The sequence below is a fragment of the Variovorax rhizosphaerae genome, assembly GCF_037889975.1.
GTDB classification, from domain to species: domain Bacteria; phylum Pseudomonadota; class Gammaproteobacteria; order Burkholderiales; family Burkholderiaceae_C; genus Variovorax; species Variovorax rhizosphaerae.
Genome location: NZ_JBBKZT010000007.1, coordinates 396815 through 443174, shown reverse-complemented (window position 1 = coordinate 443174; position 46360 = coordinate 396815). Strand labels below are relative to the sequence as shown.

The window sequence follows — 46360 nt, the reverse complement described above, 5'->3', positions numbered from 1 at the left end:
CCATGGGCGGCGATGCTGCGCTACATCAGCCACCGCATCGCACCCACCATCGGCCCCTTCAGGCCTCCGAATAGGCTCCCGGGGACTGGGTAACCGCCGGATTTAGGATGAGAGTTTTCTCGGCGTTACTTGAGGCGTTGGCGGCTCATGGCTTTGCACAGGGTTGAGTCGCGTCCTCTGGAGTCGATGTGGCTTTGCCATCTCGACTCAATCCCCCGCAGGGGGCGGGCGGGGCGCAGTCCGGCCCTGGGGGCTCTTCACGCAACAACAACACGATCAACACCAGCATCGCGCAGGTCAGGAACATCACGGCCTTGGCCTGTCCGTTCCAGATCTCCGACTGCCACATGCAGAACCATTCGCCACCGACCACGACGAAGCCGACGAAGTACATCAGGAAGACCAAGGTCAAGCCGCAGGCTGCAAGCGACTTGGCCGCGATGAACTCGCCCCGGTCGCGGCGTGCACGGAACAGCTTCCATGCGCCTGTGAGGCAGAGCGCGCTCATCACCCATTCGGTCGCGATGATCATCCAGTAGCCCAGCGCCTGGACCGTCGGGTTGGTGATCGCGCGGTACTTCAATGCGTTGTCGGGGAACACGGTGTCCATCGACAGCACGTGCTGCACGAAGTGCCAGTTCGAGTCGTAGTCGAGGATGTTGTCGGCAGCGATGAGCAGCGCCCACAGCCCGACGGCGAACACCATCGATGTCTTCAGCAGCCGGATGGTCATGTCAGAACGTCGCCTGGAACGGCACGCCACCCGCGACCTGGCATTCGCCGCTGCCCCCACCGGACATGCCCGCTTCCGGCCGGTTCATCTGCAAACGACAGCGCATCGATCGGCCCGTCGCGCTCTTCAGGTTGGCGATGACCTTGCCGCTGTAGGCGGTCGCGAACTGCACCGTGTCGTAGCCGCCCATGCCGGTCCACCCACCATACGGCCAGTCGGACCATCCCATCGGCCATGCGTCCCACATCGGCGCCAACGCCTCCGTCACCGTCTGCTGCGTGACTTGCATGAAGCGGCCCTGGTAGGTCGCGTCGGACGTCGTCGCCGTCATGCTGCCGTCGATGGAGCCGTCGCGGCTTTGCCAGGAGAACAGCACGGGCTGCACCGGCTTGCCCTTCTGCACGATATCGCCGCCGCCCATGCCGCTGCTGGCGCAGCCACTGAGCAAGGAGAAGGAAACTGCCATGGCGGTAGCCGCCAGCAGCGGTGCGATCTTGAAAGTCATGATGTGTTGTTCAGGTGAAATGGATGAAGTTGCACGGATCGTATTTCTTGAAACCGCACGCGTGTTGTCCGCCCGTCCCGCTTCTTGCCTGCGCAGGTCAGGACATCGACCCGGCGCCCCACGCGCAGGCCGCGAGCGCCAGCGCACCGACGAGGTCCGTGAGCATCGCGAAGTTCTCGCGTGCATTGCGGTGCGGCTGCATGGCATGGTTGATGCCGGCAAGGCCGAGGAACACGGCGCCGGCAACCGCAACGGGCGCAGCCCACGCGGGCCACCACAGGCTCAGGATGCCGATGGTGCCGAAGGCGGTATTGGCAAAGCCGAGTTCGCGCACGAGGAGCAGTGCGTCGTCGCCCTCGATGCCCAGGATGTTGCGCGCTGTGAACGCCGGGTTCAGCATCTGTCGCAGACCCGCGCTGCCGAGGCGCGCGCCGACCATCCAGAACGCGAACCAACGCAATGCAAGGGCCCAGTCCAGCGTCGCATGATGCGCGAGCACCGCGAACGCGATGCTCGCCACCGGCGCGACAAACATGAGAGCGGCAACGATGATGTAGTAAGTCATGGCCTTCGTTCGATCGATGAAGCTTGCGAGGGCTCGGTCAGCTCACGCAGCGGCAAGAAGAAGCGCGCCGCCGCAAGCCCCAGCGCGCCGCCCAGCAGCGTCTCCCAAAGCCGCGCAGACAACAGCAGCACCGAATGCTCGCCGCTGGCTGCGAGCGTGACCACCAGCGTGAAGGTGTAGGCGCCGCAGGCCACGTCGTAGCGCTCGGGCAGCGCCACGGCATAGACGATCATGGCCAGGGCCGCGGCGGCCCACACCGCGATGGCGACATGTTCGGCCAATGGCAGGCATGCAAGGCCCAGCGGCAGCCCGATGGCGGTGCCGATCACGCGCTGGCGGATGCGCGCCACCGTGCCTGCCGAGGTGTTGGCGATGACGAAAGTGCAGGCGGCCAGGGCCCACACAGATTCGGTGAGGCCGAGCGTGCCGTCGAGCACCACGATGGCCAAGGCCGCAAGCGCGGCCTGCAGTCCCATCACTGTCTCGGTCTGGAGCCAGCGCCGCGGCTCGACAGCCGGCGCAGGCACCGCGGGCACCGGTTGCTCGGCCGGCCCGCTGAGCATGCGCGGGACGATGGAGGCCACGGCGGCGATGAGCCCTGCGACGGCGATCGTCGGGAAGTCCGCTCCAGTCAGTTGAAGCCCGTAAGCCAGCAGTTGCCCGATGAAGAACTGCGCACCGATGCCGCAGCCCAGGACACCCCAGCGCTTGCCATGGCCGACGACAAAGGCGCCGAGCACCAGCGTCGCTTCGGGCAGCACCGAACCGCCATGCGAGAGCCACGGCGTGAGCGCGGCGGTGAAGGCTGCGCCGACGACGGCACTGGCCGCCAGCAAGCCGAGGTCGCGTGCCGATTCAAGACGCGTCGCACGGCCTTCGCAAACGCTGGCCCACAACGCGAAGCCGCCCGCCAAGAGGGCGAGCCTCGCATGTTCGGGGGATGCGCCGGCCGCGGAAAGTGCCGCGCCCATCAATGCGGCAATGCCGTAGGCCGTGACCAGCCGCAATCCCTTGACCCGGCGATGCGAGCCGGGGTCGATACGGTCCAGCCAACCGATGGCGGACGCCAACTGCACGCGGCTCACCGCGATGCCTCTCTCTGGCACGCGGGTCACCGCGGCGCCTCTTCGTCCCGCATGCGTGTCACCGCGCTGCCTCGCTCTTACCAACGGCGGCCCTGGTGGAACTCGTCGGCGATCGCGATCTCGTTCTGTGCCTGCTGCAGCAGCTCAACCGCGCGACCGGCGTGGCCGCCGAAGGTCGGGCCGTTCACGTTCTGCGCGGAGCGGATGTGGTTGATGGCTGCCTGCATCGCGTTCTCGGCTTGCTGGAAGTTGGGATGCGACAGCGCGAACGACGCGGCGCAGGCGCTCAGGGATGCGATGCACAGGACGCCAAGGACGAAGCCCTTGATCTGATGTTTCATGTTGCTCATTTCGGGACCTCGTTGGTGGGTGATGAAGGAATGAATGCGTACGACAACGTACGTCGTTGAATTTAGGAGTGGCGGGCGATGCGAAGTGGTGCATGCATCCCAATTCGTGCCCCAGCGTCCCGGCGCGTCTCGCTGCATTCCCGCACGGCCTTCGCGACCTGATGCGGCCTTGCGTTCGGGCGCAGGACAAGGCGGAGCGCCGCAGACAGTGCTGTAGCACGGCAAGGCGCTTCAACGCAGTCATGCGCTCGAAGGCAAGGCCGCATGAAACGCTGGAGCATGAATTGGGACGTTGCGGACACACGCCGGCTGCTTCGATTCCTACCATTTCTTCACCGCGCCAATGCAGCTTCGCGCCGCGCGGCACACCTGTCCAAACCAACCCGCGGGCACTGCCCGCCCCAAGAGGAAAACTCGACATGAACGCCCTTCCCGCTCCCCTCCTCCAGCCCGCGAAACGCGACAACGGGAAGCCCCTGGCGGTCCTCGCCGTCGGCACGGCCGCGCTGTTCTGCGCCTTGGCCGTGCGCGCCGCCGACGGCCCGGCCATCCACATCAACGATGCTGGCGTCGCGTACGCCAGCGGCGGCATCGGCGTGGGCGAGGCCCGGCTGATGAAGCAAGCTGCCAACCAATGGCCGGCGAGCTTCGAATTCGCCATCCGCGATGGCAAGGGCGCCGCTTTTGCAGCCGACGTCATCGTCAACGTGCGCGACAAGTCAGGCGCCACGGTGATGGCCGACGTGGTCTCGCACGGCCCGTTCCTGGTCGCGCGCCTGCAGCCGGGCCGCTATGACGTGCAGGCCACGCTCGCCGGCCGCACGCTGAGCCAGCGCATCAACGTGCGCGCCAATTCGCCGACGCACAGCCTCTTCGTGTGGCCGGCCGGCACCGACATGAGCGTGGGTTCCTGAAGTGAGCCTCGAGGTGATCGTCAGCACGGCACGGCCGAAGCGGGAGGAGTCGATCATCCGCATTCCCGCACTCGGCCTCACCGTTCGCGTGCGCTTTCCGTTCGAGCCCGAGAAGGCCCAGTGCACCGTGATCGAGACCACGAACGCCGCGGGCTTCGGCCCGCCGCTGCACCGGCGCACCGAATCCGAGACCTTCCAGATCGTGACCGGCCGCTACCTGTTCGAGGTCGATGGCCGGCGCTTCATCGCGCGGCGCGGCGACCTGGTGCGCGTGCCCGCCGGCGCGGCACGGGCCTTCGTCAACGTGACGGGCACCGGCGCGCGCCAGCAAGTCATCATCGAACCCGGCATCGATGCCGCACAGTTCTTTCGCGAACTGGCCGCGCTGCTCGACAACAGTGGCGTCGACCGCGCTGTACTGCGCCGCTTCGGCCAACGCTGGGGCGTGGCGCTGCTGGGACCGTCGCTCAAGCTGACGCGCTCCGAATTCGATGACGGCGGTGCGGCATGACCGGATCGGTCTTCGTCGAGTTGCGCTTCTGGATCGCGGTGATCGTGTCGTTCGTCGTGCCGTTGTGCCTGTACCTGTCATTGCGAAAACGCCGTGCGATCTCGCCGACCTCGGTGTTCTGGCTCGGCGTCACCTTGATCGTGATCGCTGCGGCCGACGTGTGCATGCTGCATGGCCTGCAGGTGGCGGCCAGCACGTCGACCTCGCGCTTCGACAACTTCTTCGACTCGGAACTGGCGGTGGGCTTCTATCTGATCCCGGCCCTGTTTGGCGGCATCGGCATCGACCTGGTGTCGAGCGTGTTCCGCCGCCACCTCGAGGCGGCGGAACACCGCCACAAGTCGGAAAGAAAGACGCGCTGAAGCGACCGGCGGCTCAGTGGCAGAGCGAACTCAGCCATCGATCGAAGCGGTCTTCCGCGCCGCCGGCCGTGGGCAGCCGGACCATTTCGGTGGCACGCGGCACTTCGCGCGGGCTATAGCCGAACTGCGCACGGAAGGCCTTGCTGAAATGCGCGGCGCTCTTGAAGCCGTGGTCCTCGGCCAGCCGCGCGATCGGCTGCCGGTCGCTGGACTGCGCCAGGATCTGGTGTACGCGCGCCAACCGCCGTTCCTTGATGTACTGCGACACGCCGCCGAGCGGTTCGAACAGCCGGTACAGCGTCGAGCGCGACACGCGCAGCAGCTTGCACAGAGGCGCTGCCGCCAGGTCCGTTTCAGCCAGGTTGTCCTCGATGTGGCGGCGCGCACGGCGCAACAGTGCGCCATCGATCGCGACACCCGTCGTCAGCGGATCGATGGCCGTCGGCGCCAGGCTCGCGGCCACCAGGCCGACCGTGGCCGCGGACAGCGCCGGCAGTTCTTCCGGCGCAGCGTCGGGCAAGCCCTGCAGCAGCGCCGCGAGGTGATCCGACAGCAGGTGGGCGCAGGCGTTGTCGGGCGAAATTCCATGCAGCCGCATCGGCTGCGGCAAGGCCGCGTCCAGCGTGTCGCGCGGGATGTAGAGCACCGAGCTGGTGCAGGCGGATTCACTTTCTTCCGGCAGCGCCATGTCGGTGATGACGAAGCGCCCTGGTGCCAGCGACACCTGCTGCCCTGCCGCGTCGAGGTGGAATTCGCCATCTCGCACCAGCAGCAGCCGGTAGTGGTCGAGTTGGTCGGACTGGATGTTGCGCTCGCGGCGCATGCGCGTCTGCATCGGACCGAAGGTGGCGGCACCGACGATCAGCTCGGACATCCGCCACATCGTCACGTCGGCATGAAAGTGCGCCTCGTCCGCGTCGTCGGCAAGCCGCATGTCCCAGCTCTGCGAGAGCGAGCCGCGCCAGTAGTCCAACGCCTCCCGCGCAGACGTGGCGCGGGAATCGAAGCGCATGTGGGGGAGTCGGGAGTGGCACGCGAGAGTCATGCTGAACACCGTGTGAAAGCGATGGGGAAATTCTAGGAATCGGCATGCGAGACGTCTCGACACGGCGTGTCAGTTCTTGCCTGGGCGTCTCATGCGGCCTTGCACAGCGTCTCAATCCCTCAGCAAACGCAGCCATTTGTCAAAGGCGGCCTGCCCCGCGCCGGGCGTGCCGGCGGGTTCGCTCGCCAGCAAGCGCCCGCGCTGGCGCACTTCATTGGGGCTGTAGCCGTACTGCTCGCGAAAGGCGCGGCTGAAATGCGTGGTGCTCCTGAAACCGTGGTCCTCGGCGATGCGGCCGAGGTATTGCCGCTGCGTCGACGACGACAGCACCGCGTGGATGCGCGCCAGCCGCCGTTCCTTGACGTAGTGCGCCACTCCGCCCAGTGGCTCGAACAGGCGGTAGATCGTCGAGCGCGACACCTTGAAGAAGGTACACAGTGCCTGCGCGGAAAGTTCCGGCTCGTTCAGGTGCAGGTCGACGTAGCGGCAGGCCTGGCGCAACAAGATGCCCTCGACGGTGGGGCGTGCGTGATCGAGCGTCTGCGCCGAAGGCACCAGGCTCGCGGCCAGCAGATTGACCGTGGCGCGCGTGAGCGCCGCCGTTTCCTTCGGCTGCAATTGCCCGGCGACGCGGGCCAGTGCGCGCAGGTGATCCGCCATCATGCGGGCCATGGCGCCGCCTGGCTGTGCGCCGTGCAGGTCGAAGCTCCGTGGCAATGCCTCGTCCAGCATCGCTCGCGGGATGAACATGACGACATTGGCGCCGCGCGTGGTCTCGTAGCGCTCCTCGCGCGCCATGTCCGACAGCACCAGTTCGCCGGCCTCGACCCTGAAGCGCCGGCCATCCGCCTCGAGGCGCAGTTCGCCCTCGGTCTGCAGGATCACGCGGTAGTGGTCGACCTGGTCATTGCGCGCGTTGCGCAGGGTGCGGGTCTGCGAGCGCGGCCCGAAAGCGCTGTCGCTCAGCAGGACAGTACCGAACTGCCAGATCGAGACGTCGTAGTCACATTCTTCAGGGCGCGTGCCCTCGGGAACCGACACATTGAACGTGCCGGCAAGACTCTGCCGCCATCGCTCGAAGCGCTCTTGCACCGGGAGCTGGCTGGACACCAGGTGCAGGCGCGCCAATCCGCCTTCCGCCATTCGCAGTCCTCCGTGTGCGGGGGGCAGTATCCGGCCCGAGCGTGTACAGAACAAGGGGCTTATGCCGTTTGCATGAACCCAAGGCACGCGGGCGTCGACTGGGCCGCGCCGGCGCTGCCGGTCAAGAGCGCCCAGGGCCGGGCTGCGCCCCGCCCGCCCCCGCGGGGATTGAGTCGAGATGGCAAAGCCACATCGACTGAAGAGCCCCCAGGGCCGGGCCATGCCCAGCCCGCCCCCCGCGGGGGATTGAGTCGAGATGGCGAAGCCACATCGACTCAAGCACTCATCAAGCGGGTGCGCAGCCTCGCCGTATCCCTCGCAGCGCGGCGACGATAGCGGCCCGGTCGCGCCCGTCATCGTGCAGGCAACGCGTTGCGAGCGTTATCTGCGCGTTCCAGGGTTGCGCCGGAACGATCGCCAACCCACTCGGCCAGCGGCGCTGCCAACTTTCGACATACGGCAGCCAGTCATCCACCAGCACGTCGCCCGGCACGGCAGCCTTGTCGTCAGTGACCGTCACGGGCACCCCCGGCAGATGTTCCCGGCACCAGGCCACCTTGTCAGCCCAGACCTGCGGCGCATCTTGCGGGCCCTTCGTAAGGACCATCACCTTGAAGCCGGCGTCACGCAGAAGGCCGAGCAAGCTGAGACCGGCCGGGCGCGGCGCAAGTGCGCGCCAGAAACCGGGCGCGGACAGCACGGCGCGACGACGTGATTCGAACTCGTCCATCGACGACAAGCTGGAAGCGCCGCCCACTGCGCCGTTGGAGGGACGCGGCTGCGCAAGCGTTGCGAGCAAGGCTGGCGTGCAGTCCGCCAGCGTGTCACCCAAGTCGATCAGCGCCAAAGGCGCGGTCTCTTGGGGATCAGCGCACGACATAGATGTGGCGGCGAAACTGTCGTGCGAAGTAGTACGCCAGGCCCAGGCGCTCTTCATCCGTGCGGTACCAGAAGAGTTCATGGCCCTCGAACATGAAGCGCTTCTTCAGCGGCGTACCGGGCGCGGGTTCGCGACACATCAGCTTCAGCCGCGTGCCGCTGCCCATGGCAATACCCGTTTCTATGAGGGTGTTGCGGTTGTCGTCGGATACGTCAGCGATGACCACCGCAGCGCGTTGAATCCTGTCGATGATCGCCTGCTGCACATTGTCCCCGGTGAGTCGCTCGCCCCGGATGCAGCGCATGTTGCTCGCGCGCTCGATCACTGTCGCAAGGTCGTCGGAATCCGCGGGGTCGCCACGCAGCGATGTCGCCAGGAAAATGTAGGCACGGCTGTCATTGCGCGGCGCCCGATCCAACGCCTCTGCAAATTCACCCAGCATTCCTTTCAACGCTGCGGAACCAGCCGCCCCAGCGGCCAACGGGAAATCCGCGCGCCGGAACGCCCCCAGCCTCAAGTCGTCGGGCGTCGCGACGCCAGGCTCGGCGAGCAGCAGTAGGGGCAGTTCCAAATTGAGCGCCAACCGCGCCTCCTGCAGGATGTACGGCGAGGTACCGCACTCCTGCGCGGCGTCGTGCGGCATCAGTGCGACGACGCCAAGCGTGGTGCGCTGGATCGCCTCGATGCGACGTTCGCCCATGTGCGCGAGATTGGGTGCGTCTCCAACCAGCCGCCAGGCCGTGCTGTCATGGATGACCTTGAAAGTCTCGCGCGCCAGTTCCGAAGGCCGGCTCCACGGTGCAGAGAGGTACACGTCCCAGGTGTTGTCGAAGCGCAGGGGTACATCGGACGCCAGCGAGCGCAGCAAACGGGCGAACGCCCGGGCGCCGCCATTGCGAAGATCGACGATCTCCGCCGTATTGAGCCAGCCCGGTGACTCGACGTCGTCGAGGCGCACGCAAACAAGCTCGAAGCCGACCTGCCCGCGCTGCTCGTTGCACGCGACCTCGTACTCGTTGCGACACCAAGTCGATCGTGTCCAGGCCTCGGACAGGCAAATCAACGCGCCGCGTGCGTTGCCGATGGCCCCGGCCAGCAGTTCAGTAGAGCGCCGCGCCGCATTGCCCTCGGCCGCGTCGAACCAGACGCGAAGGCCGCAGACACGCTTGAGCAGGTCGACGAGCGGTACCACACGCGCGACATCGTCGTGACCGTAACTCACGAAGAAATCATCAGCCCGCTTCTGTAGCTTGATGGCGCCCATGGTCCAGGATGCTGCCCTAAAAGGTGCGCTGCAGGAAGTCCTTGCGAAAGAATGCAACCGCTTCGCGACCCGCCCACCAGCGGACACCGCGACGTCTGCCGCATCACGCGAGAGTGCAGCCGGAGTCGAGACGTACTCGTGCACTCAGTCGCGTGAGGGTCGCCGGAACTGGCCCGGTCACCGCTGGCGCCCCAAAAAGTCCTGAGGGGCTCGCGGCTCGTTGCGATCAGCACCACGAGGATGCCGCACGGCCCCGAACTGCGATTGCGCCACGCGTGGCGCGGTCCGATGCGCGAAATGGATGCGGATACCGTTCGCGAGCATCCACGACCAGAGAATTCCTGCTTGCTCGCCCTGCGTGACGGAGTGGGTCGACACGAGAGCGGCCGAAGCTGTGCCAGCCAGGTATCGTGCCGCCTTGACATACCCGCCGGCAACGAAATCCAGGCTGACCGAATCTTTCACACCGTGCAAGGCAACTGCAGCCCCCAGCAGGCGTTCGGCGAGGCCGCACCCCCCGCATTGGGGATGCGCGCCAGGGCTTGCTCTGCGACCGTGCGTCTGACGCTCGTGAACAGCGTCACCAATGCATGATCGAGGAGAAACACATGTGCGCTGCAGAAAACAAGGACATCGTCCTTGCCATGTACCGGGCCCTGAATTCCGGCGATCGCGCTGGCTACTACGCCAGATGGCATGACGACGTGGAAGTCACATACTTTGGCAGCCACCATCTCGCACGGACGTATCACGGGAAGAAGGACTTCCTTGACAACTTCGTCCCTGCACTGAGGGCTCGGCTGGACGGTACGATCAAACTGGACATACACAATGTCGTGGCTGAAGGTGATCAGGTCGTCGTCGAAGGCCGTGGTACGTCTCAGACAAAAGATGGCCTGCCCTACAACAATACGTACTGCATCGTGCTGAAGCTTCGTGATGGATTGATCGTGCAGATTCGCGAGTACATGGATACGGAATTGACCAAGAGCATCTTTGGGTAGGCCTCGATCGAGTTTGTCGCGGACCAAGGCACCAATCGCCTGTCAATCCGCCTCAGGATTGGCATTGGGCATCGGTCGCTTGCGACAGAACGACCCGAGCGAGACAATCCCGCAATCGGCGCGATGGCTCTGTTGCACCGATTGCAGGAAGCACAAGGCGCCACTTCGCCGCCCACGGTCGTCGAGGGGATCCCATGGAATGGTGCAGTAGCGAAAATCCGAATCCGCCCAAGCATTCCAGCTTCGATCTTCCTTTGTCGTTGCTGAAGGAATACAAATCTGCAACGATCATTTATTCCGACCTGTGCAACTACATGGCGCTGACAGCCCGCCTCGACAGCGAAGTCGTCGCCGAGTTGACGGCCCGCATCCGTGATACTGCAAAGAAGATCGTCGGACGCCACGGAGGGCTGGTGAACCGATGCGCCGGCGACGACGTCATGGTCCTTTTCGGCGTTCCGAGCGTCGATGTCGGCTTCCACGATGCCGCGGGAGCCGTCAGATCGATGCTGGAGTTGCATCGAGCCGTCGACCAGTTGTCGCTCGAGTTGAATCCGGGTATCGGTCAGGTCTTGGCCTTGCACACCGGGATCGAATCGGGCGATGTCTTCGCGAAGCTCAGTGAAGACGGGGCAGACGGCAAATACGTTATCGCGGGCATTGTGGCCAATTTGGCGAGAAGGCTCTGCGAATCTGCGACACCCGGTCAGATACTGCTGGGTCGCCAAACTTGGAACTGGGTGAAAGGACAGTTCGACTTTGCGCCCGTGAAAGAGATGACGGCCAAAGGAATTGAAGGGGCGATTCCGGTCTACCAAGTGCTGAATGCAACGCTCAAGACGCCGCCGATTTTCGGGCGCGACGGGGAACTTCGCGAGTTTATGCGGGCGGCGCAGGCGTGCTTGGACAAACGGACGGGACGCGTCGTGGTCGTTCGGGGCGAGGCGGGCATCGGGAAGAGCCGACTGGCACTCGAGTACGCCATTTGTGCTGGCGGACTGGGATACCTTTGCCTCTTGACCGCGGTACCGGAATTCAGGGACCGACGCGACGCCTTCCGACACCTGACGCGCAGGTTGCTGGGGCTCCCAATCGAGGCAGGGGAAGAACGCTGTCGCGAAGAGATCCAGCGACTGGTCGACGATCCTCGATTCGATGCGGATTTGGCCATACCTCTGTTCGACCTGTTGGGTGTACCCATCGGCCCCTCAGAAAGCGCACTGCTTGCGGCAATGAGCCCTTCATCGCTTGGCGCAGCCTGCGACCGGACGATTTGCGCCTTGCTTGAGAGGGCCTGCGACCAGTCACCAGTCTTGCTCGATCTGGAAGACGTTCATTGGGCCAACGAATGGGTTCTCGCAAGAATCGCGGCAATTGCCGCCCTCACGGTCAGGCTCCCCTTGCTCCTGGTCATGACCACCCGCACCGTCGATGGAGCGACCGAGAGTTCATGGCGAACGGCCTTGCCCTCACCACGAATGATCATCGAAGACTGCCGACTTGATCCTCTCGCCAAGGCGGACTCGCTTCTGATGGCGTCGAGCACCCCTTGCGCGTCGAAAGAGATGCGCGATCGATGCGTCGAGCTCGCGGATGGCAGTCCATTGCTTTTGATCCATTTGCTACTCGCTGTCGACGAGCTTGATCCTCAAAGCTTGCCGCGAACGATCAAGGCCTTGGCGCAAGCACGCGCCGACCAACTCCATCCAAGCGACAAGTTTGCGCTTCAGGCGGCTTCGGTGCTTGGCCAGACTTTCGACCTCGAAGCACTCCGACACGTCTCTGGAAATCAACAGTTCGATTGCACAGGGTTGATCCAGCGCCGACTGATCGAGCCGACGGAACACGGATTGGCTTTCAACCATGCACTCATCCTCGAGGGTGTCTACTCATCCTTGCTCAGGAGTTCCAAAGGGCAGTTGCACATTCGAGCCGCCGAGTGGTTTGAGCCGCGCAATGCTGACTTGGCGGCATGGCATTTTGAGAACGCGGACGATGGTCGATGCGTTGCAGCGTATCTGAGGGCGAGCGCTGTTTGTTCCTCGCAGTACCAGTTCATGGATGCCCTCGAACACGCCGAGCATGCCTCGAAGTACGCAGAGAAGTATCCTGCTCCGCGGACCGATCTTCTTGAGATTCGTCTGACGATGGCGCGCTTGCTAATTGAGTTGGGCCGCGCTTCCGAGGCAGTGAAGGTGTGTAACGCTGCACTGGAGCTATGCGTGGGAGCTGCCGAGAATGCAAGAGGGCTGATCCTGCAAGCGGCAGCAATGCGATTGGTCGATCGCATCGACGACGGTTTTTCAGCGCTGCGAGCGGCCAGGCCCTTGGCAAAGCGCGCGGACCTCAATGCTGAACTTTCTCAACTTCACCACTTGCGGGGAAATCTGCGATTTCCGAGCGGCGACTCAGTAAGGTGCGTGCAAGAACACAGGATAGCCCTCAAGTACGCCAGGAGAGCCTCTTCATTGTTGGACGAGGCCGCGGCGCTTGGTGGCTTGGGCGACGCGGAGTATCTTCGTGGACGCATGGCTTCGGCCCATGAGCAGTTCGTGAAGTGCGTGTCACTATCAAAGGAACATGGCTTCGGTCGGCTCGAGGTGGCCAATCTCCCGATGGTCGGGTGGACATTTCTGTACCTGAACGAAATGGACCAAGCGGTCGACGTGGGTCACGAAGCCTTGGATTTCGCGGAACGCTCGTCACAGCTTCGCGCCAAGTTGTTGGCATCGTTGCTCATCTTGTGGGTGGATGGACTCATCAGACGCAGAGACAGCGTCACGCAAAAAGAGTTCGATGATGCGCTGCAGTTGGCTCGCTCACTTGGCGCCAATCGCTTCGAGGTTCAGATTCTCGCGATGTTGGCCTTGTTCAGTCTGAGGAATGGCCGCCGGGGACAGGCGAAACCCCTGATCGACCAGGCGCTGGCCATCTGCCGACAGGACACGACGAAGTACATCGGCCCCTGGGTCTACGGGGTCCAAGCCATGGTGGAGACTGGTCCGGCTCAGCGTTCGGGTGCCATTGCCGCCGGAAACCGCCTGCTGGCGGACGGATGCGTCAGTCACAACCACATCCTTTTTCGCGAGCTTGCAATCGAGAGTGCGTTGGAATCGGGCGATTGGGCTTCCGCCGAGGGAACATGCGAGGACCTCAAGAGGTATACAGCGAGTCAGCACCTCCCGTACTGTGAGTATCTGATCGAACGAGGTTTCGCGCTCTGTCGCTGGGGTCGAGGTCATCGGATGCCGAGCGATCGAGCAAGACTCGCGGTGCTGCGAGCTGAAGCGGAGGCGCACGACTTGAAGTCCACCACGCCAGCATTTGACCGTGCGCTGGCAGCGAGCGAAGGAGAACTGCACGCGAACGAGCCGAATGACCAGATCATGAAGTGAATGGCGCGCGGAACTTGAAATTCTTCCGCCTCGAATACAAGAAATCCTGGCAGCCCATCGCTTACTTCTGCGAGGGGCTGTCCGCGTAGCGGTCCGCACCCGAAGGCGCGTGCTCGACCTCGCATCCGTCGGCCGGGTTCACCAGGGAGTAGACGAAGAACGATGGGCGTTGGGCCGCTATCGGACGCTGGTGCCAGGTGTGGGTCGTCTGCGCCTCGAGGTCATCGAGGATCGCGTTGATCGTTCGCACGAGGGCGAGCGTTGTACCGTGGAAGATGTAGAACTTGGGGCTGCCCGCCGGAATCGTCGCAAGGTCGATGTCCAGGTAGGCCGGCTCCTTGCGTTCCAACCCCGTCATCCAGTAGACGATGGCAATCCAGGCGCCAGTCGCGACCAGGAGGGTGATCGCAAGCAAGACGCGACGCAGCGTCAAGACCCCGCCGCCCCCTTCGCCGCAGCCTTCCGCTTCCGATACTCCGCAAACTGCGTATCCGCCAGCACCCCGATCAGGATCACCGACCCCATCACCGCGAAGTTGAGCGAACTCGGAATCCCCAGCAGATTGACCAGGTTCTGCAGGATCTGCAGCAGGATCGTCCCGAGCACCACGCCGACGATCGAACCCTCCCCCCCGCGCAGCGAGAAGCCGCCCAGCACCGATGCGGCAATCGCATACAGCTCGTAGAAATTGCCGTGCGACGAAGGCGAGATCGAGCGCGTGTACATCGCGAAGAAGATCGCCGAGATCGCAGTCAGCACGCCGCAGATCACATACGACGCGACGATCACACGGTTCGTAGGCACGCCCGAATAGCGCGCCGCTTCCTCGTTCTTGCCAACGGCGAACAGGTAGCGCCCGAACACCGAGCGGTGCAGCACGACCCACATCACGATGGCGATCACGACAAACGCGAACATCGAATGCGGTATGCCGAAGGTCCTGCCCGTCGTCAGCCATTCCAGCGTCGGAAAGCTGTCGCCGAAGGCAAAGCCCGCGGTCCCGTCCGCGGTGTAGTAGCGCGCCGCGCCGCGATAGATCAGCAGGCCGCACAGCGTCACGATGAAGGGCTGCAACTTCAGCCTGGTGATCAGCAGCCCGTGCGCAAGCCCCATCAACGCGCCAAGCACGAGCATCAGCCCCAGCGCCACCGGCCAGGGGACGCCGTGGTTCACCATCAGGTCGACGAACAGCACGCCCAGCAGCGCGATGATCGAACCCACCGACAGCTCGATCCCGCCGGTGATGATGACGAAGGCCTGCCCGATCGCGAAGATGCCGAACAAGCCCACGAGATTCGCGGTATTGGCGATGTTGATCGGCGAGATGAACAGCGGGTTGATGATCGCGACGACCGTGCCGACGACCAGGATCAGGATCAGCAGGCCGATGTCTTTCTTGAGCATTTGTCGTAAGCCTCAGTGGACCGTCTTGCCGACCGCGAGCCGAAGGATCTCGTGCTCACTGAACTCGGAGCGCTCGAGGAACCCGCTGATGGCGCCCTCATGCATCACCGCGATGCGATCGCTGACCCCGATCACTTCTTCCATGTCGCTGGAGATCATCAGGATCGCGACCCCGGCGTCGGCCAGGTCGCGCAGCATCTGGTAGATCTCGCTCTTGGCGCCTACGTCGACGCCGCGTGTGGGCTCGTCGCAGATCAGCACGCGAGGATTCATCGTCAGCCACTTGGCCAGCACGACCTTCTGCTGGTTGCCGCCGGACAGCGTTCCGGTGTGGACGCGAACTGACGCGGCGCGAATGCCGAGCCGCTCCTTCTGGCGCTCAGCCATCGCGAGCGCCTCGCCCTCTTGCACCAGCCCGCCCCTGGAAGTCCGATGAAGGTTGGGCAGCAGGATGTTCTCGCTGATGGAGTCGTCGAGCAGCAGGCCGCATTGCTTGCGGTCTTCGGGCACGAGGAAGATGCCGTGCGCGATCGCGTCGCGCGGCGTCGTGAATCGAACGCTCCCGCCGTCGAGCGTCAATGCGCCGGCGACGAGCGTGTCGATGCCTGCCAGTGCGCGAGCCAGTTCGGTTCGACCGGCGCCGATCAAGCCCGCCATGCCCAGGATCTCACCGCGCCGCAGCGTCAGCGAAACGGGCCGGCCAGGCCATGTCCGGGTCTGCGCCGCGTCGATCTCCAGCACCCCGGCGCCGGGCGGCGAGGCGGGCGGCAAGTACAGCGCCTTGAGGTCACGGCCGATCATCATTCGGATCATGGCCGCGTGCGAGATTTGCTCGTGCGCCAGTTCGCCGACGTTCTTGCCGTCGCGCAGCACGACGACCCGGTCCGCGCATTCGCACAGCTCGTTCAGGCGGTGCGAGATGAAGATGACGCTGACGCCGCGGGCCTTCAGGTCGGCGATGACGCGCATCAGGCGGTCGGTCTCCGACAACGTCAGGCTGGACGTTGGCTCGTCCATGATCACCAGGCGCGAGTTCAACGACAGCGCCTTGGCAATCTCCAGCAGTTGGCGTTGCGCGATCGACAGTTCCGAGACCGGCGTGTCCGGCCTGAAGTCCACGCCCAGCACGTCGAGATAAGGACGCGTCTGGTCATGCAGCTTCCTGCGATCGACAAGCTTGAGAAAGCCGCCGTACAGCGGCTCCCGGCCGATGAAGACGTTGGCCGCCGCATCGAGGTTCTCGAACAGGTTGAGTTCCTGGTGCACGAAGGCAATGCCGGCAGCGAGCGCGTCGGCCACCGACAAGGCGTCGACCTGGTTCGCATCGACATGGATTGCGCCGGATGACGGCGCGACCACCCCGCCGAGAACCTTCATCAGCGTCGACTTGCCGGCGCCGTTTTCACCGACCAGGCCAATGACCTCGCCACGTGAGACCTCCAGCGAAACCTGGTCGAGCGCGGTGACGCCGGGGTAGGACTTGGTGATTCCGACGAGTCGAAGAAAGGGCTCGGTCATCGTGCAATCGCTGTGGGCCTGCTGCCGCAGCGGCCCCTTCCTGTCGGCAAGATGGCCAGCGAATGCACGGGTGAACGTACCGCCAGGCGTGTCACCCGCACCCGCTTGCCTTGCACCACGACTACTTGCCCAGCGTCGCCTTGAGGTTGGCCGAGAATGCATCGACGTTGGATTTGTCGATGACCTTGGTCGGCACGATGATGAGCTTGTCCGCCGGAATCTTGGACTTGTCGCCTTCCAGGTAGGCCGCCATCAGCTTCATGCCCTGGTAGCCCCATTCGTAAGGCTGCTGCACGACCGTGCCGGCAAAGCTGCCGTCCTTGACGGCGCCCAGCGTGATCGGGTCTTCGTCGAACGCGATCACGGTGATCTTGCCGACCTTGTTCGCCGCCTTCAGCGCCTCGTAGATCTTTGGCGGGTTGTAGGAGTAGAAGCCGACCATGCAGTTGATCTCGGGCTTGGCCGCCAGCACGTCGTCGACGTTGCTGCGCGCCTTGGCGAAGTCGACATCGTCACCGCGCACGTCGACCAGTTCGATGCCCTTGCCGGCGACGGCCTTCCTGAAGCCGGCAATGCGCTCCTTGGCGTTGTCCGCGCCGAGGAAGCCGACGAAGCCCATGCACTTGGCGCCCTTGGGCAAGGCCTTCACCGCGACCTCGCCGGCCTGCTCGCCGGCCAGCGTGTTCGACGAGCCGAGGTAGGCGATGCGGTTGCTGGTCGGCGCGTCGCTGTCGGTGGTGAACAGCGGCACCTGCTTGGCGATCCGGTTGAAGGCATCGACCGATGTCTTCGGATCGACCGAGGAAATCATGATCGCGCTGGTGCCGGCGGCCACCAGGTCGTCCATCAAGGCGTTCTGCAGCGCGGCGGTGCCTTGCGCCGGGTACCTGAATTGAAGCTCGTACTTGGGCAACTCGGCCTGCGCTTTTTTCACGCCGGCCTCGGCCAGCTTCCAGAAATCGGAAGACGCGTTGACGATGAACGCCAGCTTCTTCTTTTGCTGCGCAGTGGCTTGCGTTGCAGTCAACGCGAGCGTGGCGGCGATGAGCAGAGTGGATGCGGAGCAGAGCGCGGAACGACCAGCCTTGGGCATGTATGTCTCCAATCGATTTTTGGGGAATCTGGAGACCGGGGTTCGCTCTCCAGCGGACCGCGCAAGGGCCGCGTTCGTCCGCGGGCGATGCTATGCCGAGAATGTCAAAAACTGCAAGAAGCGTTCTATTGGTGCTTACCTTAGCGCGCCCGTCGCGCCATCTCCTTGCGCAAGTCCTTTCGAACGAGCGCTGCGGCATGCCTGCGCCGCTCGTCCGGCGTGAATGGCCGCAGCGGCGTGACCTGGACCGGCTTGCGCTGCTCGTCGACCGCCACCATCGTGAAGAAGCAGCTGTTCACGTGCCGCGCCTCCTGCGTCCGGATGTTTTCCGCCACCACCTTGATCCCGACCTCCATCGACGAGGTGCCCGTGTGGTTGACCGCAGCCAGGAAAGTGACCAGTTCGCCCACGTTGATCGGCTGCCGGAAGACGACCTGGTCCACCGACATGGTGACCACGTAGCAACCCGCGTAGCGCGCCGCGCAGGCGTAGGCGACCTGATCGAGCAGTTTCAGGATCGTGCCGCCGTGCACGTTGCCCGAGAAGTTGGCGGTGTCCGGCGTCATCAGGACGCTCATCGAGAGTTGGTGCGCGGGCATGTCCATGCTTCATTGCTCCCGTTCAGAACAGCGGAACGATGCCGAACAGCCCGGCCGCGAGGATCATCACGACGACCAGCAGGAAAGCCCATTTCAGCGTGAACCGCTGGTGCGCCCCGAACTCGACACCGGCCACGCCCATGAGCACGTAGTTGGCCGCGACCAGCGGGCTGAGCTGGTGGATCGGCTGGCCGAGCAGCGAAGCCCGCGCGATGATTTCCGGCGCGATGCCATAGCCCTTGGCGGCCTCCGCCAGGATCGGCACGACGCCGAAATAGAAGGCGTCGTTCGACAGGAAGAAGGTCATCGGCGCGCTCAGCAGCGCGGTGATGAGCGGCAGGAAGTGCCCCGCCGATGTCGGGATCGACTGCACCACGCTCTGCGCGATGGCATCAGTCATCTTGGTGCCGGAGAGGATGCCGGTGAACACGCCCGCCGCGAAGATCACGGCCACCACAGATAGCGCGCTGGCCGAGTGTTCCGCGATGCGTTCCTTCTGGTCCTTGATCGACGGGAAGTTGACCGAGATCGCGATGGCGAAGGCGCCCATGAACAGCAGCGGCAAGGGCAGCACCGCCAGCACCAGGCAGACCATGAGGCCGATCGTCAGGAGCAGGTTGAAAGCCATCATTGCGCGGCTCGCCCGCGGTGCGTCGGATGCGTCGAGATCGATGTCGCCGCCAATCGGCGAAGCCTCCATGTGGAGCGCGGACACATCGATCTTCTTGAGCCGGTTGCGTTCGCGCACACCCAGGAACCAAGACACCGCGACCGTCGCGACGCAGGCCATCGCCATCGGCGGAATCAAGGGCGTGAACACCTGCGATGCCTCGAGGTGCAACGCGCTCATCACGCGCGCCGTCGGGCCGCCCCATGGCGCGATGTTCATGATGCTGTTGCTCATCATCGTTACGCACGGGAGGATCAGCGGGTTGATGCCCAGCCTGCGGTGCAGCGGCAGCATGGCCGTCACGCACAACAGGTAGGTGGTCGAACCATCGCCGTCGAGCGAGACGATCATCGCGAGCAGCGCGGAGCCGACGACGATCCGCACCGGATCGCCTTTCGACATCCTGACGATCAGCCGAATGAGCGGATCGAACAGCCCGACGTCGATCATCAGCCCGAAGTAGAGGATGGCGAAGAGCAACAGCACGCCGGTCGGCGCAATGGCGCGCAGGCCGCTGAGCACCATCGGCCCGATGTCCGCGCCGAATCCGCCGATCACGGCGAAGACCAGCGGCACGACGATCAAGGCGATGAGCGCGGTCGCTCGCCCGCTCATGATCAACGCCATGAAGACGATGATCATGGAATACGCAAGGAGGGTCAGCATGGTGTCTCTCGTTGTCCGAGTGGGTGGATTTCGTTGGGCAACAGTCGGCCGCAGCGTTGCTGCACGAGCAACGCAAATCAGCAAGAAGAAAGGTTTGAAGGGGGCTGATGCCCCCTTCGGTCAGCCCAGCGTGACACCTTGTGTGGCGCTGGGGACGTCGCTGCCCGGCATCGCGTCGGGAAGCTCATGCTGCGGCCCGCCCGCCTCCGGCTGCAGGCGCTTCGCCGAATGGGACACGTGGTCCTCGCTTTTGCCGGAGACATAGTCACGCCACACCAGCGGCAGGATGCCGCCATGGCGCCAGTACTCGACGTCTTCCCCCGTATCGAGGCGGATCGTCAGCGGCACAATGAGCGTGCTGCCATCGGTGCGCCGCACGATCGCTTCGATGCGGCCGGACACGTCGAGGTGCTGCGCCAGCGAGAGGATGTCGATCGTCTCGCTGCCATCCAGCCCCAAGGACTCGACGGTGGTCCCCGCATCGAACTGCAGCGGCAGCACACCCATGCCCACCAGGTTGGTGCGATGGATGCGCTCGAAGCTCTCGGCAATCACCGCCTTCACGCCCAGCAGCGCCACGCCCTTCGCCGCCCAGTCGCGCGACGATCCGCAACCGTAGTTCTTGCCCGCAATGATCGCAAGCGGCACGTCCCGCTTCAGGTACTCCTCCGCCGCCTCGAAGACCCGCATCTGCGTCCCTTCGGGCATCAAGCGCGTCACGCCGCCTTCGACGCCAGGCACGATGCGGTTGCGCAGGCGGATGTTCGCGAAGGTGGCCCGCACGGCCACGTCGTGGTTGCCGCGGCGCGTGGTGTAGTTGTTGAAGTCGCGCTTCTCGATGCTCTTGGACAGCAGGAAATCCGCGGCCGGCGTGCCGAGGCTGATCGCGCCGGACGGCGAGATGTGGTCGGTCGTGACCGAGTCGCCGAGGATGACCAGCGGTCGCATGCCGGTGATGTCGCTCACCGGAGCCGCTTCACGCGACAGGTTCTCGAAATACGGCGGCCGGCGCACATAGGTGCTCGTGGCCTGCCAGGGAAAGCGCTCACTGCGTTCGCCCGCCAGCGCGTCCCATGCTTCGCCGCCATCGAACAGGTCCGCGTACTTCTCGCGGAAGATTTCCGGCTCGTAGGCGCCCTCCACGGCCAACTCGATTTCCCGCGCGGTGGGCCAGACATCGCGCAGGTAGACCGGCTGGCCATTGCTGCCGGTGCCGATCGCCTCGCGTGTCACGTCGACGGTCAACGAGCCCGTCAGCGCATAGACAACCACGAGTGCCGGCGAGCCGAGATACGCGGCGCGCACGTTCGGATGGATGCGCCCTTCGAAATTGCGATTGCCGGAGAGCACCGCCGTGCCGACCAGTTTCTCCTTCTCGATCGCTTCGACCAGCGGCTCCGGCAGCGGCCCCGATCCGCCGTTGCAAGTCGTGCAGCCGAAGCCGGCGATGTTGAACCCGAGCGTGTCGAGTGCGCCTTGCAGCCCCGCCTTTTCCAGCACCGCCGCAGTGACGTGGCTGCCGGGCACGAGCGAGGTCTTGACCCACGGCTGCGTCTTCAGGCCCAGCGCGACGGCCTTCTTCGCGACGAGGCCGGCGGCCATCATGTTGACCGGGTTCGCGGTGTTGGTGCAGCTCGTGATGGCGGCGATCAGCACGGCGCCATCGCGCAGCGTGAAGTCCTCACCTCTGACGGCCACGGCACGCGCCGGGTCGAGCGGCCGGCCTGCAATCTCCTGGTGGTGCTGGAGGAAGGCGGTCGGCACCGTTTCCAGGTCCAGCCGGTCCTCGGGATTGCGCGGCCCGGCCAGGCAAGGTCGGATCTCGTCGAGGTCCAGCGTCACGACGGTGTCGAAGTGCGGCGCAGGCGTATCCGCATGGCGCCAGAGCTTCTGCGCCTTGGCGTAGGCCTCGATGAGCTCCAACTGCTCTTCCTCGCGGCCCGTCATGCGCAGGTAGTCCATGGTGCGATGGTCGATCGGGAAGTACACCGCCGTCGCGCCGTATTCAGGCGCCATGTTCGCGATCATCCCGCGGTCGCCCAGCGACAGCGCATCCAGGCCATTGCCGAAGAACTCGACGAACTTGCCGACCACGCCCATGCTGCGCATGCGCTGCGTGATCGCGAGCACCAGGTCGGTCGGCAGCACGCCTTCGCGCAAGCGGCCCTTGACCTCCATGCCGACGACCTCCGGCAGCGCCAACGCCACCGGCTTGCCCACCATCACCGCCTCCGCCTCGATGCCGCCGACACCCCAGCCAAGCACGCCCAGGCCATTGATCATGGGCGTGTGACTGTCGGTGCCCACGCAGGTGTCGGGGATCGCGAGTTCGCCGTCCGCGGTCTTCTCGGTCCACACCACCTTGCCGATGTACTCCAGGTGGATCTGATGCATGATTCCCTTCCCCGGCGGCACGATGCGCACGCCTTCGAAGCTGCTGCTGCACCAGCGCAGGAAGGCAAAGCGCTCGCCGTTGCGTTCGTATTCACGCTCCAGGTTGATGCGCCGCGCGTTCGGCGTGGCCCAGCTGTCGACCTGCAGCGAGTGGTCGATGATGACGTCGACCGGCACCTTCGGACCGACGCGCGATGCATCGCCCCCCGCCTCCGCCACGGCATCGCGGATGCCCGCCATGTCCACCAGCATCACCTGGCCCAGGATGTCCTGGCCATACACGCGCACCGGATAGAAGCTGATGCCGCTGCCGACGCGCCGCGCCAGCACCGCATCGATCTCGGCCTGCGTGTCGACGCCGCGGCTGGCCTGCCGCAGCAGGTTCTCCAGCAGGATGCGCAGCGAGAAAGGCAGTTGCTCCACGCCCTTCACATCCGCGATGGAGACATAGCGCACCGCGCGGTTCGCGAGGGGGAGTTGCTTGAATCGGGGTTGGGTCTTCATGGTGTTCTTTCGTGGGGATGAATGGGCTGATCGACGTCGCGTCAGATCAGGCCGACCGTGGTCATGACGGCGCGAAGACGCGTGTGCTCTTCGTCGACGAACTTCGCGAAGTCGTCGCCCGTGATCACGCTCGGCGACCAGGCGTTGGCCTTCACGGCCTCCTGCCAGCCCTTGGTCTTGGTGGCGGCAAGCACGGCGTCGGTCAGTTCCTTGCGCTGTGCCGGCGTGAGGTTGGCCGCGCCGTAGACGCCGCGCCAGTTGCCAATCTGGATGTCGTAGCCCGCCTCCTTGAGCGTGGGCGCGTCGACGCCTGGCATGCGGGTTGGCGAGCCAACGGCGATCACGCGGAACTGGCCGCCTTCGATGTACTTCGACAGTTCCGCGTAGCCGCCGGTGATGGCGGAGATGTGACCGCCGAGCGTGGCCGAGACCACCTCGCCGCCACCGCCGAAGGGGATGTAGTTGAGCCTGGCGATCGGCACGCCGGCCGCAGCGGCCAGTTCCGCGGTGCCGATGTGGTCGACAGAGCCCTTGGAGCCGCCGCCCCACTTCACGCTTGATGGGTTCTTCTTGAAGTCCGCCATGAGGTCGGCGAAGGTCTTGTGGGGCGAGTCCTTGCGCACGGCTATCACGTTGTATTCCGTGTAGAGGCGCGCGATCGGCGTGACGTTGGCCAAGGTGATCTGTGGCTTGTTCTGCACGATGCCGGTCACCATGATCGCGCCCATCACGCACAGCGCATTGACGTCGCCCTTGGAACCGTTGGCGAACTGGGCCAGGCCGATGGTGCCGCCGGCGCCATTCTTGTTGTCGTACATCGCGCTCTTGGCCACGCCTGCTTCTTGCAGCGCCTTGCCCAGGGTGCGCGCGGTCTGGTCGTAGCCGCCGCCCGGCGAGCCCGGGGCCATGAAGCGGACCGTCTCTAGCGCGTGCGCCGAAACCATGGTCGCGAAGGCCGTGACCACCGCCGCGCTACGCACAAACTTTTGGATCGAAATCTGCATGCTCATCTCCGATGTGGGTTGAATCGTGGGGCGCCCGGCGAGATTCGCCGTTTGCGCATATTTGTATTTTCTAATCACTTTCAACAATCATGGGCGCGGGTAAACCCGAGGCACGGTGTAACTGTTGTCTCGCAAGCCGCGTTGACGCGCGCAGCCGATCACCGCGCGAATGGCGCGTCAGGTATCGAATAAGAGTGCCGCCTTAAGCGGCTTGCGAGAAGACGCCAGGGTCGCGCAGCTTGCGCCGGCGCGCGCCGTCGAGGTGGGCGCGCAGCAGGTTCGCGGCCTGCATGAAATCCTGCTGCTCGATGGCATCGAGGATCGCCAGGTGCTCGGCGGCCTGGGTCTGCCGGGGCGCGCGCTGGGATGCCTGCCGATACTCCACAAGCCGGCGCAGCTGGTTGATCCGGCGCACCGACTGCAGCACGAAGCGGTTGTGCCCCCACTCCGCAAGGGTCTCGTGGAAGTGGCTGTTGGATTCGAAGAGCTCGATCGGCGTCATGGTCTGGTAGCCGCCATCGACGATGCGCTGCTGCTCACGTCGCAGTTGCTTCAATTCCGCCGGCACGAACAGGAACGACGGACCCAGCAGCGCGCCGGGCTCGATCGACTGCCGGAACATGTAGCTCTCCTCGTAGGCGTCCGGCGAGTCGATCATCGACAGGAAGCGCCAGCCGTGCCCCATGCTCTGTTCGATCCAGCCTTCCTCGGAGATGCGCGACAGGACCTTGCGCAGCGTGCTCCGCGCCACTTCGTAACGACGCATCAATTCGGCTTCGGTCACCTCGTCCGGCAGCTTGTTCGACTGCCGGTCGTCCGCGATGCGCAGGTACAGCGGGTCGTCCGTCTCCAGCAATCCGGCCACTTGGCCATCCCAGTCCTTGGCATCCACGCTCAGGAAGAAGCCGCGGTTGGCATCCTGCTGCAGCACGCCAAGCGCGGCCAGGTGGCGCAGCGCCGACTGCACCGGTGAGCGGGAGGTGCCGATGTGCTGCGCAATGGGCACCTCGCGAAGATGCTCGCCCGCCTTGTAGTTGTCCCGCCGCACCAGGGCCACGATCTCACGCGCCACGCGTTGCTGCAGGGAGGTGAGTTCGTTGGCTGGGGGGGCGTCGGTTTCAGGGGGCATCTTCGTAGTCTAGTGCGACACCATCGCGCTTCAATCGATCTTCATGCCGTACTGCTTGATGAGCTTGGACCAGCGCTGCCCCTCGCGTGCGATCAAGTCGCCGAACTCCTTCGGCCCCGCGCCCACGGGCTCGGTCATGCCGGCGGACAGCCGCTCGGCCACCTCCTTTTCCTTGAGCGCTGCCGCTGCCGCGTTGTGGATCGACTGGATCACCGTGTCCGGCGTGCCCTTCGGCACCACCAAGCCCATCCAGGAGGCGAACTCATAGCCGCTGACGCCGCTTTCCGCGACCGTCGGCACATCGGGCAGCGCCTTCGAACGCTTGCTTCCCGTCACCGCCAGGGCCTTGAGCTTTCCGCCCTTGATGTGCGGCAGCGCGGCCAGCGGAAAGGCGACCACCGTGCTGACCTCCCCGCCCAGCAAGGCGATGATCGCCGGCCCGCCGCCCTTGTAAGGCACATGCGTGATGTCGACCTTGGCCATCGACTTGAGCATCTCGCCGGCCAGGTGGTTGGCGCTTCCATTGCCTGCCGTGCCGTAGGTGTACTTGCCCGGCTCCTTGCGCGCGAGCTCGAGGAATTCCTTGAGGTTGTTGGCCGGCAGCGACGGGTTCGCCACGATGACCAGGTCGATCGAGGTGAGCCAGGTGACAGGCGCCAGGCTGTCGACCTTGTAGCCGGGGTTGGGATACAGCGTCGGGTTGAGCGCCATCGTGCCCTGGTTGACGAAGGTGACGGTGTAGCCGTCAGGCGCCGCCTTGGCGCCCAGCGCCGTCCCGATGTTGCCGCCCGCGCCGCCGCGGTTGTCGACGATGACGGGTTGGCCGAGTACCTCCTGCATCTTCTTCTGCAGGCTTCGGCACACGACATCCGCGTCGCCACCGGCGGGCTGCGGAACGATCAGGGTGATGAGCTTGCCCGGGAATTTCTCCTGCGCGAAGGCGAAGCGATGCGTCAAGGCCAGAGGAATGGCGGCGGCACTGGCTTGCAGCAGCGCGCGGCGTCGAAAGGTGGTCATGCGAAGTCTCCGTGGGGTTTGTTTGAAGGGCACACGGCAAAATTGTCGTTTGTCTAAACTGATCATATAATTCAATCTAACAAACGGTCAAGCTGCCAAGACAACCCCGCGCCACGCACGCCTCCGCCTGCATGGCATTCATCTCTGTCACCCAAGGAAACCCATGACGAAGCCATCCTCCCAAGTCGGTATCCGCGCCACCTACATGCGAGGCGGCACCAGCAAGGGCATCTTTTTCTCGCTCGCGGACCTGCCCGCGGCCGCGCAAGAACCCGGTGCTGCGCGCGATGCACTGATGCTCCGCGTCACCGGCAGCCCTGACCCCTACGAGAAGCACATCGACGGCATGGGCGGCGCAACGTCCAGCACCAGCAAGGTCGTCATCGTCGGGCCGAGCACGCGGGCGGATTGCGACATCGACTACCTGTTCGGCGCCGTCGCCATCGAATCGCCGGTGGTCGACTGGAGCGGCAACTGCGGCAACCTGAGTGCGGCCGTCGGACCCTTCGCGATCGAACGCGGCCTGGTCAAGGCGCCAGTCGATGGCATCGCCACAGTGAATATCTGGCAGGCCAACATCCAGAAGAAGATCGTGGCCCACGTGCCCGTGAAGGACGGCCAGGTGCAGGAGACGGGCGACTTCGAACTCGACGGCGTGGCCTTCCCCGCGGCGGAGATCAAGCTGGAGTTCCTCGAACCCGGCGCCGACGAAGCCGGTGAAGGCGGCGCGATGTTCCCGAGCGGGCGGATGATCGACGTCATCGATGTCCCCGGCGTCGGCGCCGCGGAAGCCACGCTCATCAATGCGGGCAACCCGACGATCTTCGTGGATGCCGCAACGCTGGGACTGACCGGCTCGGAACTGCAGCCGGCCGTCAACGGAGACCGCGAACTCCTCGCGCGCTGCGAGGCGGTCCGCGCCAACGCCACCGTCGCCATGGGGCTGGCCAAGACCGCCGCGGAAGCCACCGAAAAGCGCCCGCACACGCCCAAGCTGGCCTTCGTGGCCCCACCGGCCGCCTACACCTCCTCCAGCGGCAAGGCCGTTCGCGCCGAGGACATGAACCTGTGCGCGCGCATCTTCTCGATGGGCAAGCTGCACCACGCGATGACGGGAACCGGCGCCGTGGCCATCGCGGTCGCGGCGGCGATTCCCGGCACGCTGGTCGCGCGCGTGCTGGGCGGCGGGCGCCATGACGAGATCCGCTTTGGACACCCGTCCGGCACGCTGACGGTCGGCGCCCAAGCCTCGGAAGTGGACGGCACCTGGACGGTCAACAAGGCCCTCATGAGCCGCAGCGCGCGCCGGCTGATGGACGGGCAAGTCTTCGTGCCTTCTGACCTCTCGAAGTGATACACGGGCCTGTCGCGCCGGCGCTGAGACGAATTCAAGCGGGCCGACGGACGGCGTCGAATCTCTCGAGCTGGCGTTGCGGGCCCTGAGCGGCGGTTCGCGTCGTTTCGATGCACCGCTTCAGAACCTTGCAGGCACTTTTACCGCCGGGCTTCCCTGCCGTTGCCTGCGGATTCGGGCGTGCATCCGATGTGCCGGGTTCTGTTGCTATCGACGTGAGCAACAACAAATTTTTCAGTGATCGACAGACTGCCGTCGTTAGACTGTTTCACAGTTTTTAACCATTGCACTGACAAATGCCTGATGTGATGTACGAGCCTTTCCTGCGCCCCGCTCCCGCTCCCATCGGGGGGCATCCTGCGTCACAGCGTCCGGGCCACATTGGCTACGCCCTTGTAGCTGGCGCGGCGCTCGCACTGACCGCCTGCGGCGGTGGAGGGGGCGGCGGCTTTGTCCCGGTGGTCTTGCCATCGGCGCCGCCCACGGCGACAGCGCCGCCCGCGCCAGCAACGTCTGGCGAATCGGCAACACCGCCAGCGCCCGCTGAGCCGCCAGCGCCTGCCGTACCGCCGGCACCTGAACCACCGGCACCTCCTGCACCTGTGCCGCCACCGCCAGCACCTGTACCGCCGGCACCGCCAGCGCCTGTGCCACCACCAGCGCCTGAGCCGCCAGCACCGCCAGCGCCTGTGCCGCCACCACCAGCACCTGTACCACCGGCGCCGCCAGCGCCTGTACCGCCACCACCAGCTCCGCCGGCACCTGTACCAGCACCACCAGCACCGGTACCACCAGCACCGCCAGCGCCTGTACCCCCTCCACCAGCACCGCCGGCACCTGTGCCGCCACCGCCACCGCCACCACCACCTCCACCACCGCCACCGCCGACCTACCCAGTGAGCGGCACTGTCAGCGGCCTGCTCGGCACCGGCCTGGTGCTCCAGAACAACGCTGCGGACGACCTGGTCGTTGCGGCCAATGGCAGCTTCACCTTTGCAGCGCCGCTGGCCGGCGGCGCAAGCTACACCATCACGGTCAAGTCGCAGCCAAGGATCCTGACCCGGGTTTGCACCGTCAGCGACGGCAGCGGGACCGTCGCCGCAGCCCCCGTGGTGAACGTGGTGGTGACCTGTGCCGCCCCGGCGGCGCGCTTTGCCTACATCGCGAATTCTGGCGACAACACCGTGTCGGGCTACACCCTCGATCCCACCTCGGGCGCCCTCAGCCCGATGGTCGTGCCGACGGTGGCGACAGGGCTCTTCCCCGACTCCGTCGCGGTGTACCCCACGGGCCGGTTTGCCTACGTCGCGAATGGCGACTCCAAGACCGTGTCGGGCTACAACGTCAATACCACCTCGGGCGCCCTCACCCCGATGGCCGTGCCGACGGTGGCGACAGGGAACGGCCCCTATTCCGTCACCGTGGACCCGACGGGCCGGTTTGCCTACGTCGCGAATGCTGACGACAACACCGTTTCGGCCTTCACCATCGATCCTGCATCGGGCGCCCTCAGCCTGGTAGCCAACGTGACGTTGGCATTAGGTTCCAGACCCCAATCCGTCACCGTGGACCCCACAGGCCGGTTCGTCTACGTGGCGAACTACCTGTCCTTTACCGTGTCCGCCTACGCAATCAATGCCACGACGGGCGCCCTCAGCGCCATTGGCGTGCCGTTGGCGACAGGTGCCAACCCCATCCACGTCGCCGTGGACCCTGAGGGCCGCTTCGCCTACGTCGCGAATTCTTCCGACAACACCGTGTCGGCGTACAACATCGATCCCACGTCGGGCGCCCTCAGCCCGATGACCGTGCCGACTGTGGCGACAGGAAGCCGCCCCTACAGCATCGCCGTGGATTCCACGGGTCGGTTTGCCTACGTGGCGGATGCCAACAGTAGCGCCGTGTCGGCCTACACCATCGATGCAACGGGCGCCCTCAGCCCGATGGCCGTGCCGATGGTGGGGACAGGGGGTGCTCCCTACTCGCTCGCCGTGGATCCCACAGGTCGGTTCGCCTACGCGCCGAACATCGACGCCAGCACCGTGGCGGCCTTCGTCATCGATGCCACGTCGGGCGCCCTCAGCCCGATTGCGGGGCCGGCGGCGGCAACGGGCGGGGCGCCATTGGGCATCGCGTTGTCAAGGTAGGTCACCGACCTTCTTCGCGGCGTCAAGACCGGGGTCACCCGGCGCAGCGAACAATCGCTCGGGAACTTGCGCCAGAGCAAGTTGCCCCGCGCGAAATGCCGGCATGCTGGGGCATCGAAGCCATCCCAGGATGGCGATCCACGGATTGCGATGAAGCTCATCGATCAGCGGACCCAGCCGCCGGCCGCATCGGCACGCTCCGTACGGGCGTGGCAGCCGACTGTTCCTGCGCCCGTCGGGATCCCATGACGCTGCATCGAGGTCCACGGGGTCCGTGCTCGATCCGGGATTGCATCGGAATGGGGGGACTGCTCGCCTGGAGCTTTGCGGCAGCACAGGCCATTCCGCCCGATGCTTCGCCGAACAACGCGGTCCGCCCCAGTGAAGCGGTGCATGGGCAGGTCATTTCCCGCAGGCGACCGGATGCCCAGGCCGACGCGGCCGAACTGCTCGAGCGCGGTCATGCTGCGTGGCGTGCCGGCGACCGTTTCGCAGCGCTCGCCGCCTTCGGCCAGGCCCGCCGCCTTCGACCCGACGACGCCGAGATCGCACAAGCACAGGCAGACGTGCTGGTGGAACTGGGCGCGCCGAGCGGCGCTGCGCATTCCATTGGAGGACGCGCCGACGCAGGCGTGCGCAGCCGCCTGGCCGCTCAGCGCCTGCGCTGGGCCAAGGAACTGCGCCCGCTCTCGCCCGACCCGCGCCGTCGCTTCGACGACATCGATCCCGCGCTGGCCAACCTCGACGCCTTGCTGGCCGAGGCGCGCGCCGCCGCGGCGCCCGACGCGGGCCTCCTCACCCGCCTGCAGCGCGACCGCGCGGTGGCCCTGCGCCAACGCGAGCGCTGGCAGGACGCTATCGACCAGGTCGCCGCCTTGCGCACCGCCGGGAATGCCGTCCCGGCCTACGTGCTGCAGGCCGAGGCTGACGCACTGCTTGCGTTGCGGCGTCCCGTCGATGCGCGGCGCGTCTACGACGAAGCGCTGCAACGCCTGTCGCCGGCCGAGCGTGCGGACGAGGAAGGCCCGTGGCGCTCGCTCATGACCAGCCGCGCCTATGCCGAGGAAGAAAGCGAAGACTTCGACGCCACCTTCGCCACCGTCGATGCCCTGGTCGCCGAGGCCGGCCCGCCGTGGCGCGGCGCGAGCGCGTTGCAGACGCCGCGCGAAAACGACGCCTGGCTTTCGGCGCAGGCCTTCGACGCGGCCATGCACGGCTATGCCGGCATGCCGGCTGCCGCCTGGGAACGCATCGGGCCGCTCGAACGCGGCGCACCGGCCCTTGCCTGGCTGCGCGCGCAGGCCGCCGGCGTCGCGGCGCAGCAAGGGTGGCCGCGCCTGGCGGAAGACGGTATCGACACGGCCGCGTCCATGGCACCCGAGGACTTCGGCATCCGCGTCCAGCAGGTGGCGTCGGACACGCGCCGGCACCGCCTGCTGCGGGCCGGGGAACGACTGGCCCCGCTGCTGGAGCAAGGCAGCGACCTGCCGCAGGTGCAACTGGCCCGGCGCGAACTCGACGCGGAGACTGGACCGAGCGTTCGCATCGAATTGGGCGGCCGGGACACCTCGAGCCAGGCCTTGCGCGGCCCCGGCAACGGCTGGAACGCCGGTCTCCAGGTCGAGTCCTCGACCATCGGCGGCACCTGGCGACTTGTCGGCCTGGCGGACGGCCTCTCCGAGTCGCTGCAGGAGGGCCATGCCGAGCGCCAGCGCCTGGGCGGCGGCGTGCAGGGACGGTGGCCGGACTGGAAGCTCGCGGTCCTGGCATGGTCACAGAGCGGCTCGCTGGCCACCACGGGCGGCTCGGTGGCCGCGCAGTGGGAGCCGACCGACCACTGGACCTTCCTGGCCGACGCCGCGAAGCATTCCCCCGACACGCCGCTGCGCGCGGATTTCCACGGCATCAGCGCCGATTCCGTGGCCGGCGGATTTCGCTACGCGTGGAACGGCGCCACAGAGCTCGGCCTGCGCGCGCAGTACATGGACTTCACTGACGGCAACCGTCGCGAGCAGGTCACGATCGACGGCAGCTTCAGCGTCTACGCCCGCCCGCACCTGAACATCACGCTGAGACCCCGGCTCGAATGGCAGCGCAACAGCCTGGCCGCGACGCCCTACTTCAATCCGATCGAAGGCTGGCTGCCGTCCATCGAAGCAGAGGCGGAGCACATCCTGTGGCGCGCCTACGAACGCTCCTTCGTGCATCGGCTGCGGCTGAACGCGGGCGCCTATCAACAGCGCGGATTCGGCACCCATGCAGTGGGCAGTGCCGCCTACGAGCAGGGCTGGCGCCATGATCCCTGGACCGACATCACCTGGGGGCTCGAATGGGCGAGCCGGGTGTACGACGGCCAGCGCGAGCGCACCCTGCGCGCCTACCTGGTGCTTCAACGCAAGTTCGGAAGATGAGCATGAAGCTTTTCTCCTGGTTCACCCCCGTCCGTGCCAAGGCGCGCGTGCTGGGCCTCGCGTGGCTGTGCATCGTCGCCGGCCCGTCGCTCGCGCAGCCATCGGCACCGTCTCCCACTTTCACCAGCATCGCCTTCCACGACGTGGTCGATGCTAGGAACGAACTGGACGACAGCGCACTCACCGCCGATCGCCTGGTGAGCTTCTTCGACTGGCTGCGCGGCAATGGCTGGACCGCGGTGTCGCTCGACGACATCGCGCGTGCGCGTCGCGGCGAGAAGGCGCTGCCGGCCAAGGCCGTGCTGCTGACCTTCGACGATGGCTACCGCAGCCTGTACACCCGTGTCTATCCGCTGGCCCTGGCCTACGGCTATCCGGTCGTCGCGGCGCTGGTCACCGAATGGATGGACCGGCCCGCGGGCGCGATGGTTCGCTACGGCGATGAGTCGGTACCGCGCGAACGCTTCATCACCTGGGAGCAAGCACGGGAGATGCAGCGCTCGGGGCTGGTCGAGTTCGCGCTGCACAGCCAGTCGCTGCACGATGAAGTCGTCGGCAATCCGCAGGGCAACACGATGCCTTCGGCGGTGACGCGCACCTACGCGCCCGGCGTCGGGTACCAGGGCGAAGCCGAGTTTGCGGCGGGCTTGCGCGCCGACCTGGCAGGCGGGCGCACGACGCTGCGGCGCGAGCTGGGCAAGGCCCCACGTGCGTTGGTGTGGCCTTATGGACGGTACGGCGCCATCGGAATCCGCACGGCGCGGGATCTCGGCTTCGAATTCGCGCTCAGTCTCGACAACGGTCCCGCCAGCGTGAGCGAACCCTTCAACGTCGCTCGCTACCTGCCGACCTACAACACGCCGCTGCCGGAGCTGGCACGCAGCCTGCGGCCCGATCCGAACGAGTGGCGCGTGGATCGTCTCGTCTGCCTCAACCCCGCCGCGTTGTGGACCGGCGACGAGGACGCCAGCAACGAGCGCCTGGGTCGCGCGATCGAACGCGTGCGGAAGCTGGGGGTGTCGGGCCTGGTGATCGATGCGGTGCGCCGCGACGCGCAGGGGCGCATCAACGGCGCCTGGTTCCCGACGCGGGAGTTGCCCCTTGCGGGCGACTGGCTCTCGCGCGTGTCGTGGCAGATGCACACGCGCGCCGGCGTCAAGGTGTATGCCCGCCTGCCGCATCGCGCCGCGCTCGCCGCCCTGGGTGATGAAGCACGCGTGCAGCGTCTCTACGAAGACCTGGGCGCGATGGTGCCGCTGGATGGATGGTTGTTCGAGGAGGCCGTGGCGCCGCTGCAGCCGATGCGCTTCGATGATCCACCACCGCTGTACGCGCACCGCGCCGGCCTGCCGACGCGCTGGTCCGCGTGGGTGGTTCGCGCGCGTCGTGATTCGATGCGCGAGGCGCTGGGTCGCGCCGACAGCCCGGACGCGCTGGGATGGCGGGCATTCGCCGCGCTGGATGCCGCGCGCCCTGCCCTCGAGTTGCTGTGGCTGGCGACTTCGAGCACTGCTGCGGCGGCACATCCACTCGCGGACATCACGTTGGTGCCCACCGCCTTCGGCACTCCGGCCGCAGGCGACCGCCTCGCACGAGCCGATCCAACGCTTGCGCCCTGGTTCACCGGCGCCGAGCCACCCGATGCAAGCCTGCTGGCCCGCAGTGCCAGCGACTTCCAGCGTCGCGGGGGCGTCTCGCTGGGCTGGTGCCCCGACGATCCTGTCGCGGACCAGCCGAAGGCCGCTGTCGCAGCACCGGCGGTGTCCGGATCCCTTTTCCCGAAGCGACGCTGAGCACGGGAGTCACCATGCGCTTTCAAGACCTCGTCGTCACCCTCTGCTGCGGCTATCCCTTCGTGATGGCCATCTACTGGATGTGCGGCGGCCTTCTCTACGTCTTCCTGCGCGGGCGCCACGAGCCAAGGCCTGAAGACCCGCCGACCCTGGCGGACTATCCTGGCGTGTCCGTGCTGGTGCCTTGCCACAACGAGGCGAGCCAATTGGCGGAGACCTTCGGGGCACTGTCGCGCATCGAGTACCCGAACTTCGAGGTCATCGCCATCAACGATGGATCCACCGACGAGACCGGCGCCTGGCTCGACGCGCTCATCCCGCAAATGCCCGCACTGCGCGTGGTGCACCTGCTGAGCAACCAGGGCAAGTCCACCGCGCTGAACACGGGCGCATTGGCCGCCCGCCACGAACTGCTGGTCTGCATCGACGGCGATGCGTTGATGGAGCCGCACGCACTGACCTGGCTGGTGCGCCGCTTCCAGACCGACGCACGCATCGGCGGCCTCACCGGCAACCCGCGCATTCGCAACCATGCGACGCTGCTGGGTCGCCTGCAGGTCGGCGAGTTCTCCTCCATCGTCGGGCTGATCAAGCGCGCGCAGACCGTGTATGGCTCGCTCTTCACCGTGTCCGGCGTCATCTGCGCCTTTCGCAAGCGTGCGCTGCAGGATGCGGGATGGTGGTCGCGCGAGGCCTTGACGGACGACGTCGATGTGAGCTGGCGCCTCCAGCTGGCGGGCTGGCGCCTGGCCTTCGAGCCCAAGGCCATGTGCTGGATCCTGATGCCGGAGACCCTGCGCGGGCTGTGGCGCCAGCGTGTGCGTTGGGCCGAGGGCGGGGCCGCCGTCATGCTCAAGGTCCTGCCGTCGCTGCTGCGCCAGCCGCGCATGCTGCCGGCCTGGATCAACTTCGTGATCTCCACCCTCTGGGCTTGCGCCATGCTGATCGGCTTTGTGCTGTGGGTGGTGATTCCATCGCTCATGCATTTCGGACCCGGCATCGAGGTATTCCCGCCCGGTTTCATCACCTATCCGCGTGACTGGGGCCACATCCTTGCGTTCACCTACCTCGCCCAGGCGCTGACCAGCGCGTGGATTGACGAGCGCTTCGAACGCGGCGTGTTCCGATCGCTGTTCTGGCTGGTCTGGTACCCGATCGCGTTCTGGGCCGCGCAGGCGCTGACCTCGATCGTCGGCGTGCCGCGGGCCCTGTGGCACAGGGGCCGCATGCGCGGGACATGGGCGAGTCCGGACCGGGGCATCCGCTGAATCCGGGGAGCATGCAAATGCAGCAAGAGGCTCGGCCGGCAGATCGCAGCGATACCCAGCCACCGATCCTGCTGGCGTCGCCGGCGCTGTGGCCGCCCCGCATTCCGCGCTCGCAAGCAGGGTCGTGGATGCGCTTGCGCGATCTGGTGCTGACCTTGCTCGCGTGGATCGTCTACCTGTGGATCCTGCGCAAGCCGATCGTTGCCTGCATCGCGTGGCTGAGTCCATCGACCGGGGAGTACCTCAAGGAAACCGTCGACGTCTCGTTCTCGGTGCACCTGCAGCCCTATCTGCTGGTCGCGGCCGGGCTCGTGACCTGGCTCACCCTCGCGGGGCTTGGGCGTCGGCAACATCTGCGGAGTCAGGTCGGCACTGGCCAGGAGGTTGCGCCGCTGCCGGCCGAGGCGCAGTTCGCCGCCAGGGGCGTGCAGGCATCAGCGATGCCCGCCTGGCGCGAGATGCGCTGCCTGCAGGTGACGTTCGACAACGAAGGCCGGATCACGCGCATGGCGCCGGCGAATGGCCAATGAGATCGTCAGCGGTCGAGCCTTACCCCGGAATATTCGGCTCCACCAACTGCGCCAGCGCGATCAGCGACTCCTGCCATCCCAGGTAGCACATCTCCACCGGAATCATGTCGGGGATGCCTTCCTGCACGACCGCCATGTCGGTGCCGCAGGACACGGCCGTCAGCGTCACCGTGGTCTTCATCGTGCCCGGCAGGTTGGCATCGTCGAAGCTCGCGTCATAGGCCACGCGCTGGCCCGGAACCAGTTCCAGGTACTTGCCGCCGAACGAATGGCTGTGGCCGGTGCCGAAGTTCGTGAACGACATGCGCCAGGCCCCACCGACCACCGTGTCCATCGCATGGACTTGCCCAGTGAAGCCGAAGGGCGGCAGCCAGCGCTCGAAGGCGCTGCGCTCGGTGAAGGCGCGGTAGATCTTGTCGGGCGAGGTGCGCAGCACGCGGTGAAGGCGGACGGTATTGGTGGCCATGGCTTGTTTCTCCTGAAAATTCCGAGGACGACCCTCATTGGATACGACGAACGAGCCAACACGGAATCGACGTGCGGCAGCGCTTCGAATCAGTTTGTCCGCCGTACAGCGCGTGACCTGCGACGCATGAATCAAGGAAGACGAGCGTCTGTTCGTGGGCACCCGCGGAACCGGCTTTGCCGGGCCGCTGGGTGCGCCTCCTTTGAGGGGGAGCGCCGCAGGCGCATTCGGGGGTGGTTCATTTCAAGTGCCAGCGGCGGCAGTCCAAAACGCGTCGGCAGCCTTCCCAAGCGGCTGACTGTCCCGGTAAAGCCTGATCTCCAACGGCACGTCCCACTCCTTGCCCGCCGCGACGACCAGTCGCCCTTGCGCGATGTCGTCTTCCACCAGCGTCCGCGGCAGCCATGCGACACCCCGGCCGTCCAGCGCCATTGTCCGCAGCACCGAGGCAAGGTGCGCGGTGAAGACGGCGTTGGCCTGCGCCAATTCCAGGCTGCGCCCGAGCACGGCGCGCATGATGCGTCCAAGCCCCGATTCCTCGGTGTACTGCAGCACCGGCACGGCAACGCCCTTGACCCGCAATGCATGAAGCGGGGTGCCTCCCTCCTTCGGCGCCGACACCGCGATCAGCAGGTCCTCGCCGATCCGCGCAGAGCTGTACGGTTCCGCATCCAGCGAACCCTGTGCCTTGGCGTGTGCATGGGTCAAGACGAACTGCACCTTGCCTTGCAGCATCAGCGCTTCGCAACGCTCGAGCACGTCGGACATCAATTGCACCGGGCCGAGCGTCGTGTGCGATTCAAGGCTGCGCAGCCAGCGCGGCAGGAAGGTGAACGAGAGCGCATGCGTGGAGGCGATGCGCAACGTGACCGAGTTGGCCTCCGCAAGCTTCTTCGCGTCTCCCGGTACCCGCGCCACCCTGGCAATCAATTCCTGCGCGACGCCGGCAAACCACTCCCCGACTTCCGTGAGCGTGGCGGGCTGCGAACTGCGATCGAACAGGTCGGCGCCGATCCACTCCTCCAGCGCCCGGATGCGCCGGCTGAAGGCGGGTTGCGAGCTGTGGCGATCCTCCGCCGCACGCGAGAAATTCCCCGTCGCCGCCAGCGCCAGGAAGTCGTCCAGCCAGATCATGTTCATGCGCGGTTCGTCCAGTGCATGGAAGTTGAGAAATTGAACATTGGCCGAAAAATGCCGCAACGCCGACCATTCAGGCTCCCTTTCAAAACCGCCTGGAGCCAACCGTGAAGATCGTCGAAATCCGCGAGAAAACCATCCCCATCAGCTCGCCCATCCGCAATGCCTACATCGACTTCAGCAAGATGACCTTGAGTTTAGTTGCCGTGATCACCGACGTGATCCGCGACGGCAAGCCGGTGGTCGGCTACGGCTTCAACTCGAACGGCCGCTATGGCCAGGGCAAGTTGATGCGCGAGCGTTTCATCCCCCGCATCATGGAAGCCGATCCGTCATCGCTCATCGACGACAGCGGCAGCAACCTCGATCCGCACAAGATCTGGAACACCATGTTCACCAACGAGAAGCCCGGTGGCCATGGCGAGCGTTCGGTGGCCATCGGCACCATTGACATGGCCGTGTGGGACGCGGTCGCCAAGATCGAAGGCAAGCCCCTGTTCCAGCTGCTGGCCGACCGCTATGGCAATGGCCAGCCCAACCGCAAGATCTTCGTCTACGCCGCCGGCGGCTACTACTACCCTGGCCAGGATCACAACAAGCTCAAGGACGAGATGCGCAGCTACATCGACCGCGGCTACACGGTCGTGAAGAAGAAGATCGGCGGCGCCTCGCTCGACGAAGACCTGCGCCGCATCGACTCGATCATGGAAGTGCTGCAGGACGGCCAGAAGTTGTGCGTCGATGCCAACGGCCGCTTCGACCTGGAGACCGCCATCGCCTACGCCAAGGCGCTCTCGCAATACGACCTGTTCTGGTACGAGGAGCCGGGCGACCCGCTGGACTTCGAGCTGCAAGCGGCCCTGCGCAACTTCTACAAGAACCCCATGGCCACCGGCGAGGACCTGTTCTCCATGCAGGACGCGCGCAACCTGATCCGCTATGGCGGCATGCGCCCGGACCGCGACTGGCTGCAGTTCGACTGCGCGCTGAGTTACGGCCTGGTCGAGTACCTGAAGACGCTGGACATGCTCAAGGAACACGGCTGGTCCGCCAGCCGCTGCATCCCGCACGGCGGCCACCAGATGTCGCTGAACATCGCCGCGGGCCTGGGCCTGGGCGGCAACGAGTCGTACCCCGACCTGTTCCAGCCCTTCGGCGGCTTCCCTGATGGCGTAAAGGTCGAGAACAGCTACGTGACGCTGCCCGACCTGCCCGGCATCGGCTTCGAAGGCAAGGCCGACCTGTATCGCGAGATGCAAGCGCTGTCGGCCTGACGCTGCCTCGACCCAAGGAGACAAGCCCATGAGAAAACCCTGGCGCTGCGGCGCCGGCATCGCCCTGCTCGCGTCGGCCTCGCTGGCTTTCGCGGAGTACCCCGACAAGCCGGTGACGCTGGTCGTGCCCTTCGCGGCCGGCGGCCCGAGCGACAAGATCGCCCGCGACCTGGCCGAAGCGCTGCGCAAGCCGCTGGGCCAGACCGTCATCGTCGACAACGCGGCCGGCGCGGGCGGCACCATCGGCTCGGCCAAGGTGGCCAGGGCCGCGCCGGACGGCTACACGCTGCTGGTCCATCACATCGGCATGGCGACGGCGCCCGCGCTGTATCGCAAGCTGAGCTACAAGGTGCCGGAAGACTTCGAGATGCTGGGCCTCATCAACGAGGCGCCGTCTGTCGTGATCGGCAAGCCGATGCTGGCGGCCAGCAACTTCGACGAACTGCGGCAGTGGATTGCAGCGAACGGCGGCAAGGTGAACCTGGCGCATGCGGGGCTCGGCTCTGCGTCGCACCTGTGCGGCCTCATGTTCCAGAGCGCGCTGAAGACTCCCATGACGCCCGTGCCTTACAAGGGCACGGCCCCGGCCATGACGGACCTCATCGGTGGCCAGGTCGACGTGATGTGCGAGCAGGCCACCAACGCCGTGCCGCAGATCGAGGGGAGGAAGGTCAAGGTCTATGGCGTGACCAGCCTGAAGCGCCTGCAGCTTCCGGCGTTGAAAGACGCGCCGACCTTGGCGGAATACGGTCTGAAGGACTTCGATGTGCAAGTCTGGCACGGCTTGTACGCACCGCGTGGGACACCACCGGACGTCCTGGCCAAGCTCAATGCGGCGCTACGCGAAGCCCTGAAGGACCCTGGCCTCATCAAGCGCGAGGAGGCGCTTGGCCTGACCGTGGTCACTGACGAGCGGCTGGACCCGGCCGGCCACCGCAAGTACCTCGAAGCCGAAAAGACACGCTGGTCGAAGGTGATCAAGGACGCAGGCGAATACGCCGACTGAGAAGGTGCCAGATCGACGCAGGCCTCGCCCCGGGTCTGGATGAAGCACATCACCTTGTAGCGCAACACCGCTTCTACGCGAACACCGGGCTCATTCACGGGCTTTGGATGCTCAGAAGAAGTAATTGAACTTCACCGACCCCGTGTTCGACTTGTAGTCATGCGCGAACTCGCCCGTGTACTCCACGCGCAGTTCCGTGCACTTTGTCAGCGACAGGTTGGCGCCAAGGTTGACCTTCATGCGCTGGTCCGGGATGGACGACACGGCCCGGAAGGTGCTGCCATCACCCCAGCCCACGAGGTTGGCCTGCGCACCCCATTCGGACTTGTTCTGCACCACCGCGCCTATGCCGGCAAAGGCGCGCAGTTCCATCTGGTTGTCCAGCCGCATGCGGCCGCCGATTTCCAGCATCGGCGAGGCGGCGAACATCGTATCGCTCTGCTTCTGCACCTGCAACGCGAGCGGGCCGGCGCCGGTCTCGGTGTAGGCGCCGGTGGTGATGCGCACGGCATGCAGGTCGACGTACGGCTTGAGATACCAGCCGTCGTACGGCATCTGGTAGGCGATGCGCGAATGCAGGCCCGCATGCCAGGCATCGAAGGCGCCCGTGGCCACGCCGCCGATGCTGCCGATCATGGCCAGGCGCGAACTGTCGTAGCTGCCGCGCCCCAGGTCGGCCGCGCCGGAGACGGTCCAGTTGCCGATCTCCTTCTTGACGATCGCACCGATGGCCAGGTTGTCGCCGCTGACGCTGCCGCCTGAACCATCGGCGTTGAGCGAGCTGTGGTCGTACGACGCCGAACCGCCCACGATCCAGCCATCGCCGAGGCGCTTCTGCGCACCGACCTGCGCGCCGGCCGCGCTGGCGTTGTAGCCGAGGCCGTCGCTGTTGCTCTTGCGGTCGGTCTGGTTGTCGATCACGCGGGCCCAGACGCAGTCCTTCTCCTGCAGCAACTCACCCAGATGCTCCGAACCCGGGCAACTGTTGAGCCGCTCGACGAAGGAATGGCTGGCCGCCAGCCGCGCCGTGCCCACCGCCTGCATGGCCTCGCCGCTCAGGCCGTTGAGCGCCGTCGAATAGGCCGCCGCCGTCGAGAGCTGCGACAGCGACGCATAGGTGCTGGCTTGCGCGTTGCTCACGCTGGACGTGAAGCCAGTGTCCAGCTTCGTCGCCAGGGACTGTTGCGCCGCGCTGAAGTTGTTGGCCTTCGCAACCAGCGTTAGTTGCGACACCGGCGCCACCGCGTACTCGTTCGCGCTCGTGGGCTGCTGCTTGTAGGTGAACAGCATGTTGCCGGTGTCGTGCACCGACAGGTTGCCGATGGCGAGCGGATTGCTGGACGTGACCAGCGTGACCGTGTTGTTCGCCAGCAGCGTCGGCGCAAGCTGGTAAGAGCCGGACAGTATCACGTTGCCCTGCACCTTGAGTTGTGCGGCCGTGGCCTTGGTGAAGTCGACCGGCGTCGTGATGGTGCCGCTGCTCGTGAAGTTGCCGTTGACGGTGCTGGTTCCCATCGGCGTGCCGGCGGCGCCGAGGTTGACGGTGCCGCTGTTGGTGAAGTTGCCCGCGGTCATCGTCGAGCCGAGGTTCATGGTGCCGCCCGCATCGTTGATCACGCTGCCGGTGCCGCCGTTGATCCCCAGGTTGATGCTGCCGGTGATCGTGCCGCCCGACTGGTTGTGCACCACCGTGCCGCCGATGGCGCCGGCGATGGCGGTGCCGCTCGCGGTGGCGGCGATGTTGCCCTGGTTGTTGACGGCGTTGAGGCCCGCCGCCTCGATGAAGATGCCGCCGGCCGAGTCGTCGCGGCTCTCCACCCACGAGTCCGGGTTCAGCGTGATCGTCACGTTGTTGGTGCCGTTGCCGCGGCTCTGCGCGTAGATGCCGTACGAGCCTGCACCGTGCGTCTGCACGACCGTGTTGTAGCCCATGGTCACGTTGACGTCGCCGGTGCAGGCCGTGCCGGTGCAGTTGCTGTACGGCGTCGCGCCCGCATAGGCAAAGCCGGTGTTGTTGGCGCCGGCCACCACGCCGCCGCCGCCACCGACCGCCTGCGCGAAGATGCCATGCGCGCCCTTGCCCTGGGTCACGATGTTGCCGCCGCTTTCCAGGTCGACCAGGACGTTGCCGCCCTGCCCGCTTTCTGCAGTCGGGTTGGTTTGCAGGCCGCTGGCGAGGTTGACGTTCTGCATCCCGCCGATGACGCCACCGCCACCGCCCACGCTCTGCGCGATCACGCCCACAGCCCCGTCGCCGCTCGTGTAGATCCAGCCGCTGTTGTCGAGCTTGACGGTGACGCTGCCGCCATTGCCGGTCTGGTTAGTGCTCCCATACAACTTGGCCAGTTCGTTGCTCGGCGTGGCGCCCGCGAACAGGCCGCCACCGCCGCCGATGCTCTGCGCGAGGATGCCGTAGGCGCCCGCCTTGGTCGTGAGGATCGACGAGGTCGGACTCGTGCTACCGGCACCCAGCGTGACGTTGACGGTGCTGCCATTGCCGCTCGCGCCGCCGGCGCCGCCGATCGTGATCGGGATGGTCGTGGTGTCCTGGATGCCGCCGCCATTGCCGCCGCCCTGCGCGTCGGCCACCGTGCTCGTGGTGGTCAGCACACCGCCGCCACCGCCGATGCTTTGCGCGACGACGCCGATGCTGCCGACGCCGTAGCCGCGCACCGTGCCGGCCGCGTTCTGTCCGATGTTGACCGTGACGTTGCCGCCCGTACCACCTGCCCCGCCACTGCCGCCCAGCGTCGCGCTGATCTGCATGTTGTTGCCAGAGGTGGTCGCGGCGATGTCGCTGGACAACAGGTGCGCCGTGCCACCGCCGCCACCCGTGCTCTGGGCGAGGATGGCAGGCGACTGGCGTTCGTTGGTCGTGACCGCGCCGTCGTTGTTCACCGTCACGTCGCCACCCGCACCGCCTGCGCCGCCCGAGCCACCCACCGTCACCTTGAAGTCCTTCAGCGCGCCGTCCGACTTGGCCGTCGCGCCACCCTTGCCGCCGCCACCGCCGACGCTCTGCGCGTTGATGCCATAGGACGTGACGCCGTTGGTCGTGATCGAGCCGGTGTTGGTGACCTGCACCGTGTTGCCAGCGCCCGCACCTGCGCCGCTGCCGCCGACGTTGAGCGTGCCGCTGGTGTTGCTGTCGCCATCACCGCCGGAGGTCTCGCTGCCGGAGAAGCTGCTCGCGCCGCCCACCCCGCCGCCGCCGCCGATGCTCTGCGCAAAGATGCCGTCGGACTTGGTGCCATTGGTCTGGATCGCGCCCAGGTTCTTGACCGTGACCTGGTTGCCGTCGCCACCGGTTCCGCCCTGCCCGCCAATGGTGGCATGCAGCTTCAGGTTGCTCGACGTGCCATCGCTGTCGTCGTCATCGCGCAGCATGGCGGAGACCCCGCCGTTCAGCACGGTCTGCAGGTCCGAGATCTTGTCGATGCCCTTCCACACGTCGTCGCCGACCTTGTAGACACCATCGGCGATCGTCGTCACGTCTTGCGGGTTGAGCCCGAGCCCCTTGGCAATCGTGTTGCTCATCTGGTTGACCACGTCCTGCGCGTTTTGCGCACCACCGGCCGTCGATGCGCCCTTGCCCGCCTTGCCGCCACCACCGCCCACGCTCTGCGCAAAGACCGCATCGGCGTCCGCGCCCTGGGTCAGCAGGTTGGCCTGGTTCGTCACGCTGACCTGCCCGCCGCCACCGCCACTGCCTGCGTTGCCGCCGACCGTCACAGCAACCGAGAGGTTGCCGCCATTCGCCTTCGCCGTGCCACCGCCTGAGGCGCCACCGCCACCGCCAATGCTCTGCGCCAGGATCGCGTTCGCGCCATCGCCCGAGGTCGCCACGTTGCCGACCGCGTTGGTGGTGACCGTGACCGTGCCGCCCGTGCCGCCCTCGCCGCCTTGCCCGCCCACGGTGACCGTGCCGCCGAAGCTGTTGCTGCCCGAACCTGCCGACGCCGAAGAATCCCCCGTGCCACCGACACCGCCGCCACCGCCCGTGCTCTGCGCAAACACGCCATAGGCATCGGCGCCCATCGTCACGACCAGCGCGTTGTTGTTGACCGTGACCGCACCACCGGTGCCACCGCCCTTGCCCTTGCCGCCGACGCTCGAACTCACGCTGACGTTGGTGCTCTGCTTGTCGCCGCCGTTTGCATACGACGACGCGGTCGAATCGCCGCCATTGCCGCCACCACCCGCGATGTTCTGCGCGAGGATGCCGATCGATCCGTCGCCCGCTGTGGTGATGAGGCCGTTGTTGTTGACGGTCACGGGGCTGCTGCCCTGGTCGCCGCCCGCACCCCCACTGCCGCCGATGCCGATGCTCACCGAGGTCGTCGGAAATTCCGGATCACCACCCAGCGCAATGGCCGTCGCCAGCGCCGTGCCGCCCTGCCCGCCACCGCCGCTGATGCTCTGCGCCTTGAGGCCGAAGGCATCCGCGCCATAGGTCGACACCTGGTTGTTGTTGGTGAGGTTCACGACACCGCCCGTGCCGCCCGTCGCCCCCGCACCGCCGAGTGCGAACGAAGTCGACACCTGCACCCCCGCATTGATCGCGACACTGGCCCCGCCATTGCCGCCACCGCCGCCCACGCTCTGCGCCGCGATGCCGCCCGACTGCTGGCCGCTCGTGGTGATGAGCCCGTCGTTCTGCACATTGACCGTGCCGCCGATGCCGCCGCTCTTGCCGTCTCCGCCGATGGAGATCGATGGCAGCACGGTACCCACCACCAGCGAGTTGCCGCCATTGCCGCCCGCACCGCCCACGCTCTGTCCGATCAGTGCCGTCGACGAGTCGCCGTGCGTGATGATCGTGTCGCTGAGCAAGGCCGAGGCGCTGTCGGTGGACAGCAGGCCGACCGTCACGTTGACCCCGTTGCCCCCCGCGCCACCATTGCCGCCGATGGCCCCGCCGCCGCCCAGCGTCAACGCATTGCCGCCCGCGCCGCCGCCACCGCCGATGCTCTGCGCCACCATGCCGGCCGCGCCGGTCCCGGTCGTCGTCACGCTGCCGCCTTGCCCTTGCAGGTAGACGTTGCCGCCCGCACCGCCGTTCTTCGACGCACCGCCGTAGGCGCCGAACACGCTGTCCGCATCGCCACCCGCATTGCCAGCGCCGCCGATGCTCTGCGCCAGCACACCGTAGGCATAGCTGCCGCTGGTGCTCACGCTGCCGTTGATGATCGCGGTGGCGGTGCTGCCCGCGCCGCCCATGCCCGCGTTGCCGGCCGCGCTGCCCATGCCCGCGCCAGTGTTGCCGCCCGCGCCGCCGGCACCGCCATTCGAGCGCACCAGCACACCGGGCAATACGGCCGTGGATGTCGTCGGCGTGTCGTTGCCCTGCGTCTTCACCGCGCCGTTGCTTTCGATCGTCACCGTGGCCGTGCCCGCTGCGCCGCCGGCACCGCCGATGCCGCCACTCGCATAGTTCTGCGCCGTCGCGAGCGCCGCTGCGCCACCGGCGCCGCCATAGCTGATCGCCGAGACACCGATGGCCGCCGCACCCACCGGCGTTGTGACCGTGGTGGGCGCCGGTGTCTGGTTCTGTGGCGTCTGGCCGATGTCGATGCTCACCGCCATGCCCGGCCCGCCCTTGCCGCCATTGCCACCGGTGCTCGTGTTGTTGGTGTAGCCGCCAACGCCACCCGCGCCGCCATCGCCCCCACCGGACACGGCCGACGCACCGGTCGTGCCGCCGGTGATGCTGCCACCCGATTGCAGCACCAGCGTGGCCGTGCCCCCACTGGCGCCATCACCGCCCACACCACCTGCCGAAGTGCCGCTGTTGGACGAAGTGCCACCGCTGCCGCCGGAGCCGCCGCGGTCCTGCACCAGCGCGCCGATCGCGCCGCCGCTCACGTTGCCCGAGATGATCAAGCTCGCATTCGGCGCAAAGCCGCCGTCACCGCCGTTGCCACCCGTCGACGAGGAAGGCGCCTCGCCGCCGTGGCCGCCATCGCCACCGTTGCCGCCCTGCACGAGCACGTCGATGCCGTCCGCCGCCGAGGACGTGATGCGGCCCGTCACCGTCGCCTGGATCGACAGCACCGAATGGCCGCCGTTGCCGCCATTGCGCCCCTCGGTTTCCGACACGCCGCTGGAGTCCTCGACCCCCGTGCCGCCGTTGCCGCCAACGGCATTGATCGATGCGCCGGTGTTGACCGTGTTGATCGTTCCGCCGATGTTCACGATCATCCCGTTGCTGCCGCCACCGTCGCCCGACTCCGCGCCGAAGAAGCCCTTGGAGCCCGAGTCACCCTGCTGCGACGAGCCGCCTTGCGACAGCGCATAGAGGCCCGGCGAATCGGGGTTGCTGGAGTTGACGGTGCCATCCATCGTCACGTCGATCGCGCCACCGCCGCCGCCCGTGCCGCTCCTGCCGGGGCTGCCGACATGGTCGCCCTGCCCGCCGCCGCCATCGCCGCCTTGCGCCGTGAAGCGCAGGATGCCGCCGCTGTTGCTGCCGTCGGCCGTGACGCCGCTGCCGATCGTGGCCGAGACGGTGTTGCCCATGCCGCCGCTGCCGCCGCTGTTGCCGTCGCTGTCGGCATCACCGCCATTGCCGGCATAGCTCTCCAACTGCACCGCGCCCCAGCCGGAAGGGCCGTCGACGCCGGTCAACGTCTGTGTGTTGGTGAATGTGCTGTTGATCGCCGTGCCGGTCGCGCCGGTGTCGCTGTGGCCGGCCGAGGGCTGGGTGTAGACGATCTGGCACGCGGTAGGGCTGCCCTTCTGGCAGGCCGGGCCGCTGTCGGCCAGCGCCGCGGTGGACGTGAGGTAAAGCGCCGCGCCCCCCGCCGGCAGCAGCACCGCGGATTGCAAGAGCGCGGCGACAAGCTTGCGCAAGCCGAAGCGGTTGCCCGACGGTATGCAGCGCGCGCTGGAGTCGATGGAACGCAAGGCCGCGCCACGTGGCGCAAGAGTCGGTGAATGGGACATGTTGTGCAGCGGTTGGACGGGTGGATCGAAGCTGCACAAATCGTATTTTTCGGGCCTCTGCGCGTGTTGTCCCTGCGTCCGGCTTCTTGCACCTGTGATTCAAGCCTGCAATGGCACGGGGCTTTTTCTGTCATGCCAGTGCCATGCACCGTCACTAAGCTTCACGCTGTCCCATCCGGACACCGTCATCCGCGCTACCCACAAGAAATGAACAACCTCTCGCCTATCACCAAGATCCTCACCACGACTGCCGTTGCATGGCTACTTGCCAGTTC

At 66.2% G+C, this 46360-nt stretch carries 37 protein-coding genes; 13 read left to right on the top strand and 24 right to left on the bottom strand.

Features of this window, described 5'->3' with window-relative positions:
- Nucleotides 1-145 precede the first annotated feature (145 nt).
- The 5 genes from WKW82_RS17550 to WKW82_RS17530 form a co-directional block, all read right to left on the bottom strand.
- On the bottom strand, nucleotides 146-733 hold the full coding sequence (locus tag WKW82_RS17550) for a DUF2165 family protein (RefSeq protein WP_340343595.1): 588 nt from the start codon (nucleotides 731-733) through the stop codon (nucleotides 146-148).
- Between the two features lies 1 nt (nucleotide 734).
- Entirely contained in the window at nucleotides 735-1238 is a 504-nt protein-coding gene (locus WKW82_RS17545; RefSeq protein ID WP_340343594.1) for a hypothetical protein, read from the bottom strand.
- 97 nt (nucleotides 1239-1335) lie between these two features.
- A complete protein-coding gene (locus WKW82_RS17540) occupies nucleotides 1336-1803 on the bottom strand; it encodes a DUF6790 family protein (RefSeq protein WP_340343593.1) in 468 nt (155 codons plus the stop codon).
- Nucleotides 1800-2918: an FUSC family protein gene (locus WKW82_RS17535; protein ID WP_340343592.1), complete on the bottom strand. Its 1119-nt coding sequence runs from the start codon at nucleotides 2916-2918 to the stop codon at nucleotides 1800-1802. The genes WKW82_RS17540 and WKW82_RS17535 overlap by 4 nt, the downstream gene beginning before the upstream one ends.
- Nucleotides 2919-2965: 47 nt before the next feature.
- Complete coding sequence (locus WKW82_RS17530) at nucleotides 2966-3238, bottom strand: hypothetical protein (RefSeq protein ID WP_340343591.1); 273 nt, start codon at nucleotides 3236-3238, stop codon at nucleotides 2966-2968.
- A gap of 419 nt (nucleotides 3239-3657) precedes the next feature.
- Between WKW82_RS17530 and WKW82_RS17525 the strand changes: the two genes are divergently transcribed.
- Genes WKW82_RS17525 through WKW82_RS17515 form a run of 3 tightly spaced genes read left to right on the top strand, consistent with a single transcriptional unit; the run spans nucleotide 3658 to nucleotide 5025 of the window.
- Nucleotides 3658-4152 carry a hypothetical protein gene (locus WKW82_RS17525; protein ID WP_340343590.1) on the top strand — a complete coding sequence of 165 codons (495 nt, stop codon included), beginning with the start codon at nucleotides 3658-3660 and terminating at the stop codon, nucleotides 4150-4152.
- 13 nt (nucleotides 4153-4165) lie between these two features.
- Complete coding sequence (locus tag WKW82_RS17520) at nucleotides 4166-4663, top strand: cupin domain-containing protein (protein ID WP_340343589.1); 498 nt, start codon at nucleotides 4166-4168, stop codon at nucleotides 4661-4663.
- Nucleotides 4660-5025, top strand: a complete 366-nt coding sequence (locus tag WKW82_RS17515; protein ID WP_340343588.1) for a hypothetical protein — start codon at nucleotides 4660-4662, stop codon at nucleotides 5023-5025. The genes WKW82_RS17520 and WKW82_RS17515 overlap by 4 nt, the downstream gene beginning before the upstream one ends.
- Before the next feature lie 13 nt (nucleotides 5026-5038).
- Here WKW82_RS17515 and WKW82_RS17510 read toward each other — a convergent pair whose 3' ends face one another.
- The 5 genes from WKW82_RS17510 to WKW82_RS40625 all read right to left on the bottom strand — a co-directional run bounded on the left by WKW82_RS17510 (nucleotide 5039) and on the right by WKW82_RS40625 (nucleotide 9822).
- Entirely contained in the window at nucleotides 5039-6037 is a 999-nt protein-coding gene (locus WKW82_RS17510) for a helix-turn-helix domain-containing protein (protein ID WP_340343587.1), read from the bottom strand.
- 144 nt (nucleotides 6038-6181) lie between these two features.
- Complete coding sequence (locus WKW82_RS17505) at nucleotides 6182-7213, bottom strand: AraC-like ligand-binding domain-containing protein (protein ID WP_340343586.1); 1032 nt, start codon at nucleotides 7211-7213, stop codon at nucleotides 6182-6184.
- Nucleotides 7214-7499: 286 nt separating this feature from the next.
- Complete coding sequence (locus WKW82_RS17500; RefSeq protein ID WP_340343585.1) at nucleotides 7500-8060, bottom strand: 5' nucleotidase, NT5C type; 561 nt, start codon at nucleotides 8058-8060, stop codon at nucleotides 7500-7502.
- A 19-nt stretch (nucleotides 8061-8079) separates the two neighbouring features.
- Nucleotides 8080-9357, bottom strand: coding sequence for a toll/interleukin-1 receptor domain-containing protein (locus WKW82_RS17495; protein WP_340343584.1), 1278 nt, complete (start codon nucleotides 9355-9357; stop codon nucleotides 8080-8082).
- Nucleotides 9358-9534: 177 nt separating this feature from the next.
- A complete protein-coding gene (locus tag WKW82_RS40625) occupies nucleotides 9535-9822 on the bottom strand; it encodes a DNA methyltransferase (protein ID WP_422823507.1) in 288 nt (95 codons plus the stop codon).
- 143 nt (nucleotides 9823-9965) lie between these two features.
- Here WKW82_RS40625 and WKW82_RS17490 point away from each other — a divergent pair, with 143 nt between their 5' ends.
- Both WKW82_RS17490 and WKW82_RS17485 read left to right on the top strand, forming a co-directional pair.
- Nucleotides 9966-10361 carry a nuclear transport factor 2 family protein gene (locus WKW82_RS17490; protein ID WP_340343583.1) on the top strand — a complete coding sequence of 132 codons (396 nt, stop codon included), beginning with the start codon at nucleotides 9966-9968 and terminating at the stop codon, nucleotides 10359-10361.
- Between the two features lie 194 nt (nucleotides 10362-10555).
- A complete protein-coding gene (locus tag WKW82_RS17485; RefSeq protein ID WP_340343582.1) occupies nucleotides 10556-13756 on the top strand; it encodes an AAA family ATPase in 3201 nt (1066 codons plus the stop codon).
- Nucleotides 13757-13817: 61 nt separating this feature from the next.
- On the opposite strand, the gene WKW82_RS17480 is transcribed toward WKW82_RS17485, so the two are convergent.
- The 10 genes from WKW82_RS17480 to WKW82_RS17435 all read right to left on the bottom strand — a co-directional run bounded on the left by WKW82_RS17480 (nucleotide 13818) and on the right by WKW82_RS17435 (nucleotide 25754).
- Nucleotides 13818-14171, bottom strand: coding sequence for a hypothetical protein (locus WKW82_RS17480; RefSeq protein WP_340343581.1), 354 nt, complete (start codon nucleotides 14169-14171; stop codon nucleotides 13818-13820).
- 14 nt (nucleotides 14172-14185) lie between these two features.
- Nucleotides 14186-15160, bottom strand: a complete 975-nt coding sequence (locus WKW82_RS17475; protein ID WP_340343580.1) for an ABC transporter permease — start codon at nucleotides 15158-15160, stop codon at nucleotides 14186-14188.
- Between the two features lie 12 nt (nucleotides 15161-15172).
- On the bottom strand, nucleotides 15173-16678 hold the full coding sequence (locus WKW82_RS17470) for a sugar ABC transporter ATP-binding protein (protein ID WP_340343579.1): 1506 nt from the start codon (nucleotides 16676-16678) through the stop codon (nucleotides 15173-15175).
- 121 nt (nucleotides 16679-16799) lie between these two features.
- A complete protein-coding gene (locus WKW82_RS17465; protein ID WP_340343578.1) occupies nucleotides 16800-17771 on the bottom strand; it encodes a sugar-binding protein in 972 nt (323 codons plus the stop codon).
- A gap of 140 nt (nucleotides 17772-17911) precedes the next feature.
- A complete protein-coding gene (locus tag WKW82_RS17460) occupies nucleotides 17912-18376 on the bottom strand; it encodes an acyl-CoA thioesterase (RefSeq protein ID WP_340343577.1) in 465 nt (154 codons plus the stop codon).
- 16 nt (nucleotides 18377-18392) lie between these two features.
- Nucleotides 18393-19706, bottom strand: coding sequence for a CitMHS family transporter (locus tag WKW82_RS17455; protein ID WP_340343576.1), 1314 nt, complete (start codon nucleotides 19704-19706; stop codon nucleotides 18393-18395).
- A gap of 120 nt (nucleotides 19707-19826) precedes the next feature.
- Entirely contained in the window at nucleotides 19827-22604 is a 2778-nt protein-coding gene (gene acnA, locus WKW82_RS17450; RefSeq protein ID WP_340343575.1) for an aconitate hydratase AcnA, read from the bottom strand.
- Between the two features lie 41 nt (nucleotides 22605-22645).
- Nucleotides 22646-23608: a Bug family tripartite tricarboxylate transporter substrate binding protein gene (locus WKW82_RS17445; RefSeq protein ID WP_340343574.1), complete on the bottom strand. Its 963-nt coding sequence runs from the start codon at nucleotides 23606-23608 to the stop codon at nucleotides 22646-22648.
- Between the two features lie 202 nt (nucleotides 23609-23810).
- Nucleotides 23811-24737, bottom strand: coding sequence for a GntR family transcriptional regulator (locus WKW82_RS17440; protein ID WP_340343573.1), 927 nt, complete (start codon nucleotides 24735-24737; stop codon nucleotides 23811-23813).
- A 30-nt stretch (nucleotides 24738-24767) separates the two neighbouring features.
- Entirely contained in the window at nucleotides 24768-25754 is a 987-nt protein-coding gene (locus WKW82_RS17435; RefSeq protein WP_340343572.1) for a Bug family tripartite tricarboxylate transporter substrate binding protein, read from the bottom strand.
- A 163-nt stretch (nucleotides 25755-25917) separates the two neighbouring features.
- Here WKW82_RS17435 and prpF point away from each other — a divergent pair, with 163 nt between their 5' ends.
- Complete coding sequence (prpF, locus tag WKW82_RS17430; protein WP_340343571.1) at nucleotides 25918-27108, top strand: 2-methylaconitate cis-trans isomerase PrpF; 1191 nt, start codon at nucleotides 25918-25920, stop codon at nucleotides 27106-27108.
- A gap of 258 nt (nucleotides 27109-27366) precedes the next feature.
- Here prpF and WKW82_RS17425 read toward each other — a convergent pair whose 3' ends face one another.
- The gene (locus tag WKW82_RS17425; RefSeq protein WP_340343570.1) at nucleotides 27367-27990 is read right to left on the bottom strand and encodes a hypothetical protein; all 624 of its coding nucleotides are present in this window, start codon (nucleotides 27988-27990) and stop codon (nucleotides 27367-27369) included.
- A gap of 14 nt (nucleotides 27991-28004) precedes the next feature.
- Between WKW82_RS17425 and WKW82_RS17420 the strand changes: the two genes are divergently transcribed.
- The 5 genes from WKW82_RS17420 to pgaD all read left to right on the top strand — a co-directional run bounded on the left by WKW82_RS17420 (nucleotide 28005) and on the right by pgaD (nucleotide 35257).
- A complete protein-coding gene (locus WKW82_RS17420) occupies nucleotides 28005-29255 on the top strand; it encodes a lactonase family protein (protein ID WP_340343569.1) in 1251 nt (416 codons plus the stop codon).
- A 299-nt stretch (nucleotides 29256-29554) separates the two neighbouring features.
- Complete coding sequence (gene pgaA / locus WKW82_RS17415; RefSeq protein WP_340343568.1) at nucleotides 29555-31666, top strand: poly-beta-1,6 N-acetyl-D-glucosamine export porin PgaA; 2112 nt, start codon at nucleotides 29555-29557, stop codon at nucleotides 31664-31666.
- 2 nt (nucleotides 31667-31668) lie between these two features.
- Nucleotides 31669-33459 carry a poly-beta-1,6-N-acetyl-D-glucosamine N-deacetylase PgaB gene (pgaB, locus tag WKW82_RS17410; protein WP_340343567.1) on the top strand — a complete coding sequence of 597 codons (1791 nt, stop codon included), beginning with the start codon at nucleotides 31669-31671 and terminating at the stop codon, nucleotides 33457-33459.
- A gap of 14 nt (nucleotides 33460-33473) precedes the next feature.
- Complete coding sequence (gene pgaC, locus WKW82_RS17405; protein WP_340343566.1) at nucleotides 33474-34727, top strand: poly-beta-1,6-N-acetyl-D-glucosamine synthase; 1254 nt, start codon at nucleotides 33474-33476, stop codon at nucleotides 34725-34727.
- Nucleotides 34697-35257 carry a poly-beta-1,6-N-acetyl-D-glucosamine biosynthesis protein PgaD gene (gene pgaD, locus WKW82_RS17400; protein WP_340343565.1) on the top strand — a complete coding sequence of 187 codons (561 nt, stop codon included), beginning with the start codon at nucleotides 34697-34699 and terminating at the stop codon, nucleotides 35255-35257. The genes pgaC and pgaD overlap by 31 nt, the downstream gene beginning before the upstream one ends.
- 19 nt (nucleotides 35258-35276) lie before the next feature.
- On the opposite strand, the gene WKW82_RS17395 is transcribed toward pgaD, so the two are convergent.
- Together WKW82_RS17395 and WKW82_RS17390 are read right to left on the bottom strand one after the other, a co-directional pair.
- Entirely contained in the window at nucleotides 35277-35723 is a 447-nt protein-coding gene (locus WKW82_RS17395) for an SRPBCC family protein (RefSeq protein WP_340343564.1), read from the bottom strand.
- Between the two features lie 243 nt (nucleotides 35724-35966).
- Complete coding sequence (locus WKW82_RS17390; RefSeq protein WP_340343563.1) at nucleotides 35967-36863, bottom strand: LysR substrate-binding domain-containing protein; 897 nt, start codon at nucleotides 36861-36863, stop codon at nucleotides 35967-35969.
- A 104-nt stretch (nucleotides 36864-36967) separates the two neighbouring features.
- On the opposite strand from WKW82_RS17390, the gene WKW82_RS17385 reads away from it, so the two are divergent.
- Both WKW82_RS17385 and WKW82_RS17380 read left to right on the top strand, forming a co-directional pair.
- Nucleotides 36968-38134: a mandelate racemase/muconate lactonizing enzyme family protein gene (locus WKW82_RS17385; protein ID WP_340343562.1), complete on the top strand. Its 1167-nt coding sequence runs from the start codon at nucleotides 36968-36970 to the stop codon at nucleotides 38132-38134.
- Nucleotides 38135-38162: 28 nt separating this feature from the next.
- Nucleotides 38163-39140, top strand: a complete 978-nt coding sequence (locus tag WKW82_RS17380) for a tripartite tricarboxylate transporter substrate-binding protein (protein ID WP_340343561.1) — start codon at nucleotides 38163-38165, stop codon at nucleotides 39138-39140.
- A gap of 111 nt (nucleotides 39141-39251) precedes the next feature.
- Here the strand turns inward: WKW82_RS17380 and WKW82_RS17375 are convergent, their stop codons facing one another.
- Nucleotides 39252-46085, bottom strand: a complete 6834-nt coding sequence (locus tag WKW82_RS17375) for a hypothetical protein (protein WP_340343560.1) — start codon at nucleotides 46083-46085, stop codon at nucleotides 39252-39254.
- Nucleotides 46086-46360 lie beyond the last annotated feature (275 nt).

What these genes read in the sequence shown, in the direction of transcription:
- WKW82_RS17550 (WP_340343595.1), bottom strand. Translation starts at nt 733, where the DNA reads ATGACCATCCGGCTGCTGAAGACATCGATGGTGTTCGCCGTCGGGCTG.
- WKW82_RS17545 (WP_340343594.1), bottom strand. Translation starts at nt 1,238, where the DNA reads ATGACTTTCAAGATCGCACCGCTGCTGGCGGCTACCGCCATGGCAGTT.
- WKW82_RS17540 (WP_340343593.1), bottom strand. Translation starts at nt 1,803, where the DNA reads ATGACTTACTACATCATCGTTGCCGCTCTCATGTTTGTCGCGCCGGTG.
- WKW82_RS17530 (WP_340343591.1), bottom strand. Translation starts at nt 3,238, where the DNA reads ATGAGCAACATGAAACATCAGATCAAGGGCTTCGTCCTTGGCGTCCTG.
- WKW82_RS17525 (WP_340343590.1), top strand. Translation starts at nt 3,658, where the DNA reads ATGAACGCCCTTCCCGCTCCCCTCCTCCAGCCCGCGAAACGCGACAAC.
- WKW82_RS17515 (WP_340343588.1), top strand. Translation starts at nt 4,660, where the DNA reads ATGACCGGATCGGTCTTCGTCGAGTTGCGCTTCTGGATCGCGGTGATC.
- WKW82_RS17510 (WP_340343587.1), bottom strand. Translation starts at nt 6,037, where the DNA reads ATGCGCTTCGATTCCCGCGCCACGTCTGCGCGGGAGGCGTTGGACTAC.
- WKW82_RS17505 (WP_340343586.1), bottom strand. Translation starts at nt 7,213, where the DNA reads ATGGCGGAAGGCGGATTGGCGCGCCTGCACCTGGTGTCCAGCCAGCTC.
- WKW82_RS17495 (WP_340343584.1), bottom strand. Translation starts at nt 9,357, where the DNA reads ATGGGCGCCATCAAGCTACAGAAGCGGGCTGATGATTTCTTCGTGAGT.
- WKW82_RS17490 (WP_340343583.1), top strand. Translation starts at nt 9,966, where the DNA reads ATGTGCGCTGCAGAAAACAAGGACATCGTCCTTGCCATGTACCGGGCC.
- WKW82_RS17485 (WP_340343582.1), top strand. Translation starts at nt 10,556, where the DNA reads ATGGAATGGTGCAGTAGCGAAAATCCGAATCCGCCCAAGCATTCCAGC.
- WKW82_RS17475 (WP_340343580.1), bottom strand. Translation starts at nt 15,160, where the DNA reads ATGCTCAAGAAAGACATCGGCCTGCTGATCCTGATCCTGGTCGTCGGC.
- WKW82_RS17470 (WP_340343579.1), bottom strand. Translation starts at nt 16,678, where the DNA reads ATGACCGAGCCCTTTCTTCGACTCGTCGGAATCACCAAGTCCTACCCC.
- WKW82_RS17465 (WP_340343578.1), bottom strand. Translation starts at nt 17,771, where the DNA reads ATGCCCAAGGCTGGTCGTTCCGCGCTCTGCTCCGCATCCACTCTGCTC.
- WKW82_RS17460 (WP_340343577.1), bottom strand. Translation starts at nt 18,376, where the DNA reads ATGGACATGCCCGCGCACCAACTCTCGATGAGCGTCCTGATGACGCCG.
- WKW82_RS17455 (WP_340343576.1), bottom strand. Translation starts at nt 19,706, where the DNA reads ATGCTGACCCTCCTTGCGTATTCCATGATCATCGTCTTCATGGCGTTG.
- acnA (WP_340343575.1), bottom strand. Translation starts at nt 22,604, where the DNA reads ATGAAGACCCAACCCCGATTCAAGCAACTCCCCCTCGCGAACCGCGCG.
- WKW82_RS17445 (WP_340343574.1), bottom strand. Translation starts at nt 23,608, where the DNA reads ATGCAGATTTCGATCCAAAAGTTTGTGCGTAGCGCGGCGGTGGTCACG.
- WKW82_RS17440 (WP_340343573.1), bottom strand. Translation starts at nt 24,737, where the DNA reads ATGCCCCCTGAAACCGACGCCCCCCCAGCCAACGAACTCACCTCCCTG.
- WKW82_RS17435 (WP_340343572.1), bottom strand. Translation starts at nt 25,754, where the DNA reads ATGACCACCTTTCGACGCCGCGCGCTGCTGCAAGCCAGTGCCGCCGCC.
- prpF (WP_340343571.1), top strand. Translation starts at nt 25,918, where the DNA reads ATGACGAAGCCATCCTCCCAAGTCGGTATCCGCGCCACCTACATGCGA.
- pgaA (WP_340343568.1), top strand. Translation starts at nt 29,555, where the DNA reads ATGGGGGGACTGCTCGCCTGGAGCTTTGCGGCAGCACAGGCCATTCCG.
- pgaB (WP_340343567.1), top strand. Translation starts at nt 31,669, where the DNA reads ATGAAGCTTTTCTCCTGGTTCACCCCCGTCCGTGCCAAGGCGCGCGTG.
- pgaC (WP_340343566.1), top strand. Translation starts at nt 33,474, where the DNA reads ATGCGCTTTCAAGACCTCGTCGTCACCCTCTGCTGCGGCTATCCCTTC.
- pgaD (WP_340343565.1), top strand. Translation starts at nt 34,697, where the DNA reads ATGGGCGAGTCCGGACCGGGGCATCCGCTGAATCCGGGGAGCATGCAA.
- WKW82_RS17395 (WP_340343564.1), bottom strand. Translation starts at nt 35,723, where the DNA reads ATGGCCACCAATACCGTCCGCCTTCACCGCGTGCTGCGCACCTCGCCC.
- WKW82_RS17390 (WP_340343563.1), bottom strand. Translation starts at nt 36,863, where the DNA reads ATGAACATGATCTGGCTGGACGACTTCCTGGCGCTGGCGGCGACGGGG.
- WKW82_RS17380 (WP_340343561.1), top strand. Translation starts at nt 38,163, where the DNA reads ATGAGAAAACCCTGGCGCTGCGGCGCCGGCATCGCCCTGCTCGCGTCG.
- WKW82_RS17375 (WP_340343560.1), bottom strand. Translation starts at nt 46,085, where the DNA reads ATGTCCCATTCACCGACTCTTGCGCCACGTGGCGCGGCCTTGCGTTCC.